This window comes from Agrobacterium sp. CFBP 3001 (genome assembly GCF_027871605.1).
Lineage (GTDB): Bacteria > Pseudomonadota > Alphaproteobacteria > Rhizobiales > Rhizobiaceae > Agrobacterium > Agrobacterium leguminum.
The window spans coordinates 627,527-683,598 of sequence record NZ_JAQAHD010000001.1 but is presented as its reverse complement, the minus strand read 5'-3'; the positions used below and the strand labels follow the sequence as shown (position 1 = coordinate 683,598).

54 protein-coding genes, 1 tRNA gene and 1 pseudogene (2 of these 56 running past the window's edge) are annotated in these 56,072 nt (G+C 59.7%); 24 read left to right on the top strand and 32 right to left on the bottom strand.

The annotated features are described in order from the left end of the window. The 3 genes from PH605_RS03345 to PH605_RS03335 form a co-directional block, all read left to right on the top strand. Nucleotides 1-806 carry the 3' portion of a terminase large subunit gene (locus PH605_RS03345; RefSeq protein WP_142843936.1) on the top strand. The gene continues 829 nt to the left of window position 1, outside the view, so only the last 806 of its 1,635 coding nucleotides appear in the window; the start codon falls outside the window, past its left edge; its stop codon occupies nt 804-806. 12 nt (nt 807-818) lie between these two features. Further along, the gene (locus PH605_RS03340; protein WP_142843937.1) at nt 819-3,533 is read left to right on the top strand and encodes a D-alanyl-D-alanine carboxypeptidase family protein; all 2,715 of its coding nucleotides are present in this window, start codon (nt 819-821) and stop codon (nt 3,531-3,533) included. A gap of 732 nt (nt 3,534-4,265) precedes the next feature. Next, entirely contained in the window at nt 4,266-4,412 is a 147-nt protein-coding gene (locus PH605_RS03335; RefSeq protein ID WP_161987657.1) for a hypothetical protein, read from the top strand. A 151-nt stretch (nt 4,413-4,563) separates the two neighbouring features. On the opposite strand, the gene PH605_RS03330 is transcribed toward PH605_RS03335, so the two are convergent. Both PH605_RS03330 and PH605_RS03325 read right to left on the bottom strand, forming a co-directional pair. Further along, nucleotides 4,564-5,043: a hypothetical protein gene (locus tag PH605_RS03330; protein ID WP_142843938.1), complete on the bottom strand. Its 480-nt coding sequence runs from the start codon at nt 5,041-5,043 to the stop codon at nt 4,564-4,566. A 63-nt stretch (nt 5,044-5,106) separates the two neighbouring features. Further along, the gene (locus PH605_RS03325) at nt 5,107-5,514 is read right to left on the bottom strand and encodes a type II toxin-antitoxin system death-on-curing family toxin (protein WP_161987659.1); all 408 of its coding nucleotides are present in this window, start codon (nt 5,512-5,514) and stop codon (nt 5,107-5,109) included. 427 nt (nt 5,515-5,941) lie between these two features. On the opposite strand from PH605_RS03325, the gene PH605_RS03320 reads away from it, so the two are divergent. Continuing rightward, nucleotides 5,942-6,268 (top strand): sunset domain-containing protein, encoded by a 327-nt coding sequence (locus PH605_RS03320; protein WP_142843940.1) that lies wholly within the window; start codon nt 5,942-5,944, stop codon nt 6,266-6,268. A 15-nt stretch (nt 6,269-6,283) separates the two neighbouring features. Here the strand turns inward: PH605_RS03320 and PH605_RS03315 are convergent, their stop codons facing one another. From PH605_RS03315 to PH605_RS03305, 3 genes are all read right to left on the bottom strand, one after another. After that, nucleotides 6,284-7,036 carry a S1 family peptidase gene (locus PH605_RS03315; RefSeq protein ID WP_142843941.1) on the bottom strand — a complete coding sequence of 251 codons (753 nt, stop codon included), beginning with the start codon at nt 7,034-7,036 and terminating at the stop codon, nt 6,284-6,286. 169 nt (nt 7,037-7,205) lie between these two features. After that, nucleotides 7,206-7,478 carry a large ribosomal subunit protein bL28 gene (locus tag PH605_RS03310; protein ID WP_142843942.1) on the bottom strand — a complete coding sequence of 91 codons (273 nt, stop codon included), beginning with the start codon at nt 7,476-7,478 and terminating at the stop codon, nt 7,206-7,208. A gap of 139 nt (nt 7,479-7,617) precedes the next feature. Next, nucleotides 7,618-7,692, bottom strand: a tRNA-Gln gene (locus PH605_RS03305). Nucleotides 7,693-7,894: 202 nt separating this feature from the next. Here PH605_RS03305 and PH605_RS03300 point away from each other — a divergent pair. After that, entirely contained in the window at nt 7,895-8,803 is a 909-nt protein-coding gene (locus PH605_RS03300; protein ID WP_142843943.1) for an MBL fold metallo-hydrolase, read from the top strand. A gap of 257 nt (nt 8,804-9,060) precedes the next feature. Here the strand turns inward: PH605_RS03300 and PH605_RS03295 are convergent, their stop codons facing one another. Further along, on the bottom strand, nt 9,061-9,981 hold the full coding sequence (locus PH605_RS03295) for a DUF1499 domain-containing protein (protein WP_080856050.1): 921 nt from the start codon (nt 9,979-9,981) through the stop codon (nt 9,061-9,063). A 498-nt stretch (nt 9,982-10,479) separates the two neighbouring features. Here PH605_RS03295 and PH605_RS03290 point away from each other — a divergent pair, with 498 nt between their 5' ends. From PH605_RS03290 to PH605_RS03275, 4 genes are all read left to right on the top strand, one after another. Continuing rightward, nucleotides 10,480-11,844, top strand: a complete 1,365-nt coding sequence (locus PH605_RS03290) for a dicarboxylate/amino acid:cation symporter (RefSeq protein WP_080856049.1) — start codon at nt 10,480-10,482, stop codon at nt 11,842-11,844. Nucleotides 11,845-11,993: 149 nt separating this feature from the next. Beyond that, nucleotides 11,994-12,392, top strand: a complete 399-nt coding sequence (locus PH605_RS03285) for a hypothetical protein (RefSeq protein ID WP_080856048.1) — start codon at nt 11,994-11,996, stop codon at nt 12,390-12,392. Nucleotides 12,393-12,585: 193 nt separating this feature from the next. Further along, nucleotides 12,586-13,182 carry a demethoxyubiquinone hydroxylase family protein gene (locus PH605_RS03280; RefSeq protein WP_065654293.1) on the top strand — a complete coding sequence of 199 codons (597 nt, stop codon included), beginning with the start codon at nt 12,586-12,588 and terminating at the stop codon, nt 13,180-13,182. Nucleotides 13,183-13,351: 169 nt separating this feature from the next. Continuing rightward, on the top strand, nt 13,352-13,624 hold the full coding sequence (locus tag PH605_RS03275; protein WP_035260597.1) for a hypothetical protein: 273 nt from the start codon (nt 13,352-13,354) through the stop codon (nt 13,622-13,624). On the opposite strand, the gene ppdK is transcribed toward PH605_RS03275, so the two are convergent. Then, on the bottom strand, nt 13,602-16,328 hold the full coding sequence (gene ppdK / locus PH605_RS03270; RefSeq protein ID WP_080856047.1) for a pyruvate, phosphate dikinase: 2,727 nt from the start codon (nt 16,326-16,328) through the stop codon (nt 13,602-13,604). The genes PH605_RS03275 and ppdK overlap by 23 nt on opposite strands. 228 nt (nt 16,329-16,556) lie before the next feature. Here ppdK and PH605_RS03265 point away from each other — a divergent pair, with 228 nt between their 5' ends. Next, nucleotides 16,557-17,534, top strand: coding sequence for a VOC family protein (locus PH605_RS03265; RefSeq protein ID WP_142843944.1), 978 nt, complete (start codon nt 16,557-16,559; stop codon nt 17,532-17,534). Between the two features lie 323 nt (nt 17,535-17,857). On the opposite strand, the gene PH605_RS03260 is transcribed toward PH605_RS03265, so the two are convergent. The 4 genes from PH605_RS03260 to PH605_RS03245 all read right to left on the bottom strand — a co-directional run bounded on the left by PH605_RS03260 (nt 17,858) and on the right by PH605_RS03245 (nt 23,399). Then, nucleotides 17,858-21,325 (bottom strand): chromosome segregation SMC family protein, encoded by a 3,468-nt coding sequence (locus tag PH605_RS03260; protein WP_142843945.1) that lies wholly within the window; start codon nt 21,323-21,325, stop codon nt 17,858-17,860. Nucleotides 21,326-21,409: 84 nt separating this feature from the next. Continuing rightward, nucleotides 21,410-22,090 (bottom strand): DsbA family protein, encoded by a 681-nt coding sequence (locus PH605_RS03255; RefSeq protein ID WP_065654295.1) that lies wholly within the window; start codon nt 22,088-22,090, stop codon nt 21,410-21,412. Between the two features lie 207 nt (nt 22,091-22,297). Continuing rightward, entirely contained in the window at nt 22,298-22,756 is a 459-nt protein-coding gene (locus PH605_RS03250) for a hypothetical protein (protein ID WP_142843946.1), read from the bottom strand. Nucleotides 22,757-22,868: 112 nt separating this feature from the next. Continuing rightward, nucleotides 22,869-23,399, bottom strand: a complete 531-nt coding sequence (locus PH605_RS03245; protein ID WP_142843947.1) for a DUF721 domain-containing protein — start codon at nt 23,397-23,399, stop codon at nt 22,869-22,871. 97 nt (nt 23,400-23,496) lie between these two features. Between PH605_RS03245 and mutY the strand changes: the two genes are divergently transcribed. Next, entirely contained in the window at nt 23,497-24,600 is a 1,104-nt protein-coding gene (gene mutY, locus PH605_RS03240) for an A/G-specific adenine glycosylase (protein ID WP_142843948.1), read from the top strand. Further along, on the top strand, nt 24,597-25,208 hold the full coding sequence (locus PH605_RS03235; protein WP_142843949.1) for an HAD family hydrolase: 612 nt from the start codon (nt 24,597-24,599) through the stop codon (nt 25,206-25,208). The genes mutY and PH605_RS03235 overlap by 4 nt, the downstream gene beginning before the upstream one ends. A gap of 37 nt (nt 25,209-25,245) precedes the next feature. On the opposite strand, the gene PH605_RS03230 is transcribed toward PH605_RS03235, so the two are convergent. The 3 genes from PH605_RS03230 to PH605_RS03220 form a co-directional block, all read right to left on the bottom strand. Then, nucleotides 25,246-25,536 carry a type II toxin-antitoxin system RelE/ParE family toxin gene (locus PH605_RS03230; RefSeq protein WP_174039004.1) on the bottom strand — a complete coding sequence of 97 codons (291 nt, stop codon included), beginning with the start codon at nt 25,534-25,536 and terminating at the stop codon, nt 25,246-25,248. 2 nt (nt 25,537-25,538) lie between these two features. Then, nucleotides 25,539-25,790 (bottom strand): type II toxin-antitoxin system ParD family antitoxin, encoded by a 252-nt coding sequence (locus PH605_RS03225; protein WP_125144708.1) that lies wholly within the window; start codon nt 25,788-25,790, stop codon nt 25,539-25,541. A 375-nt stretch (nt 25,791-26,165) separates the two neighbouring features. Beyond that, on the bottom strand, nt 26,166-27,311 hold the full coding sequence (locus tag PH605_RS03220) for a site-specific DNA-methyltransferase (protein ID WP_065654299.1): 1,146 nt from the start codon (nt 27,309-27,311) through the stop codon (nt 26,166-26,168). 237 nt (nt 27,312-27,548) lie between these two features. On the opposite strand from PH605_RS03220, the gene PH605_RS03215 reads away from it, so the two are divergent. Further along, complete coding sequence (locus tag PH605_RS03215; protein ID WP_142843950.1) at nt 27,549-28,649, top strand: hypothetical protein; 1,101 nt, start codon at nt 27,549-27,551, stop codon at nt 28,647-28,649. Here PH605_RS03215 and PH605_RS03210 read toward each other — a convergent pair. Together PH605_RS03210 and PH605_RS03205 are read right to left on the bottom strand one after the other, a co-directional pair. Beyond that, nucleotides 28,609-29,058: a DUF1284 domain-containing protein gene (locus PH605_RS03210; RefSeq protein ID WP_237680903.1), complete on the bottom strand. Its 450-nt coding sequence runs from the start codon at nt 29,056-29,058 to the stop codon at nt 28,609-28,611. The two genes, PH605_RS03215 and PH605_RS03210, sit on opposite strands and share 41 nt — an antisense overlap. Before the next feature lie 57 nt (nt 29,059-29,115). Next, on the bottom strand, nt 29,116-29,796 hold the full coding sequence (locus tag PH605_RS03205; protein WP_142843951.1) for a GntR family transcriptional regulator: 681 nt from the start codon (nt 29,794-29,796) through the stop codon (nt 29,116-29,118). Nucleotides 29,797-30,018: 222 nt separating this feature from the next. On the opposite strand from PH605_RS03205, the gene PH605_RS03200 reads away from it, so the two are divergent. Beyond that, nucleotides 30,019-30,708, top strand: coding sequence for an HAD family hydrolase (locus PH605_RS03200; RefSeq protein WP_003520496.1), 690 nt, complete (start codon nt 30,019-30,021; stop codon nt 30,706-30,708). 13 nt (nt 30,709-30,721) lie between these two features. Continuing rightward, nucleotides 30,722-30,913 (top strand): annotated as a pseudogene (locus PH605_RS25325) (BrnA antitoxin family protein); the annotation flags it as partial. A gap of 256 nt (nt 30,914-31,169) precedes the next feature. Here the strand turns inward: PH605_RS25325 and PH605_RS03195 are convergent. Beyond that, nucleotides 31,170-31,709 (bottom strand): hypothetical protein, encoded by a 540-nt coding sequence (locus tag PH605_RS03195; RefSeq protein WP_035236805.1) that lies wholly within the window; start codon nt 31,707-31,709, stop codon nt 31,170-31,172. 265 nt (nt 31,710-31,974) lie between these two features. Here PH605_RS03195 and thrC point away from each other — a divergent pair, with 265 nt between their 5' ends. The 4 genes from thrC to PH605_RS03175 all read left to right on the top strand — a co-directional run bounded on the left by thrC (nt 31,975) and on the right by PH605_RS03175 (nt 38,297). Beyond that, the gene (gene thrC, locus PH605_RS03190) at nt 31,975-33,372 is read left to right on the top strand and encodes a threonine synthase (protein ID WP_065654302.1); all 1,398 of its coding nucleotides are present in this window, start codon (nt 31,975-31,977) and stop codon (nt 33,370-33,372) included. Nucleotides 33,373-33,393: 21 nt separating this feature from the next. Next, a complete protein-coding gene (locus PH605_RS03185; protein ID WP_142844245.1) occupies nt 33,394-34,692 on the top strand; it encodes a M16 family metallopeptidase in 1,299 nt (432 codons plus the stop codon). A 93-nt stretch (nt 34,693-34,785) separates the two neighbouring features. Next, a complete protein-coding gene (locus PH605_RS03180) occupies nt 34,786-35,385 on the top strand; it encodes a GNAT family N-acetyltransferase (RefSeq protein WP_003509108.1) in 600 nt (199 codons plus the stop codon). Then, nucleotides 35,382-38,297 (top strand): sensor domain-containing phosphodiesterase, encoded by a 2,916-nt coding sequence (locus PH605_RS03175; protein ID WP_125144714.1) that lies wholly within the window; start codon nt 35,382-35,384, stop codon nt 38,295-38,297. Before PH605_RS03180 ends, PH605_RS03175 begins: the two co-directional genes overlap by 4 nt. Before the next feature lie 196 nt (nt 38,298-38,493). Here PH605_RS03175 and PH605_RS03170 read toward each other — a convergent pair whose 3' ends face one another. The 3 genes from PH605_RS03170 to PH605_RS03160 all read right to left on the bottom strand — a co-directional run bounded on the left by PH605_RS03170 (nt 38,494) and on the right by PH605_RS03160 (nt 40,897). Continuing rightward, nucleotides 38,494-39,600, bottom strand: a complete 1,107-nt coding sequence (locus PH605_RS03170) for a zinc-binding metallopeptidase family protein (RefSeq protein WP_142843953.1) — start codon at nt 39,598-39,600, stop codon at nt 38,494-38,496. A gap of 394 nt (nt 39,601-39,994) precedes the next feature. After that, nucleotides 39,995-40,186 carry a CsbD family protein gene (locus PH605_RS03165; protein ID WP_003521119.1) on the bottom strand — a complete coding sequence of 64 codons (192 nt, stop codon included), beginning with the start codon at nt 40,184-40,186 and terminating at the stop codon, nt 39,995-39,997. Nucleotides 40,187-40,291: 105 nt separating this feature from the next. Further along, nucleotides 40,292-40,897: a YqgE/AlgH family protein gene (locus tag PH605_RS03160; protein ID WP_003521117.1), complete on the bottom strand. Its 606-nt coding sequence runs from the start codon at nt 40,895-40,897 to the stop codon at nt 40,292-40,294. 160 nt (nt 40,898-41,057) lie between these two features. On the opposite strand from PH605_RS03160, the gene PH605_RS03155 reads away from it, so the two are divergent. Then, nucleotides 41,058-41,906 (top strand): protein-disulfide reductase DsbD domain-containing protein, encoded by an 849-nt coding sequence (locus PH605_RS03155; protein ID WP_065654306.1) that lies wholly within the window; start codon nt 41,058-41,060, stop codon nt 41,904-41,906. 199 nt (nt 41,907-42,105) lie between these two features. Further along, a complete protein-coding gene (locus PH605_RS03150; protein WP_142843955.1) occupies nt 42,106-42,591 on the top strand; it encodes a peroxiredoxin in 486 nt (161 codons plus the stop codon). A gap of 228 nt (nt 42,592-42,819) precedes the next feature. Here the strand turns inward: PH605_RS03150 and PH605_RS03145 are convergent, their stop codons facing one another. The 12 genes from PH605_RS03145 to coxB form a co-directional block, all read right to left on the bottom strand. After that, nucleotides 42,820-43,128, bottom strand: coding sequence for a Dabb family protein (locus tag PH605_RS03145; RefSeq protein WP_065654307.1), 309 nt, complete (start codon nt 43,126-43,128; stop codon nt 42,820-42,822). Nucleotides 43,129-43,263: 135 nt separating this feature from the next. Next, entirely contained in the window at nt 43,264-43,704 is a 441-nt protein-coding gene (gene rnhA, locus PH605_RS03140; protein ID WP_065654308.1) for a ribonuclease HI, read from the bottom strand. Further along, nucleotides 43,701-44,669: a homoserine kinase gene (locus PH605_RS03135; RefSeq protein WP_125144717.1), complete on the bottom strand. Its 969-nt coding sequence runs from the start codon at nt 44,667-44,669 to the stop codon at nt 43,701-43,703. The genes rnhA and PH605_RS03135 overlap by 4 nt, the downstream gene beginning before the upstream one ends. Before the next feature lie 92 nt (nt 44,670-44,761). After that, nucleotides 44,762-45,808 (bottom strand): 4-hydroxy-3-methylbut-2-enyl diphosphate reductase, encoded by a 1,047-nt coding sequence (gene ispH / locus PH605_RS03130; protein ID WP_003521111.1) that lies wholly within the window; start codon nt 45,806-45,808, stop codon nt 44,762-44,764. Nucleotides 45,809-45,885: 77 nt separating this feature from the next. Continuing rightward, on the bottom strand, nt 45,886-46,620 hold the full coding sequence (locus tag PH605_RS03125) for an SURF1 family protein (protein WP_142844247.1): 735 nt from the start codon (nt 46,618-46,620) through the stop codon (nt 45,886-45,888). Nucleotides 46,621-46,630: 10 nt separating this feature from the next. Then, the gene (locus tag PH605_RS03120) at nt 46,631-47,017 is read right to left on the bottom strand and encodes a DUF983 domain-containing protein (protein ID WP_003521108.1); all 387 of its coding nucleotides are present in this window, start codon (nt 47,015-47,017) and stop codon (nt 46,631-46,633) included. 291 nt (nt 47,018-47,308) lie between these two features. After that, nucleotides 47,309-48,184 carry a cytochrome c oxidase subunit 3 gene (locus PH605_RS03115; RefSeq protein ID WP_003521107.1) on the bottom strand — a complete coding sequence of 292 codons (876 nt, stop codon included), beginning with the start codon at nt 48,182-48,184 and terminating at the stop codon, nt 47,309-47,311. Nucleotides 48,185-48,245: 61 nt separating this feature from the next. After that, the gene (locus PH605_RS03110; RefSeq protein WP_003521106.1) at nt 48,246-48,863 is read right to left on the bottom strand and encodes a cytochrome c oxidase assembly protein; all 618 of its coding nucleotides are present in this window, start codon (nt 48,861-48,863) and stop codon (nt 48,246-48,248) included. 29 nt (nt 48,864-48,892) lie between these two features. Next, on the bottom strand, nt 48,893-49,024 hold the full coding sequence (locus tag PH605_RS03105) for a hypothetical protein (RefSeq protein WP_003521105.1): 132 nt from the start codon (nt 49,022-49,024) through the stop codon (nt 48,893-48,895). Further along, complete coding sequence (gene cyoE / locus PH605_RS03100) at nt 49,024-49,977, bottom strand: heme o synthase (protein WP_003521104.1); 954 nt, start codon at nt 49,975-49,977, stop codon at nt 49,024-49,026. The genes PH605_RS03105 and cyoE overlap by 1 nt, the downstream gene beginning before the upstream one ends. A 385-nt stretch (nt 49,978-50,362) precedes the next feature. Beyond that, nucleotides 50,363-52,063: a cytochrome c oxidase subunit I gene (ctaD, locus tag PH605_RS03095; RefSeq protein WP_003521103.1), complete on the bottom strand. Its 1,701-nt coding sequence runs from the start codon at nt 52,061-52,063 to the stop codon at nt 50,363-50,365. A gap of 16 nt (nt 52,064-52,079) precedes the next feature. Then, on the bottom strand, nt 52,080-52,943 hold the full coding sequence (gene coxB, locus PH605_RS03090; RefSeq protein WP_003521102.1) for a cytochrome c oxidase subunit II: 864 nt from the start codon (nt 52,941-52,943) through the stop codon (nt 52,080-52,082). Nucleotides 52,944-53,386: 443 nt separating this feature from the next. Here coxB and PH605_RS03085 point away from each other — a divergent pair, with 443 nt between their 5' ends. The 3 genes from PH605_RS03085 to PH605_RS03075 all read left to right on the top strand — a co-directional run. After that, nucleotides 53,387-53,911, top strand: coding sequence for an invasion associated locus B family protein (locus PH605_RS03085; RefSeq protein ID WP_003521101.1), 525 nt, complete (start codon nt 53,387-53,389; stop codon nt 53,909-53,911). Nucleotides 53,912-54,368: 457 nt separating this feature from the next. Next, nucleotides 54,369-55,784, top strand: coding sequence for a metalloprotease TldD (tldD, locus tag PH605_RS03080; protein WP_142843956.1), 1,416 nt, complete (start codon nt 54,369-54,371; stop codon nt 55,782-55,784). A 202-nt stretch (nt 55,785-55,986) separates the two neighbouring features. Further along, a protein-coding gene (locus PH605_RS03075) for a bleomycin resistance protein (protein ID WP_003521098.1) crosses the window boundary here: on the top strand, nt 55,987-56,072 show its beginning. Its footprint extends 352 nt past the window's final position; the window shows 86 of its 438 coding nt (coding positions 1-86); the start codon lies at nt 55,987-55,989; its stop codon lies beyond the right edge, outside the window.

Genomic DNA, 56,072 nt, shown 5'->3' with positions numbered 1-56,072 from the left:
ACAAGTTGAAGGAAGCGGAGAACAGCCCGCCCGCCCGTTACCAGTTTCAGCAGTTGAACTTGAATCTCTGGCAGGCCGCTTCCCGCGATCCCTTGTTTGATATGGCCGTCTATGACGCGGGCCGCGATCCGAACTTTGACCTTGCCGATCTTGAAGGGTTGCCGTGCTGGCTTGGCGTTGACCTGTCCCGTTCCGGCGACCTGACCGCTATCGTCGGTGCGTGGCGTCACGATGATGGCCGCATCACGGTGCACCCGTGGTTCTTCCTGCCGTCCGAAGGCTTGGAGGACAAAGCCAAGGTTGAGCAGGTTCCTTATCCCCGCTGGCGTGACGATGGCCTTTTGAACGTCATCAACGGCCCCGTCATCGAACCGGACGTGATTGCCGACAAGATTATCGACCTTTGCGGCACCTTTGCCGTGCGCGAAGTCGTCTTTGACCCTTCGCTTGCCGGGCCGCTCATGGGCAAACTCATCGATCACGGTATTACCGTTCTTCAGCTTCCGCAGACGGCCAAGCACATGCACGGCCCGATTTGTGACCTTGAGCGCATCGTGAATGGCCGTCGCATCCGGCACGGTGCGCACCCGATCTTGAGGAGCCACTTTGAGTCTGTGGTGGTGAAGCGCGCCACTAACGCGGGCGAATTGACCACGATGCATAAAGGCACCCGTCACAGCAACCACATTGACGGCGCGATTGCGTCGGCGCTGGCCGTCTTCCGGGCAGCGGCGAACGATAACCAGCGCTCGATTTTTAGCCTTCCCGAAGATGATTTTGACAGGCTGATGCAAGCCACAGCATAGGAGTTTTTAAAAATGGCAGATGAAGGCCAGCAGTTGCTTGTCACCCTTGCGGCTCGTTTCGACAAATACGAAAGGGATATGGAGCGCCAGAAACAGCGTTCCCGAACCGGCTTTAAACAGATGCAGACCGACGCCGAAAAGGCCGGTTCCGGTATCGAAAAGGCAATGGGTAACGCCATGAAGACGGTTGGTGCTTTCGGTAAAGGTCTGGCCGGTGGCATCATCGGCGGGCTTGCCATCGGTGGACTTGACGCCATCATCGGGCGCGTTGCTGATATCACGAAAGGCATTGCGAGCATCGGCAGTGAGGCGAAGCGTGCCGGTTTGTCCAATCGCGCTTTCCAAGAACTTGCCTATGTCGCGGAACAGGCGCGCATTCCCGTTGATGCACTTACGGACGGCATGAAGGAGCTTTCGCTCCGGGCAGATGAATTTATCTATACCGGCAAGGGGTCTGCTGCCGAAGCGTTCCAGCGGTTGGGCTTCAGCGCCAGCGACCTCAAGGAAAAACTCAAAGACCCTTCCGCCCTGCTTGTCGAAATCATCGGGCGATTGCAGCAACTCGACAGGGCGGCGCAAATCCGCATCGCTGACGAACTGTTCGGCGGAACCGGGGGTGAGCGCTTCGTGGAGCTTCTGTCCCGTGGCGCTGACGGCATCCGGGAAACCATTGCGGAAGCACACAAGCTTGGCGCGGTGATGAGCGATGAAATGATCGCCCGTGCCGATGAACTGGACCGAAAGTTCAACAAAATCGGCACCACCGTTTCGACCTTCACCAAACAGGCCGTTGTCGGCCTTGTCGGTGCGATGGATGATTTTCTCGATAGATGGAACAGGGTCGAAGAACAGACAAGCCGCAATGTGCGACGCGGCCTGACCGCCGTTTACGATGATCTTCAGGAAGCGAAAGCTGTTCTGGCCGATCTCCAGTCACAGGCATTGCTTGATCCCGACGACCCGATCACTGGTCAGAATATTGACCGGCAGAAACAGAAGATCGAAGAACTCACCACGGAAGCCATGCGCCTTCGGGACGTGCTGGACCGGCGCAACGGCTACAGCGAAAACTTTATTTATCGCGCCGGGCAGGAAGCGGCGGGCGCAAAGCCGCCGATCACCGATCTGAACAATGCCATGAGCGGCACAGACAGCGCCGCCGCGAAGGCGACGGCCAACATCAAATCCTTTGCCGATGCTATGCGGGCGTTGAAGGGCGAAGTGCCCGAATTGGCGAAGGAACTGCAAAACCTCGACGCGAAAGCTAGGGTTGAGGCTGTCTATCAGGCGGCACTTTCCAAAGCGCAGGGCGGGCGCGAAGTAGCGCTTGCAAATGAAATGCGTGGCCGGGCGCTGTCGTCGCTCAACATTAAGAGCGCAACCGATGATCCGGCCACCTACCTGTCTTCCGTTCTGGCATCTGGCAAGGGTGCATCGCATATCACCGGAATGCAGGCGGATTTTCAAAAGCGCCTTGCCACCATGATTGCCAGCATGCCGAAGGAATTGCAGGGCAGCGTCACGGTAAACTCCGGTTTCCGTTCGGTGGAGCGCCAGCAACAGCTTTGGCTTGAAGCCCTGAAGAAATATGGCTCCCCTGAAGCTGCCCGAAAATGGGTTGCGCCTCCCGGCAACAGCCAGCACAATCGGGGAAATGCCGCCGATCTTGGCTATGGTTCCGATGCTTCCCGGCAATGGGTGCATGCGAACGCTAATCAATTCGGCCTGAATTTCCCGATGGGTCACGAGCCGTGGCACATCGAAGACGCCAGCGCCCGATCCAAGGAAACCGCCGCCGAAATCGACCGGCTTACGCAGGCAGCTACGCGCCAGAGTGATGCATACGGTCAGATCACGCAGGGCGCACGGGAATACACGCAAGCGCAGGGGACCGAACAGCAAGCGCTCCGCATGACTGAGCAGGCGGCGCAGGCGCTCCGGTATGAGCAGCAAATGCTTGCCGAAGCGCAGCGGGCAGGCATCGCCCTGTCGCCACAGCAACGGTCAGAAATCGCACTGCTTGCGCAGGGAATGGCGCAAGCCGAAGCCGCAACAGGGCGTCTTCGCGAAAAACAGGAAGGGCTGGCGGAGGCTGGCCTGTATTTCGGTTCCACCATTACTGATGCGCTCTCTGGCCTTATCAGCGGGACAGCGACATGGGAGCAGACTTTGCAATCGGTCCTCCAAAGTTTGATCAAAGTCGCGCTTCAAGCCGCGCTTCTCGGCACCGGCCCGCTTGCCAGTCTATTTGGGGGCGGTGGCGGTTCGTCTGGAAGTGGTTTCGGTGGTATTCTCGGCGGCCTATTCAGCGCATTCTTCGGTTTTGAAAGCGGTGGCTACACGGGCGACGGTGGTAAGAGCGAACCGGCTGGCGTGGTGCATCGTGGCGAATACGTCATGAGCAAACGGGCAGTGGAGCGGCTTGGCGTCCAAAATCTCGACCGGATGCACCGTGGTGCGCTGAAGGGCTTTGAGGCCGGTGGTTATGTTACAGATGCCCCGACGCTCTCAGCGGGCTTCTCTGGCAGCGTGAGCGCAAAGCAATCGCAGGTGATCACGATCAATTCGCCCGTCACAGTCAACGGTAGCTCTGGCACGCCGGAGCAGAACCAAGACCTTGCAAAGCGCATGGCTCGCGAAATGGAGTCAACGATGCGTGGCGTGGTTGCTGACGAAATGATGAAGCAAACGAGACCCGGCAATTTCGCTAACAGCCGGAGCCGCTGACACGCGGCCAAAATAAAAGGGCACGGCGGTCTGACCTCGCCGTGCCCTTTGTAGCAACCACATCATGCCGCTGCTGTGATCAACAAAAATATACAATGGATTGAATCGCGATTCAAACAAAATAATCGAACAAAACTGCTATTCTTCTTATGTCGCATAAGAAGATTATCGTATTTCGCTATTGAAACGGCCTTTCCTCCGACCTATAATACTCTTCAAGCAGCGTCTGACATTGCCCTGCCCACTGAATAGGCTGGCATAGCCGCCGATGATTTCAAGCCGTAACGTCAGACATTGCAGGAACAGGCTCTGCTGGTAACTTGCAACCTGTAAATTCCATCAAAATCGCCAAGCTGGTTTGATGGAGTTACGCCAGCTCAGACCCGGCAACGGTCTGGGAAGTCCGATGTAAAGGCCGACAGTCTGACCCCGGCCTCCCGTAACACGGTTATCGAGTTTGGTAATGTCTCCCCCGGCGGACCCGTCATATGGGCGTCGTGTGGCCTCAGAGGAAGAACCGCCGTTCTTTTTCAGCAGACAGAGCTTTTCCTAGAGCAATATTGATTAGACGCTTAACCGATAGGTAATACGTCTCTTCAAGTCTAGGTAAAGTTATGTCTGCATTCCTAGAGGAAGTTAGTAGATTTATAGGTTAGGGACGAAGATGCGTAAGAACGAAACGAAGCTTTATTTCACCACCCTCCGGGTAATCCCAAACAAAAGGAGACCCCCATGAGGATTATAGAAAACCCATTAAAAGGCATTGCTTCAAAAATCGCCGCCCTTTTCTCACCTGTTCCGGTTGTTCGCGAAGACCTCGCTCGTATAAGCGACGACATTGCCAATGAGGCGGTGAAAAACCTTCCCCGGAAAGACTAGCGACTTGATGAACCCGCCGTTTGGCGGGTTCATTGTTATTGCGTATGAGGCAGCAATCCCGGCTTCACACAGACTCACTGGCGAGCGTTACGGCTTTGGTGAGTGGGTGGACAGCCAAAATCGACAAACGCTCCCGGTGGCCCTCTATGAGTCAGATGAGGCCTTGCAGATAGGTTTGTAATGGGTTGCCCAGCTTCTTTGATTCCATCAGCCGGCAAGCAATTTCCCTGCCCTTCCATCGCGTGGCAAAGGTCTCAGATACCTCGAACCAACTCCCGTCTATACCGGCGCCGTGGTTCCGCCCCATACAGGAACAATTACACTCATGCCCCGTCGCTTCCATACAACTGCGGGCACACTTTTCCTGTTCGCGATAAGGCTGGATTACGTAGAGCTTGAAGTATCGTTCCAAGGCCCGGTTGACGAAGTCGTTAAACCAGCTTTTTGGAAGCTCCCAATAATCGTCGCTAGCAACCCAAGTCACGGAAGACTTGCCGACTGTGTTTAGCCACTGCCGGTTGTCGTGGGCATACGGCAGCCGGACACGAAGCTTACGGCCCTTTTCGTCGCTACGGACAACCACCGGGATTTTGTTTTGTCGCCATATCTGCCTGAGTCGCTCTTGATCCATTCCTCACCCCCGCGCCAAGAATCAAACTGTGCGGTAGACGAAGAAGAAGTGCAACTTTAACTATTATACAACAGCGGGTGCGGGGACTATGTAATCTGAGAGATAGGTCTCAAATTCGTAAGTTGTGCGAGTGCGCTCAACGAGTTCGATAAACGCAACTGCCATTAGATCGTGATCGGCGTCAGGATGAATGTCCCACCCATTTGCATTTAGGAACACGAAACCAGCATCAAAGCCGGTGCGTTTGTTGCCTTGCTCGAATGCATGAGCCCTCGCGATACCTTCCATATAAGACACAGCGAGATTTAGGGCGTCAGGGTCGCCGTAAGCCCACAAATTTTGAGGGCGCATAATAGCGCCCTCTAGTCTGTCTGCAAACAGCAGGGCGTGGTTTTCGCCACTGTCAGCTGTGTTAGAAATGTTGATTTTTACAACGACTTCAGTCGGAAGCCAGATAGGTTCACTTTGCAAGGATAGCATGAACCTTTGGGAAGCGGATCATAGCTGCCGAAATCAGGTTGTCGTAATCAACAGGCGTCTGCGAAGGACGCACGTCAAACGTTTTCCGATTCTCACTAACATTTATGACTTTTACGGCGCTCATCGTTGCAGCCTCCATATCTAGGACGGTAAACGAAAAAATCCACTCAACGTTCCCCTAATTCAAGGTGGACATTAGTAGATAATATTTACCGAGGATTACTTTAATAATCCATCGTAGCGTTTTTAGCAACGTCAAATCCGCTTCATCGTGAAGGGGCATTGTGAGTTGTCCGGCCAATAATGAACAATCGTGCTTCCGAACCGAAATTAATTTAGCGGATACTGGGCATTTTAGCAATTTAGGAAATAGTGTATGCATCGCCTTCCGCTACCCATACGGGAACGGAGGAAATTAATGCGCAACCCTCGCCAGTATTTGAAGCCAAAGAAGCAAAATCGTTTCAACTCAACAATAAAAGCTGTTCCCGGCCTTATGGCAGGCGCACTTATGATTGGTGCGGCTGGTTATTACAGTGTTGGTGATCTAGTCGCACAGGTCGCACCGCCCGCGAAAAATTGCAACATCAAGGGTAATATCAGCATCAGCAGCCGGGAGCGCATCTATCACGTTCCCGGCCAAGAATATTACGCGTCCACCAAAATCAGCCCACAATATGGGGAGCGCTGGTTTTGCTCAGAAGAAGAAGCGCGTGCTGCTGGATGGCGCAAGGCTGGCAAGTAGTCAAAATACTGAACTTCAGGATTGCTCTCTGAGTTGCGGGAATGGATCGATGTAACCTTTGCTTATCATCTCTCCAATAGTCATATTCATTGGTGGCTGGTCCTCAATTATAACTTTGGATACCACCGCGTGCTTTATATTTTCGATATCGGTTACGAATGCGATATTTCGGTCGGGATCAAAGCTGCTGCAATTTATTCCGATCACAAACCCTGAACGATCAAATACCGGACCACCGCTAGCTCCGGGATGCATGTGAAAATCCACTTGATATGAAGGCCACGATAGCATGCGCTTGTCACGCCCTTCCGGATAGTATTCGACGACCTCGCCACGATAGAATGCAGGGTTTGTTACAAGCTCTTGCTTCCCATGACGCTCAACAATTTCGGTATTGGGATATGCATAAGTGAAAACCATTTCCCCGGCTTCAGCTTTAGATATGCGCAAAGGCGCGCACTTCTCCGATTTCGAACCTGCGTCAACTTGGCCAATAGCAACGTCACACCCATCCACCGTGCTTACGGTATGAATGCGTCGTAATTCAAAACCCGAATCTCCTGCATTTCGCACCATCGTTACTAATGCTGACTTCTGCCGCACAATCCTGTCGGGCGCGTCACGATCTAGAACCTCATCCACAACGTGCTTCGCCGTAACGATGAGGCGTGGCGCGATAAAGAAGCCAGTGCCTAGCATTCTGGTCTTATCGTCCGGCTTAGTAGGAAACGAAAACAACGGCACGATCATGCGTGTTGGATCATCCAAGATGTTTCCGTTATCGTCCGTGATCTGATAAAAATCCGGGAGATCGGTCCCTTCGAGAGGCGGCAAAATACGCGGGGGCTTCCGCCCTCTATTTTTTTTGAATTTATCTAGCCACGACAATTTCACAGCTTGTGTCTCGCTACACTCGTCCCACGGCCTGTAGACTGGATCATCCGGCTTCTTGGATGTTCAAGCGTTCATTTTCAGATTTAAGATAAAGGATGGTAGCACGGAAATTATCTTCAACTGTTCGCATACAAGGAGCGCACAATGGTAACTCTTCAAGTCTACCGGGGCTAACACCTTCATCGATCGCATTGCGGTTCGTCAGACTAGGCAAATAATTTCGCCTTGTCTTATTCAATGGAACATTAGCACCCGTCATAATCTGAATGGAATTTACCGCTGCCTTACCGCAACAATCACATACCTTATCGTTCATGAGAATCATCCTCCATCTTGCTGCAAGTCTATCCGCAGCTTCAGCAGAAAAAAAGGCCGTGTGGACTAGCCGCAAGACTGTAACACTTAGCTTTTTCTAATATTCACTAAGTAATTGATTTTATTGAATAATAATGTGATGGCTGGGGCGCCAGGATTCGAACCTGGGAATGCCGGTACCAAAAACCGGTGCCTTACCGCTTGGCGACGCCCCAACAGGGCAGCGATGGCGAAACGCCGCTGCCTGAACCGCGCCTGATTAGCAAAGCCTGCCCGGCCCGGCAATGACCCGGCGACTTATTTTTTCACAAAATTCAAGCTTTTTGGGTGCCGTGGCGAAGTTCGCATGTTAGGGCTTGGCGATGGCGCGGTTGAGGCTGCGGCTCAAGCTGGCATGGCATTTTTCAGGAGGTCTCGATGGCGGACCCGGCATTCGATCTCGATTTTCAGCCGGCCTATGGCGAGGCGGTTCCTGTCGCTCCGCTGATCCAGCGCATCACCGTCAACAATCCCTCCGCCTTCACCTTCCATGGCACCAACTCCTATATTGTCGGCGACCGTTCCGTCGCCGTCATCGATCCGGGCCCGGAGGATGAGGCGCATTTTCAGGCGCTGATGGCGGCGCTGACGGGCCGCGAGGTCACCCATATCTTCGTCAGCCATACGCACCGCGATCACTCGCCGCTTGCCCGGCGACTGAAGGAGGCGACCGGGGCGATAACGGTGGCCGAGGGTCCACACCGTGCCGCCCGCCCGCTGCACACGGGTGAGACAAACCCCTTTGCCGAAAGTTCCGATACGGCTTTTGTGCCCGATATCGCGCTTGGCGACGGCCAAAGCCTTTCCGGCGACGGGTGGCGGCTTACCGCGCTGCATACGCCGGGACACACGGCCAACCACGCCGCCTTCGCGCTTGATGGCAGCGGTATCGTCTTTTCCGCCGATCATGTGATGGCCTGGGCCACCACCATCGTCGCGCCGCCGGATGGGGCGATGAGCGATTACATGGCCTCGCTGGAACGGCTGCTGACCCGCGACGACCGGCTGTTCCTGCCCGGCCATGGCGGCCCGGTCACCGATCCCGCCGCCTTCATGCGGGGCTTGCGCGCCCATCGCCGCATGCGGGAAAAGGCGGTTCTGAAGCGTATCCGCGAAGGCGACCGGCTGATCGCCGATATGGTGAAGGTGATCTACGCCAGCACCGACAAGCGCCTGCATGGCGCGGCTGCACTTTCCGTGCTGGCGCATATCGAAGACCTGATCGAAAAGGGCGAGGTACACACGGATGGTGCGCCTTCGCTGCTGGGTGAGTATTTTCCGGCCTGACAGGTTTTGAGGCGCTAATTATCGAGATGCTTTCGTCGTTCGCCGCCCCGTTGGATGGAGACCGAGCGGATGCCACTTGTTTCTTCTCCCCGAGGGGGAGAAGTCCGCGGCAGCGGGATGAGGGGGCAAGGGTAGATGTGTTCGGAGAGGGCTCCCCCTCATCCGGCCCTTCGGGCCACCTTCTCCCCCTCGGGGAGAAGAAACAGGCGGCACACTCTCGTTTCTCATCGAAATGAAAGCGTAGCGTCAGCTACACATCAATTGTCGTTCAACCCCTGCATCTCCGCATCCAGCGCATCGAGATAGGCTTCGGCAATCGCAGCGCCCATGCCGAGATCGTGCGGGCCGTAGCGGGAGGCGACGCGGACATCGACGATGGTGGTTTCGGCCTCTTCCTTGAGGCGGATGAGGATATCGAAACGCAGGCCCCAGATGCGCGTGCGGGTTTCGCCCTGCATCAGCACCACGCCGCTACCGTTAAAGAAGGTGGGCAAAGGCGCGTCCGTCGGGCGGGCCATGGGCACCGGCACGATGGAGGGCAGATCCTCGACCGGCCCTTCTTCCGAAGGCTGCGTCCTGTCCTGCTCCGGAACGCCGACGGAGGGCGCATCTTCCGCCCCGATCACGCCCTTCGTGTGAGCGATGCGGATATTCTGGGCGGCGGCCATTTTTTTGGCGGCGGCGTAGATGCGGTCGATTGCGCCTTCATAACGGCGGCCGGCGAGGCTGGCATAGGCTTCGGTTTGCGCGTCGCGGTCTTCCTTGGTGATAGTCGCGGGCCGCACCAGCCATTGCTGGTTGGCGGCGGGCGTCACCAGCCATTCCGGCACGTCGGTGAGATCGGTGGAGATGTCGTAAATCTTCGGCTGCTGCCAATAAAGAAAAGCGCCGTAACCGACCACGCCGAGCGGCAGGGCCGAGAGAAGCAGCGCCGCCAGCGCCGAAAGGCCGCCGCGTGCGCCCTTTGTCCACAGCCGCTCAAGCCCGATCAACGCCAGAAGTACGGCCGCGAGAGCGATGCCAGCGGCGATAATGAGGAGACCGACAAAATCTGGCGTCGTCAGCGGCCCGAAACGATGAATGCCGGCGGCGATGAGAAACAGCACAAGCGCCGCAAGACCCAGATAGCGGGAAAGATAGGCTGCAACCGAAAAAGGCCGGACGAAACGCACAGTCATGAAAGCGGATATCCGTTAGATCGCATTGGCTAAAAAGCGTTGCACCCGAATTCTGGCAGGGAATCACCTGCATATGATGTCATAGACCGGATTTGCGGCGAGGAAAACAAAGGAGGAGGCGATCCCTACGCTAAAGCGCGCGAACTTCTCCGTCATGCCGGTCCCCGGAGCAAGCCCGAGGATGATCCGGCATCCAGCCATGCTGCGCCGTGAGGATGAGTCTTTTGCGATCAAGGACTTGATCGCGCTGGACCCCGGATCAGGTCTGGGGTGACGGAATATCTATAGGTTTTAGGACTCTGACGTCGAAGGCAACAAGAAGCGGGAATATTTTTCCGCATTGTCGCTACTTAAGAGAATTATTCCCCGACAACGCAACAAATACGCACGTTCATCCCTTAATTGCTGAGGAAATCGGCGTATTCTCGGCGACCTCCCTCGAGAATGCGTGTAAAAAGTGCAACATTCTCGTTTTCTTGCACAATAAAGAGACATGTCATGTCACAGGCAACGACGTCCGCCGCCCCCTCCGGGCCTAAACCTTTTTATCGCAATTTCGGCTTTCAGGTTCTGATCGCAATGGTCATCGGCCTGCTGCTCGGCCTCGTTGCGCGCAATATCGGTCCCGACGCCGCCGGCAGCCCCAACTGGCTTTCGGTGACACTGCAAACCATCGGCAGCATTTTCGTGCAGCTTTTGCGCGCGCTGGTTCCGCCGCTGATCTTCACGGCCATCGTCGCCTCCATCGCCAATCTCAAGAACCTCTCCAATGCGGCGAAGCTTGTGTGGCAGACACTCCTCTGGTTCGCCATCACGGCACTGATCGCCGTCGTCATCGGCATCGTGCTCGGCCTTGTCATTCAGCCCGGCGTCAACACGGCGATTGCCAATACGGCAGCGGCGGCCCCCTCTTCCACCGGGTCCTGGCTGGATTTCCTGAAGGGGCTGATCCCGGCCAACGTCTTCGGCCTCGAAGCGTCTACCAAGCTCAATAATGGCGCGGCCAGCACCTCGTTGAACTTCAACGTGCTGCAGCTGCTCGTGGTGTCGATCGCCTTTGGCGTCGCGGCGCTGAAAGCGGGCAAGGCGGCGGAACCGTTCCTCGCCTTCAACCAGTCGCTGCTCGCCATCGTGCGCAAAATCCTGTGGTGGGTCATCCGCCTCACCCCCATCGGCACCATCGGCCTGCTCGGCCGCGCGGTCGATCAATATGGTTGGACGACGCTGTCGCAGCTCGGCTGGTACGCGGCGGCCGTTTATATCGGTCTGGCACTGGTGCTTTTCGTGGTCTATCCGGCGCTGCTGATCGCCCATGGCCTGAAGCCGTCGCGCTTCTTTGCGGGCGCATGGCCGGCCATCCAGCTCGCCTTCGTGTCGCGTTCCTCCATCGGCACGCTTCCGGTCACCGAAACCGTGACGGAAAAGAGCCTCGGCGTGCCGCGCGAATATGCCGCCTTCTCCGTACCGCTCGGCGCCACCACCAAGATGGACGGCTGCGCCGCCATCTATCCGGCGATTTCGGCGATCTTCATCGCGCAGTTCTTCCAGGTGCCGCTTGGCATCCAGGAATATGTGCTGATCGTCTTCGTCTCCGTGCTCGGTTCCGCCGCAACCGCCGGCCTCACGGGCGCGGTGGTGATGCTGACGCTGACGCTCTCCACGCTCGGCCTGCCGCTGGAAGGTGTGGGGCTGCTGCTCGCCATCGACCCGATCCTCGACATGGGCCGCACGGCGGTTAACGTCGCCGGCCAGGCGCTGGTGCCCACCCTCGTCGCCAAGCGCGAGGGCATTCTCAATGAGGCCGTCTATAACAACGCCAAGGATATCGACGCACTCGACGACCGGGAAGCAGCGCCGGCCTGACGGCGACAATCATGGGGCGTTTCCGGAACAGGGAGACGCCCCATGCCGACCACTCTCTTTCTTCCCTGATAGTTTGGGGTTGACGGTGCCAATTTGATCGATAGCGATAACGGCACGGGCAATAGCGCAATTTAGAGCGGAAACTGTGCATGGCGAAACGCAACTGGATCTATGTCGGCTTGCTCGCTTTCATCTCCCTCGGGCTTCTGATCGATGCGGCCGTCTGGCCTGCCGGGCCTCCAGCGTCCTTTACCGCAAACGATCTGGTGCAGATGATCGGCATCATCACGCTATTTGCCTGGTGGCAGATAGAGGATGCCGAAAAGCGGGACATCCGGCGCAGCTCCGCTGCCAAAATCACCACCGTTCTGCTCGCACCCATCGGGCTTGCGATTTACCTTTATCAAACCCGCCGGTGGACCCGAGCCACGCTCGGCCTCTTCGCCTTTATCGGCGGCATCGTCCTCATCGCCATCCTCACGGTTCTGCTCGGCGACTGGCTCATTCAACAGGGTTTGTTCCCGCCGTCTTTCCTGCGTGATTCCTGAGCGGAATCAGGATGTTTGGTTTCGAAACGGACGGAGGCTGCGATATCTGCATCTCCGCTCCGGCGGTTGTGACTTTCCGCGCCGAATGGGGTTCTCCTAGCATCGAAACAGGCTTATCAATCGTGGTCACAACCGTCTCTCATAGTGCCGGTAACGTCTGCTGCATTTAGCTGGAATGGAACGCGCCTTGGTAATGTTTCGAACGTCCGGCAGTCCCGGCAAATACGATCCGGCGCTTACCGTTCGGCGTATCCTCAAGGTCAATCACGCCGGTGAGTTTGGCGCTATTCGTATCTACGGCGCGCAGATATGGATGGCTCGCCGGCTGTTTCCGGACATAGTACCCGCTCTTCAGGAAATGCGTGAAGACGAGATCGATCATTGCCGCCGGTTTCGGGACGCCATGCCATCCAGAAACGCAAGGCCTTGTCGCGTCATGGCGTTTTGGAGCCTTGGAGGTCTCCTGCTCGGTTTTATGACGGCGCTCGGCGGACGCAACATGGTCTGGATTTGCACCGAGGCCGTTGAAAGCACCGTTCACCGCCATCTGGAAGATCAATTGGCCTTCCTGCAAACAAGAGATCCCGAGCTGCATAAGCTTATCGCTTCGATTCAGGAACAGGAATTGGCTCATCTGCACGAGGCAGAGAAAAACCAGACGACGCGCGGTTTGGGCCATATGCTTCTGCTGCCGATTATCGGCTTTCTCACCGATCTGATGATCTGGCTCTCGACATGGGGAGACTCAAGCTGGATGCGCGCTGAAATGGCGCGTTCCAGACAGTCATGATGCCGAGGCTCAGGCAAGTGGATGCCGGTTCAAGGCTCGCATGACGCGAAGAGGTTCGCTTACCAAACGCAACTTTCCGCCCCAACGCGGCTTTTCCCCGTACCAAAACAGGCGTATCAATCGCGGCAATAAAAGTGCCGTACGGCTGTCATGTTAAGGGAGAAACAAAATGCGTGTTTCCATCGTCTTCGGTGCGCTTGCCGCCATGCTGGCGCTCACCGCCTGCCAGACGCTGACGCCGGAAGAGCGTCGGGCGCGGGATGAGGCGACTTGCCGGGGTTATGGTTTCCGCCCCGGCACGGACCCGATGGCCGGTTGCCTTCTCGATCTGGAAATGGACCGCCGCGCCGACAACCGCGCCTGGCAGGCGCAGATGAACCGCGACATGTTCTACCGCCCCGTGGTGGTGGAGCGGCGCATCATCGTCCAACAGAACCCCTGACGGGAATGAAGGCGACATTGCTCGCCACCCTGCCCTCATCCCTCTTTGCCGCCAGCGTTGCCTGCGCGGCGGCAAGCCGGGCGATGGGCACGCGGAAGGGCGAGCAGGACACGTAGTCGAGATCGGCATCCTCACAGAAATGGATCGAGGCCGGGTCGCCGCCATGTTCGCCGCAGATGCCGAGTTTCAGTTCCGGCCGCGTCTGGCGGCCGCGTTCGGCGGCGATGCGGATCAGTTCCCCCACGCCGTCGAAATCGAGCGATATGAACGGGTCGCGCTCGATGATACCCTTGCGCTGATAGGTATTGATGAAACGCGCCGCATCGTCGCGGGAAATGCCGAAGGTGGTCTGCGTCAGGTCGTTGGTGCCGAAGGAGAAAAATTCCGCCGCTTCCGCAATCACATGGGCGCGCAGGGCCGCGCGCGGCAGCTCTATCATGGTGCCGGTGAGATATTCGATCTCCATGCCGGTTTCCTGCGCCACCGCTGCGGCGACGCCATCGATGACCTCGGTAACGTAATCCAGTTCCGAGCGGAGACCAACAAGCGGCACCATGATCTCGGGCACGACCGGCGCGCCGGTGATACGTGCTGCGGCAACCGCCGCTTCGAAAATGGCGCGGGCCTGCATTTCGGCGATTTCCGGATAGGAAATGGCAAGGCGGCAGCCGCGATGGCCGAGCATGGGGTTGAACTCGTGCAGGGCATCCAGCCGCTGGCGGAACACCGTCTGCGGCATGCCCATGGCGGCCGCCACCTCGACGATTTCGCCATCGGTCTTCGGCAGGAATTCGTGCAGTGGCGGGTCGAGCAGGCGGATCGTCACCGGCAGGCCGTGCATGATCTGGAAAAGCTCGGTGAAATCCGAGCGCTGCATCGGCAGAAGCTCATCCAGCGCCGCCCGCCTGCCCTTTTCGCTTTCGGCGAGGATCATCTCACGCATGACGTGGATGCGGTCGCCCTCGAAGAACATATGTTCGGTACGGCAGAGACCGATGCCTTCCGCGCCAAATGTGCGCGCAGCGCGGGCGTCGGCGGGTGTGTCGGCATTGGTGCGCACAGTCATGCGGCGCAGGCTGTCGGCCCACTCCATCAGCTTGCCGAAATCGCCCGAGAGTTCCGGCTGCGTCATCGGCACCTCACCCTTCAGCACCCGGCCGGAAGAACCGTCGATGGTAATGACATCGCCGCGCTTGAGCATACAGCCGACGCCGATCAGCACCTTGTTGCGCATGTCGACGCGCATGGAGCCGGCGCCGGTGACGCAGGGAATGCCCATGCCGCGCGCCACCACGGCGGCGTGGCTGGTCATGCCGCCGCGCGTGGTCAAAATGCCTTCGGCGGCGTGCATGCCATGAATATCTTCCGGGCTGGTTTCGATGCGCACCAGAATAACACGGCGGCCTTCGGCTTCCGCCGCAACCGCCTCTTCGGCGGTAAAGACGATTTCGCCCGTCGCCGCCCCCGGCGAAGCCGGCAGGCCGGAGCCGATGATGGGGCGGGATGTGCCGGGATCGATGGTGGGGTGCAGCAGCTGGTCGAGCGACGAGGGCTCGATGCGGCAGACGGCCTCCTCCTGCGAGATCAGCCCTTCTTCCACCATATCGACGGCGATCTTCATCGCCGCGCGGGTGGTGCGCTTGCCGGAGCGGGTCTGCAGCATCCAGAGCTTGCCGCGCTCGATGGTGAATTCCAGATCCTGCATGTCGCGATAGTGGTTTTCCAGCCGCTTGCAGATCGCCAGAAATTCGCTGAACGCCTCCGGCATCAGCTTTTCCATCGAGGGCTTGTCGGAGCCGGAGGCAAGACGCGCGGCCTCGGTGATGGATTGCGGCGTGCGGATGCCCGCCACCACATCTTCCCCTTGAGCGTTGACGAGGAATTCGCCGTAAAGCTCCGCCTCTCCCGTCGAAGGATTGCGGGTGAAGGCGACACCGGTTGCCGAGGACGAGCCGAGATTGCCGAAGACCATGGCCTGCACGTTGACCGCCGTGCCCCAGTCGCCCGGAATATTGTGCAAATGGCGGTAGGTCACGGCGCGGTGGTTGGTCCAGCTGGCGAAGACGGCGCCGATAGCGCCCCAGAGCTGAACATGACAGTCCTGCGGGAAGGCTTCGTCCAGCTCATCCTCGATCAGCTTTTTATAAAGCGAAACGACATGCTGCCATTCGACCGCCGACATGTCGGTATCGTATTCGTGGCCGAGGCGGCCTTTCTCGTCCTCGAGAATTTCCTCGAACAATTCGTGGTCGAGGCCCATGACCACATCGGCATACATCTGGATGAAGCGGCGGTAGCTGTCCCAGGCAAAACGGGCGTCGCCCGCATCGTGGCCCAGCGCCTCGACGGTGCGGTCGTTGAGACCCAAATTCAGCACGGTATCCATCATGCCGGGCATGGAGGCGCGCGCGCCGGAACGGACGGAGATGAGCAGCGGCGAGTGGCTGCCGCCGAAGGTCTTGCCGGTCACGGTTTCCATGCCGTGCAGGCCAGCCATGACCTGCAGCTTCAGCTCTTCGGGAAGATCGCGGCCATTCTTGTGATAAAGCGCGCAGGCATCGGTTATGATGGTGAGGCCGGGGGGAACGGGAAGGCCGAGACTTGCCATTTCGGCAAGGTTCGCGCCCTTGCCGCCCAATATCGCAACGTCACCTGCCCTGCCTTCGGCAGCACCGTTGCCGAAGGTATAAACCCACTTTTTCATTCCACGCTCTCCACCCAGAAGCGTTGTTATTTTTCTATCATCTACAGCATTGGCGGCACGTTGGAAACGCCGCAACGTGCAGTTTACATCGCAGTGCAGCATAATTGCGGCAAATTGCGCGCAAGAATTGCCGCAAAGGCCGAATAACGGCATGATTGACGCATTCGTGTAATGCGCTGAACTGGAGTGTTGCCTAAGCCATTCAAATCGCCGACAAAGAGATTATTCATGCAATTTACCCGCCGCCATACGCTTAAATTTGCCGGAATTTCCTGTGCCGCCAGTGCGCTTGCCGGGGCGCTCAGAGCCGAAGGCGCAGTGCCCGTCGCGGGCGCCGCCTCCGCCCTTCCCTTTGCACTCACCACGCCGATGCATATCGGCCAGGCCGCGCTGCGCGTGCGCGATCTCGACCCGATGATCGAGTATTACCGTTCAGTGCTGGGCATGAACGAGGTGGAGCGCACGGCCAGAGGCGTGACGCTCGGCGTCGGCACCGTGCCGCTGCTCGATCTGGTGCACAAGCCGGCCGCGGATTTCGAAAGTCCCACTTCCGCCGGCCTGTTCCACATCGCCTACCTGATGCCCTCACGCAAGGATCTGGCGCGCTGGTTGGTGCATGCGGCGCTGAAGCAGGTGCCGCTTTCCGGTTTTGCCGACCACAATGTCAGCGAGGCGATCTATCTCAACGATCCCGAAGGCAACGGCATCGAGGTTTACAGCGACCGGCCGAAGGATACATGGGTGTGGAGCGGCCGCGTGGTGAAAATGGGCACCGAACCGCTCGATGTCGACGATCTGGTGAAGCTGACCGATACCAAAAGAAGCGATTACGAGGCTGCCCCGCCGGGAATGCGCATCGGGCATGTTCACCTGCGGGTCGGCGAAATCGCCCGCGCCCGCGCCTTTTATGAAACAGCCATCGGCCTGCAACCGACGCAGGATGCGCGCTCCGATGCCTCGTTTCTCTCTTCCGGCGGGTACCATCATCATCTGGCGGTGAATACATGGAACAGCCGTGGCGCGAAGGAACGCAACGCCATGGAAACCGGCCTCGACTGGTTTTCCCTCACCATTCGCAACCCCGATGATCTGGAGGCGCAGAAAACGCGGCTGCGGGCCGCCGGTTATGTGCTGGTGGAGATGGAAAATAACGTAGTGGAAGCGATAGACCCCTGGGGCACGCGGCTGCGGCTGGTGCCAGGGTGAGTGGTCCATACGCTCGATGCGAAGCGGGCGCCACAAAAAATGCTTACACAACTTCGTCCGAACACGACAGAGCCTCGCCGCCCCCTTCCTCATCAAGTCAGTCGTATTCGTCAGCCGGCAAAAAGACCTTGCGAGGCCGTTGCAGCGGCCTCGCAAGGCAGTCCACCCGGTACAGGAAACCGGATGGCGGGGTTGGGAAAGCACACTGAGGCTCATGGCAAGACATAGCAAAATGCCGCGGGTTTGCGCTCACCCGAATGGGTGAGACGACGAGATAAATTCATGTTGAGCAAAAGTCAGGATCGAAATGCGGCCTGGCAGTTTCAGACGGCTTCGCGCAGCTGTTCGGCGGTCTGCAAATCGACAGACACCAGTTGCGACACGCCCTGTTCGGCCATGGTAACGCCGAAGAGGCGGTTCATGCGCGCCATGGTGATGGGATTGTGGGTGATAATGACGAAGCGGGTTTCGGTGGAGGCCACCATCTCATCCATCAGGTTGCAGTAACGCTCGACATTGTGGTCGTCGAGCGGCGCATCCACTTCGTCCAGCACGCAGATGGGCGCGGGATTGGTAAGGAAGACCGCGAAGATCAGCGCCATGGCCGTCAGCGCCTGTTCCCCGCCGGAAAGCAGCGTCATGGTCTGCGGTTTCTTGCCCGGCGGGCGAGCGAGGATTTCCAGGCCCGCTTCCAGCGGATCGTCGGATTCGATCAGCTGCAATTCCGCCGTGCCGCCGCCGAAGAGATGGGTGAACAGCCGCTGGAACTGCGAATTGACCACATCGAAAGCGGCGATCAGCCGTTCCCGGCCCTCACGATTGAGGTTCTGGATGCCGGCGCGCAGCTTGCGCACGGCATCGATGATGTCGTCGCGCTCCTTGATGAGCGCTTCGAGCTTGGCGGAAAGCTCGGCCTGCTCTTCCTCGGCGCGCAGATTGACCGCGCCCAGCCTTTCGCGTTCGATCTTCAGCCGGTCGAGATCGCGCTCGACATCGCGAATATCGGGCTTCGGCTGGTCGGGACCGAGGCCGGTCAGGCGCAACGCCATATGCGGCTCGGTATTCAGCGTTTCGCGGATGCGGTGTTCGGTTTCCTGCCGCTTTTCGCGGGCGGAAACCAGACGTTCTTCGGCGCGGCCGCGTTTTTCGCGGGCTTCGGCCAGTTCCGAAAGCGCCGTTGCCGCCACCCGGTCGGCGGCGCGCTGCAGGTTTTCCGCCTCGGCCAGCCGGTCGGCGGCCTCGTGTCGGGCGTCTTCGGTCTTCTGCAATTCGTTGAGGAGGTTGCGGCGTTTCTCGTCGAATTCTTCCGGCGCTATGTCCAGCTCGGCGATTTCCTCGCGCGCCTCTTCCTCGCGTTCGCGCAATGTCGCGATATGATCAGCCGCACTTGCCGCACGCGATTGCCAGGTGGAGCGCTCCTGCCCTATCGCCTGAATTCTGCGCTGGCGACTTTCCGCCTCACGGCTCACACCCTCATGGCGGGCGCGGGCCTCCGCCAGAAGGCTGCGGTCGGTCGCGACTTCAAGCTGGCTTTCGCGCAGTCGCAGATCCAGCACGGAAAGATCGGGCGCGTCTTCCATTTCGATACGGGCGTTTTCTTCCTGAACGGCGATCTCATCGATCTGCGCGCCGATCTGGTTCAGTGCTTCGGACACGATATCGCGACGACGCAGCAGATCGCCAGAGGCCCGTTCGGCCGCAGTCAGCGCCTCGCGCGCCTCGGCAAGATGGCGGGTCGCAAGACGGCTTCTGTCGCGCACTTCCGAGAACCGCAATTCGCTGCTGCGGATATCTTCGGTTTTCGCGGCAAGCTGGTCTTCGGCCTCGTCCAGAATGGAGCGGGCCTCATCCAGTTCTGTCTCGATTTCAGCAAGGCGGTTCTTCTGCGACAGGCGAAGCGCTGCAGCACCCGGCGCATCGGCGCTGGCGATATGGCCATCCCAGCGGAACAGCGCGCCTTCACGCGTCACCAGCCGCTGGCCAGCCTTCAAGTGCGGCAGCAGGCGCAGGGCTTCCGCCGTGTTGGCGACGACGCCGATCTGCGCCAAAGCGCGGCGCAGGGCTTCCGGCGCCTGCACATAATCCAGAAGCGGTTTCGCACCCTGCGGCAAGGCGGGATCACCCGCGCCATCGCCATTTCCGGCCCAATAGGCGGGTGCTGCGGGATCGAGCGGGCTTTCGAGATCGTCGCCGAGGGCGGCACCCAATGCCGCCTCGAAACCGCGCTCCACCGTCATTTCCTCCGCCACCGGCGTAAAGCTGCCATTGGCGGCGGCGCTGGAGGCGAGGATCTTGGTGATGGTGCGCCCTTCCGTGTCCAGCGCGTTCAGCCGGTTCCGCGCCGTTTCCAGCGGCGCGCGCGCCAGCGCTTCGGCAGAACGCGCCTCCGCGACGGCGGCTTCGGCTTCCTCCACCACGATCAGGGCATCCTCGACCGCGATCTCCGCCGCCTCGACCGCTTCTCGCCGTTCGGAAGGATCGGGAAGGCCGGAGAGTTTTTCGTCGATGGCATCGATCTCCGCCGATGCCTCCTGCGATTGCCGTTCCAGCCTCAGCTTGCGATCCGAAAGATCGCGGATCGCCCGCTCCAGTTGCTGGCGCGCGGCGGCGGCTTCGGCCCGTTCGGCGGTGATCGCGGTGAAGATGGCTTCGCTCTCTGCCAGTTTGACAGCGGCGGCTTCAAAGGCTTCGCGCATCTCTTCCGCATGGCGGCCGGAATCGGAGAGGATTTCCAGGAGTTCGGCCTCTTCCTCATCGAGCCGCGCGAGTATCTGGGCATTATCGGAGACCAGCCGTTCCTCGCGGATAATATCCTCGCCAAGCTGCGACAGGCGGCGGGCCAACTCATCGCGGCGGCGCAGCAAGCGGTTGGCCTCGTCATCCAGCTGGGTGCGGGCAATCTGCAGGCGTTGCAGGGCGGCGGCGACTTTCGCCTCGTCCTCGCGCAGTTCCGGCAGTTTCAGGCTGGCGATTCCCTGCTGCTTGGCCGCTTCCATCTGGGCCTGCGCTTTTTCGGCGACGATGTTGGTGGCCTGATTGAGCGCGCTTTCCGCCTCGCCTTCGGCTTCCTTCGCCTCGACCCAGCGGATGTGCAGCAACGTCGCTTCGCGGGCGCGGATATCGGCTGACAGCATCTTGAAACGGTTGGCCTGCCGGGCCTGGCGTTTCAGGCTTTCGATCTGGCTTTCCAGCTGGGCGGTCACATCTTCCAACCGCTCCAGATTGGTTTCGGCGGCGCGCAGGCGAAGCTCGGCTTCGTGGCGGCGGGAATGCAGGCCGGAAATGCCGGCCGCCTCTTCCAGCAGCTGACGGCGGGCCTGCGGCTTGGCGTTGATGAGTTCGCCGATGCGGCCCTGCCCCACCATGGAGGGAGAGCGCGCGCCGGTGGAGGCATCCGCGAAGAGAAGCTGCACATCCTTGGCGCGGGCTTCCTTGCCGTTGATACGGTAGACGGAGCCGTTTTCGCGCTCGATGCGGCGCGTTACCTGAATTTCATCGGCATCGTTGAAGGCGGCAGGCGCGGTGCGGTCAGAATTATCGAGATAGAGGCCGACTTCGGCGGTGTTACGGGCGGGACGATTGCCGGACCCGGAGAAGATGACGTCATCCATGCCGGAGGCGCGCATGTTCTTGTAAGAATTCTCGCCCATCACCCAGCGCAGCGCTTCGACCAGATTGGACTTGCCACAACCGTTCGGACCGACAACGCCGGTAAGCCCCGGCTCGATGATGAATTCGGAAGGTTCGACGAAGGACTTGAAACCGACGAGGCGGAGCTTGTTGAACTTCATGCCGTCACGCCCCGGCAAGAAGACGGGCAATAAAAAACGGGCGTGCGGAAATATCCGCCGCCCGTTTCTTTCAGGGTCCGGCGATCAGAGCAGCTTGTCGATGACAGCCGACATGGTTTCAACCGACATGTCTCCTGCGTATTTCTTGCCGTTGATGATGAAAGTCGGCGTGGAGTTGATGCCGAATTCCGTCGCACCGCGTTGCATCGTTGCGTTCACATCATCCAGAAGTTTCTGGTTCGTCAAGCAGGCCTCGAAAGACTCCTGTGAGAAACCGGCCATTTTCGACATTTGCAGCAGGGCGGCGCGCGCATCCTGTGCGACAGCCCAGCTCTGCTGCTGCTTGAACAGCATGGAAACGAAGGGGAAATACTGACCTTCCGGTGCGCAGCGCGCCAGCATGAAGGCGGCAGCGGCGCGCGGATCGAACGGGAATTCGCGCAGCACAAAATAGACCTTGCCGGTATCGATGTACTTCTTCTTGATCTCTTCGAAGGTTTTGTTGTGGAAGTTGGCGCAGTGCGGGCAGGTCATCGACATATATTCGACGATCTTGACGGGTGCGTTGGCATCGCCGAGCGCCGCTTCCGGGAGCGGGCCGGGCTTCATCACCGCAGCCATATCCACATCGCCGGTGGATTCAGGCAGTTCCTGCGCCTCGGCGATACCGGGCGTGAAGGCGAACGGCAGGGCCGTGGCAACGGCAGCAAGAGCAACGCCGCCGAGGAGGCTGCGTCTGGTAATATTCAATTCGGAAATCGGCATGGAAACACCCGTGTTGATTTGAAACTGCCTGATGCGCAATTCGCTAACCCGATACCACCAGCACCGGCAGCGCGACAAGCGGGCTATGGAACTTCCTTGTCAAAGAATCGTGACTTCGAGAAGGCGAAAACGCAAAAACAACGAAGAGAAACAAGCCCTGAATACAGAGGGTGCGGGCAATGGTCGCAGCGAGCGCCCCTTATGAGCTCAACGCGATAGACCAAACTGGATTTCGATATTGTGATAAGACGAGCCGTGCCCGTTCCAGCCGTGATAAATTTCACGACTCTCACCCGAGAAATGGTGGCGAGACATTTCTATCTCCGCAACCAGCGGGGCATATCCTTTGGTGAATAACGATCTCAGCGATCCTTGATGCACCCTGCTTGCAACGATGATTGGTTCGAGATGATGAAGCTCGATTGTCTCATCCCACTGCACGGGTTTTCTTATTGGGCGGCATATCTCCCAGTCAAACAGGGTTTTGCTATCTCTTGGCAGGTTGTGGGAAATGAAAATCCAAGGCCCATCGGCTTCCAGGCGGTGCTCGGCGAGCTGCCTGTCTATGATTGCCGAATATTCGGCAGCAGCCTGTCTGACATCGGGTATCCGCAGGCGTTGACCAAAACGCACAACCCACATGTCTGGTGTTTCCTTGATTTCCATCCGCATACTCCTTTGAGCCATGGAGTAATTCGGAAATCGTCGGCCAACAAATTGAAATCGAGAATGAAATTCTATTTGCCGCGTAATCAGAAGCCGCCTCTGAAATTTCTTCCTATTTCAAAGTTCGTTGCGGTGGCTTCTTCTGCAAAACCGCCGTTCCAAGCCTCTCCACCGCCTTGCGTAGCGCCTCGCTCTCAATGCCGTCCATCATGTCATCGAGACGTTTTGCCGCATCGCCGCGCAGGGGCTGCGGTTTGCGCCTGCGGGTAATGGTTTGCGAGACCGGCTTCTGCACGATCCTGATCTGGCGCACCGCCGGAAAGCCGAAAAAGCCGTTGATGCGGGCAATCAGTTCGCCCTGCGCATGGGTAAGAAACAGGGCGCGCGCGCCTTCGCAGGCAATCGTCAGCACGCCCGGCTGATAACCGCCGCGATCCGGCCCCTCGTCGCGGCGCGGCCAGGTGATCTTTTCCGGGCGGGTGCAATCGGCAAAGTCGTCACCGGCGATCTCGTCCCAGGAACCGAGCAGCGCGGTGTTGATGCCGGCGCGTTTCGAGAGCACGGGATCCATGATGCCATTGGCGACTTCGGCGATCTGCACGACGCCCTTCTTCTTGCCGGCATCACTCTGGGGATAACGCATGTTTCACTCGCGATTTTGGAGAGGGCGATCCACATTTTCTTGATCGCCCGCTACGGATGTCCCAACTATAGGCCAAATCGAACAGAAACGGCAAACCATGCTTCAAAAATCCGCCTCGTCGTCTTATGCGCAGATGCTGCTCGCATGGTACGACCGGCACCATCGCGAACTGCCATGGCGCACGTCTCCCGCCATGGCGGCACGGGGAAAACGCGCCGATCCCTACCACGTCTGGCTCTCCGAGGTCATGCTGCAGCAGACGACGGTGCAGGCGGTTAAACCCTATTTCCTGAAGTTTCTCGCGGCCTGGCCAAGCGTCAGCGATCTGGCCGGGGCGCCGGTCGAAGATGTCATGGCGGCCTGGGCAGGGCTCGGTTATTACGCCCGCGCCCGCAACCTTAAAAAATGCGCCGAAGCCGTGGCGCGCGACCATGGCGGCACCTTTCCGGACAGCGAAGAGAGCCTGAAGCAACTGCCCGGCATCGGCGATTATACCGCCGCCGCCGTGGCGGCCATTGCGTTCAACCGGCAGGCGGCGGTGATGGACGGCAATGTGGAGCGCGTCATCTCCCGCCTCTTTTCCATAGATGCTCCCCTGCCCGGCTCAAAGCCCGCCATGAAAGCGAAGGTGGCCGCGCTTACCCCTTCCGACCGGCCCGGCGATTTCGCCCAGGCGATGATGGATCTCGGCGCGACGATCTGCACGCCGAAACGGCCGGCTTGCGCGCTCTGTCCGTTCAACGGCCACTGTCTTGCGCTTGCCCATGACGAGCCGGAGCGTTTTCCGGTCAAGGCCGCGAAGAAGGCAAAGCCGGTGCGGCTCGGGGCTGCCTTCGTGGCGGTGAATGCGAACGGCGAAATCCTGCTCCGCCGGCGCATCGAAAGCGGGCTTCTCGGCGGCATGACCGAGGTGCCGACAACGGCATGGACCGCCCGCATGGACGGCGGCACGGAGGCGATCCATGCGCCCTTTGCCGCCGGCTGGCAGGCGGCGGGCGTCATCGTGCATGTCTTCACCCATTTCGAACTGCGGCTCACCGTCTATCGCGCGCAGGTGTCGGACGGCCTTAAAACCGGCCCGGATGACGGATGGTGGGAGCCGGTTACAAATCTTGACGCGCAGGCGCTGCCAACGGTGATGAAAAAAGTCATCGCGCAGGCTATTCCATCCGCATTCGATGAAAGCAGGAAATTTCGATGACCAAGATTGAGCATATCGTATTCGACATCGGCAAGGTGCTGATCCACTACGATCCGCATATTCCCTATAGCCGCCTCATCCCCGATGCCGACGAGCGCAAATGGTTCTTCGAAAACGTCTGCACCCATGACTGGAACCTCGAGCAGGATCGCGGCCGCCGCTGGGAGGATGCCGAAGCGATGCTGGTGGAGCAGTTTCCGGAGCGGGAAGAGCACATCCGTTCCTTCCGCAAGTTCTGGCACGAGATGGTCTCGCATTCCTATGACGACAGCGTTGCCATCATGGTCGCCCTGATCGACAGCGGCTACGACGTGACAATGCTGACCAACTTCGCCTCCGACACCTTCCGCGAGGCGCAGAAAATGTTCCCCTTCCTCACTTGGCCGCGCGGCGTCACCGTTTCCGGCGATGTGAAGCTGTTGAAGCCCGATGTGGCGATCTACGATCTGCACGCCAGGGAATTCGGCCTCAATCCGGCCGCCAGCCTCTTCATCGACGATACGCTCGTGAATGTCGAAGGCGCGAAGGAAGCAGGCTGGCAGGCCCTGCACTTCACCGGCGCGGAAAAGCTGCGGCAGGATTTGCGGGCTTATGGGGTGGAAGCGTAAAGTGGCTGCCGGGCAAAACGGTGACGTGGACGCCCGGCTACGACTCGTTGGCCCAGTCTTCATGTGCGTGGCGGACGCGGACGATCAGGACGTCATCGTCAGTCCCCACGGCATAAACAACCAGATGCGCCCTGAACCGATGGATACGCACCGGCGGTAACAACTCATGCCGCTCTCGTGCCATTCGTGGGTTGAGAGATATCAGCTCAAATATCTCATAGAGTTCCCGGTGATATTTTTGCGCCTGCGCCAGCCCGAATAAGACTATGCCTTCTTCGACTATGCGAATGACGTCCTCTTCCGCGAGCAGAGACAGGCGAAAGCCCATGATCAACCGATTTTGCGTTTCATGGAGCGGGCTTCAGCCTCGGCGAACAGGGCATCCTGCGAGCGATGCCCGACGCCACTCTGCAATCCCTCATCCACAAAACGCTGCATCGCCGCGATTTTTTCGCCTCGTTCCTGGTCCTTCCGGATCAGGTCTCGCACGTAGTCACTCGCATTGGAGTAACGGCCCGTCCTGGATTGGGCCTCGACCCATTCTTTCATGGGTGCAGGCAGCGATATGTTCATGGTCGCCATATTCATCTCCTTTGATGGAAGAGTGCAGAATTTGGCAAAGTTTGTCAAAACAGATCGGGAAAAGAAATTGGCGCAGGCGGAAATGGCGGTCTCCGGCCTGCGCCAGTCCTGCCGCAAGCGGCATCGGACGCAATGTTTTTGTGATTTTTCCGAACCGGATTTTCACAACCATTGCTCTGATTTGAGACAGTATTGCCGATCTCTTGCGCGAAACTTGTCTTGCTAAAATAGTATACTCGAAAACACCAACGCCCGACACCGAAGTGCCGGGCGTTGGTCGTTCTCCATCCGGGACTGAAGGTACTAAACCGGACGGAGACATAGGCTGACAAGGGCGGGCGGTGGATCGTTGCGTCCAAGCCTTTTGGGCTTTGACTATTCGGCCTTTGCCAGTTCACTGCGGATGATCGCTCTCAGATCGTCGATCGGCTTCAGCGTGTCGCCGTCTTCGAAATGCCAGAACGTCCATCCGTTGCATGCGTCGAGACCCTGCACCTTCGCGCCAAGGCGGTGAATGGAGCCGGCGGTCCCGGCGGATGCCAGAGTACCATCGGCACGAATAATGGCGCTATAACGGCGTCGTGCATCCGTCAGCACCTGGCCAGGACGGACGAGGCCGCTTTCCACCAGCGTGTTGAAGGCAACGCGCGGTTCGGCCTTCTTGCCGGTCATCACGGTCAGTTCCGCCTTGCCGAGCGGCTCGACGGCGGCGATGCGGGCCGATGCCGCATCGATGTAATCCTGTTCGCGCTCGATGCCGACGAAGTGGCGGCCGAGACGTTTTGCAACGGCACCCGTGGTGCCGGAGCCGAAGAACGGGTCGAGCACGACATCGCCCGGCTTGGTGGAGGCCATGATGATGCGCGCCAGCAGCGCTTCCGGCTTCTGGGTCGGATGCACCTTCTTGCCGTCGTCACCCTTTAGCCGCTCGTTGCCGCTGCAGATCGGGAACAGCCAGTCGGAGCGCATCTGCACATCGTCGTTGGAGGCCTTCAGCGCATCGTAGTTGAAGGTGTAGTTCTTGGCTTTCGGATCGCGGCTCGCCCAGATCATCGTCTCATGGGCGTTCTGAAACCGGCGGCCCTTGAAGTTCGGCATGGGGTTGGTCTTGCGCCAAACGATGTCGTTCAGGATCCAGAAATCGAGGTTCTGGAGCATCGAGCCGACGCGGAAGATATTGTGGTAGGAGCCGATGACCCAGATGGTGCCGTTCGGTTTCAGCACACGGCGGCAGGCGAGCAGCCAGGCGCGGGTGAAGGCGTCATAGGCCTCGAAGGAGGCGAACTGGTCCCACTCGTCATCGACGGCATCGACCAGCGACTGATCGGGACGGTGCAGGGTTCCGCCAAGCTGAAGGTTATAGGGTGGATCGGCGAAAATCGCATCCACCGACTGGCTCGGGAGGGCATCCAAGGCAGCGACACAATCACCTTTGATGATGCTGTCTTTCCAGGCGTCGCTCTCGCCCGCACGATCAAAACCGGCACGCCGAAAATCGGCCAGCGGAAAAACTGCTGCCATTGGTACTCGCTCCATACGCTTACTCTCTACTGATGCTTATGGTTACCGAAGATGGTTATCAAAGCCTGAACAAGTCACGGAAAATGCGAAATAAATGGCTGCCGCGGCCCGCAGGCGCGATTTGCGGCGGCCGGCGGGGGAACCCGAAGTCGGGCGAAAACGTTGTGCACAACGGGTTCTTCTGTCCTCGCATATCGGCGCGGCGAGAAGAGCCATGATGGCAGGGGGTAATCCGCAATGGGGTCCGTGATGAAAATGGCTTCTTTTTCCATGAATGTCGTCTGCGCCGCACTTTTCGCAACGGCGCTGCCGGCGCCATCGCAGGCGCAGCAACCGGCCCCGCAATATAACGTCGTCACCGATGCGGTCCTGTTCGATGGCGGCCCGTCGCTCGGCAATAGCGACAGGGTGCGGTGGGATTTCTACAAGGCGGACCGTTCCGGCGGGCGTACGGACGACAATGCCGGCGGCTCCTATGACGCCACCTTCGAGGCGAAACTGCCGGCGGGCAAATATGTCGGGGTGGCGGCGCTGGGCAATGTGACCCGCGAAGTGGCGTTCGAGGTGAAGGACGGAAGCATCGCGAGGCCGAAGGTGAATTTCGACGCTGCGGAATTGACCGTCGTGCCGAAACGCAGCGCCGGCGGTGATGTGGAAACGCAGGCAAAGACAGAAATCACCAAGGACGATTTCAAGGACAGCGTCTACGGTCAGAATACCGTCTTCGTGCCGGCCGGAGACGTCGTCCTCACCGGCAGCATCGGCCCGGCGCGGGCTGAGGAGACGCTTGCCATCAAGGCGGGCGAGAAGATCAGCCACGAGCTGGTCATTCCAAGCGGCGTGGTAATCGCCAAGGCCGTTTATGCGGAAGGCGGCCGGGCGGTGGAAACGGACGATATCCGCTTCGAAGCGATGTCTGCCAAGGAAACGCTGGACGGCACGCGTGAGACCATCAACGGCATTTACGGCACCGGCAAGATCATGGAAATGCCCGCTGGTGACTTCGTCATGCGCGCGCGTCTGGGCAAGGTGACGGTGGAACAACCATTTACCGTGACTGCCGGAAAACGAACCGAAATCACCCTCGATCTCGATGCGGGCGTTCTCGCCATCAAGGCGCCCGGTGCAGAACGGATCGATATCGTTGAAACCACCAGGGATCTTCAGGGCACGCAGAAGGAGATTTCCGGCCGTTACGGCACGCAGCATCAGGAAACCCTGCATCCCGGGGAATATTCGGTGAAGGTGAGCTACGACAAGAAATCCGGCCGCGAGCCGAAGGAGATCAAGGCGACGGTCAAGGCCGCCGAGAGAACCGAGACGGATGTGCCGGAGTAGGCCTCGGCCTCCGGCCGGCCAGAGGCTCCGGACGTTCGCCGATTTTCACGCCTGCGAAACCTGATGCCGCGATACGGTCGCACAGTCTTATCCACTGACAGCCTCGACAGGCAGGCCTGATCTCGCCTGCGGCGAAAGCCAGACGCATCTTCGCAAGAAAGTCGGGCGTCGCCTGTAACCGCTTGCCGGCAGTCAGTGCCTCGCCCAAAAGCGCCGACACCGAAAGGCGGGCTGTCTCATCCCGCTGCACCACGCCTTCGTTGAAACAGTGGGCATGGCTTTCACACAACAGACCCTCGCAAATATCGTCCGGGCCATCCACCAGCTCGATGTCCTCCTCGCCGGCGTTCAGGCGGGCGGCGACACGGTCGTAATTTTCGACGAAGCCGGATGTATATCCCTTGCCCACTTAGGTGAGCATACACAGAAGATGGTGGGGCCGCAGGCGGACGGTCACGCGCCCGCCCTATCCGACGATGGCGAAGGCGTCGCGCACCGAGCCGGACGAGGTGCGGATGGCCTTCCGGCCAATCCATTGCACATGCCCGTCAAGAATACGCACCGCCTCTTCGGCGCGGCCGCCGCGCAGCGCATCGATGATCGCGCGGTGATCTGTATCGGTGCGGCTCTCCCAGCCGGCGCGCCAGGCGGAAAACAGGAAGCGGGCGCTCGCCGCATGAAGACCGTCGATCGCCTCCATCAGGCGCGGCATGTTGCAGGGCGCGGTGATGAGACGATGGAAGCGGCGGTTGGCCTCCTCCCAATGCTGCACATCGACGGCGCTGTCGCCCTCGAGCGTTGCCGCCTCCGCCTGGTCGAGAATGGCGGGCGTCATGTTGGGAATGGCGTGGCGCAGCGCCAGAACTTCAAGGGCGGCGCGCATTTCCGCCACCTCGCGCACATCGTCAAGGCCGAAATCCGCCACCCGGACACCCCGGCGCGGAATGCTGGCGGCAAGCCCCTGCGCTTCCAGCCGGCGGAATGCCTCGCGCACCGGCACATGCGACGCGCCGAATTCGGCGGCGATGTGATCCTGCCGCAACCTTTCGCCCGGCGACAGCTCACCGCGAACGATGCGGTCGGCGAGCGTGCGGCTGATGCGCGCGGCAATGGTGTCTTCGGGCGTGTTTTTCACTGTCTTGGGCATAACATCCCATAACGCATATGGCGCGGCCGTGTGTAGCGGTTTTTGCGCGAAAGAGGAACGCCAAACCAAATATTCGAGGCGGCACAGTCGCTTACTCAGGCCGACCGAGCTATGAGCCTGATGGGACCGACCTTTGCGGGTGAACCGGTTGAGCTTGGCGCGGACATGGTCTAAAAGCCCGGCATCATTTTCTTCCAGCCAAATCCGATACAGGGAGCGCCCATGAGCGGCTTCGACCTCATTATTTTCGACTGTGACGGCGTTCTGGTCGATTCCGAAATCATCGCGGCGCAGGTGGAATCCCGCCTCTTGACCGAAGCCGGATATCCGATCTCCGTAGAGGAAATGGGCGAGCGTTTCGCCGGCATGACCTGGAAGAACATTCTTCTGCAGGTGGAAAGCGAAGCCAGCATTCCGCTCTCCGCCTCGCTGCTCGACAAATCGGAAAAGCTGCTCGACATGCGGCTGGAACGCGACGTGAAAATCATCGAGGGCGTGAAATTCGCCCTGTCGCGCCTGACCACGCCGCGTTGCATCTGCTCGAACTCATCGAGCCACCGCCTCGACATGATGCTGACGAAGGTGGGCCTGAAGCCCTATTTCGCGCCGCATATCTATTCCGCCAAGGACCTTGGAGCCGACCGCGTGAAGCCGAAGCCCGACATCTTCCTGCATGGCGCGGCGCAATTCGGCGTTTCCCCCGACCGCGTGGTCGTGGTCGAGGATTCCGTGCACGGCATCCATGGCGCAAGAGCCGCCGGCATGCGCGTCATCGGCTTCACCGGCGCATCCCACACCTATCCGAGCCACGCCGACCGGCTGACGGATGCGGGCGCCGAAACGGTGATCTCGCGCATGCAGGACCTGCCGGCCGTGATTGCGGCGATGGCGGAGTGGGAAGGCGCTTTTTGAGGAGGTAGCTGTGGTGGCATCCCAGACGCAAAAGGAATTCGTACCCGGCCAAGGCTATACCGAAGCGGATTGGGATGCTGTCGACTTTCCCGAAATGACAGATGAAGAGCTGGCAAATGCGCGTCCCGCGAGGGACGTTTTGTCGCCAGCTTTTTTTGAGGCTGTGGAGGAGTATCGAAACTCCCGTAGCCGCCCGTCAGCGGAGAAGGCGACGGCTGTGGGAAAACCCTCCGGTTAAAACGCATGGAAAGTCGTAGACCTCTCCTCCGTCATGCCGGACTTGTGTGGACGTATTGTGGTTTACTTGATGCATAGGCCGGGATGCGCATCCCGGCCTATGCATCAAGTAAACCACAATACGTCCACACAAGTCCGGGGTGACGGAATTCGGACCTTTGCGCGCAATCAGAACCGAAGCCTGCCGAGCAGCCTCCGGTTTTTTTGACATTTCGCCCGTCAAATCACCGGCGCTTGGTCTTGGCCTTTGCGCCCTGCTCCGCGAAGCCGATGAAGACGCTGACCGACTTCGGTGCGCCGCCCGGTCCGTTGGGGATGGCGACGTGGTCGTTGTTGAAGATGAACTGCGTGCCCGCCCCGCCTGCCGGAACATCGACGGCAAAGGCGGTGGTTTCGCCGTAGATCTCGCCGTCGCCGTCCTTCACCGTCACGCGGATCGGCACGGTCACGCGGCCGGGCTTGGCCATCGGGCCGGGAACGAGGCGGCCCTGGGCCAGCACGTTTACGGTGAGCGTCGATTCATTGGCGGTGCACGAACGCGTCGTATCGGACAGCGAGACCTGATAGGCGAGTTTCTGCGGATCGTCCTTGGCGCCACCGGCGTAGACGCGATGAACGGCGTTGGCATCGAGAACCGTCACGGCCGGGCAATTGGCCTGAACCACGGCAGCCGTCGGTGCGGCCTGCGCCGCCGGCGGGTTGACGGCAAGCGAGTCCGACGGGTTGGAGGAATTGCATCCTGCAACAACGACGAGAAGCGACATCGCGGCGGACAAACGCAAGAAATTCCCTGACACTCTTCTAATTCCCTCTCCATTGTCCCGGAACAGAACCGGAGACGCTGTTTATTGACCTTTCACCCAGGTTGGCGATGGTCTATAGCAGCGACGCCGGAAAAAATCGATTGGCATGTTCGGTTTTGCTTGAATTTTCAGAAAAGCCCTTCATTAGCTCGCCAATCGCCTCATTCCGGTGAGACGCTGCGGACAAAGACGCCGATCGCATCGGTAACGGATAAGGGACTATCTCGTGGAATATGTATCGACCAGGGGTGCGGCCCCTTCGCTTGGTTTTTGCGACGCGCTTCTGGCGGGCCTCGGCCGTGACGGCGGGCTTTACGTTCCGCGCAAATGGCCTTCCATGTCGAAGAAGGAAATCCGCAACCTGCGCGGCAAGTCCTATCAGGATGTCGCCTTCGAGGTTCTCTACCGTTTCACCGGCGGCGAGATTCCGGCAGACAAGTTCAAGGCGATGATTGACGACGCCTATGCGACCTTCCGCCATCCTGCCGTCGTGCCGCTGACGCAGACCGGCCCGAACACCTTCGTTCTCGAGCTTTTCCACGGCACCACGCTCGCCTTCAAGGACGTGGCGATGCAGCTTCTCGCCCGCCTGATGGACTATACGCTTTCCGAACGCGGCGAGCGCGCCACCATTGTCGGCGCAACCTCGGGCGATACCGGCGGCGCGGCCATCGACGCCTTTGCCGGGCGCGAGCGCACCGATATCTTCATCCTTTTCCCGAACGGCAAGGTCTCTCCGGTGCAGCAGCGCCAGATGACGACCTCGACCGCTTCCAACGTGCATGCGCTGGCAATCAACGGCAATTTCGACGATTGCCAGACGCTGGTGAAGGAGATGTTCAACGACGTGAAGTTCCGCGATGGCGTGAAGCTTTCCGGCGTCAACTCCATCAACTGGGCGCGCATCATGGCGCAGGTGGTCTATTATTTCACCGCGTCGCTTTCGCTCGGCGGCCCCGACCGGAAGATTTCCTTCACCGTCCCAACCGGCAATTTCGGCGATATCTTCGCCGGTTACGTCGCCAAGAAGATGGGCCTGCCGATCGACAAGCTCGTCATCGCCACCAATGACAACGACATTCTGGCGCGCACGCTGAAGACCGGCCGTTACGAGATGCGCGGCGTCAAGCCGACCACCTCGCCTTCGATGGACATCCAGATTTCATCCAACTTCGAGCGGCTGCTGTTCGAAGCCTATGGCCGTGATTCCGCTGCGGTAAAGGCATCGATGGACGGCCTCAAGCAATCCGGATCCTTTGAAATTCCGCCGCACGCGCTGAAATTCATCAGACGCGATTTCCGCGCCGGCCGCGCCACCGAAAAGCAGGTGGCGGCAACGATCCGCGACACGCTTGAGAAAACCGGCTACCTGATCGACCCTCATACGGCGACCGGCGTTTTCGTGGCGGAAAAGCATGAAAAGGCGTCAAGCCCGATGGTCGTTCTGTCGACCGCTCACCCGGCTAAATTCCCGGCCGCTGTAAAATCCGCTTGCGCAATCGAGCCTGCGCTTCCAGTATGGTTAGCTGACATTATGAACCGGGAGGAGCGTTTCGACATTCTGGATGCGGAGCTCAAAGCCGTGGAAACCTTCATCGGCAAAAACGCACGCGCCGGCAAATAGAGACGCGGAAAGACGTTGAGTATGAGAGTAAATGTGACCCGGCTTTCGTCCGGGTTGACCGTTGTGACGGAAAAAATGCCGCATCTCGAAAGCGTCGCTCTTGGGGTGTGGATCAAATCCGGTTCCCGCAACGAGACGACTGCCGAACACGGCATCGCCCATCTTCTCGAACATATGGCTTTCAAGGGCACGGCGCGCCGCACTGCCCGGCAGATCGCCGAAGAAATCGAAAATGTCGGCGGCGAAGTCAACGCCGCGACATCGACCGAAACGACCTCCTACTACGCCCGCGTCCTGAAAGACCACGTTCCCCTCGCCGTCGATATCCTTGCCGACATCCTGACGGAATCGCTGTTCGACGAAGACGAGCTGGAGCGGGAGAAAAACGTCATCCTGCAGGAAATCGGCGCGGCGACCGATACGCCCGACGACGTGATCTTCGACAATTTCTCCGGTGTCGCCTATCGCGACCAGACCATCGGCCGCCCGATCCTCGGCACGCCGGAAACCGTTCAATCCTTCACCACCGGCCAGATCAGGCATTATCTCGCCCGCAACTACACGACGGATCGCATCTTCGTCGTGGCGGCCGGTGCTGTCGATCACGAAAGCTTCGTGAAGCAGGTGGAAGAGCGTTTCGCCTCGCTGCCGCAGCTGCCCATTGCCACACCGGTTATGGAAAAAGCGATCTATACCGGTGGCGAAATCCGCGAAACGCGCGACCTGATGGATGCGCAGGTGCTCTTCGGCTTCGAGGGCAAGGCCTATCACGCCCGCGATTTCTATTGTTCGCAGATTCTCGCCAATATACTGGGCGGCGGCATGTCCTCCCGCCTGTTCCAGGAAGTGCGCGAATATCGCGGCCTCTGCTATTCCGTCTATGCATTCCACTGGGGCTTTTCCGATACCGGCATCTTCGGCGTGCATGCGGCCACCGGCGGCAACGACCTGCCGGAACTGGTGCCCGTCATTCTGGAGGAACTTCGCAAGTCCTCGCAGACCATCCATCAGGAAGAAATCGACCGCGCCCGGGCGCAGATCCGCGCGCAGCTGCTGATGGGCCAGGAAAGCCCGGCCGCCCGCGCCGGCCAGATGGCCCGCCAGATGATGCTTTACGGCCGGCCCATCCCCAATGAGGAGATGATGGAGCGGCTTGGCGACATCACCCGCGCGCGCCTGACCGATCTTGCGGGACGGCTGTTTTTCGATACAGTTCCGACATTGTCCGCAATTGGCCCGCTCGAACATCTGCCGCCTCTTTCCGACATCACTGCGGCGCTTTCCGCGCAGCAGCCCGCAAGGATAAAGGCGAACGGATAAACCGATATGAGAGCGGGATTTAAAGGCGAAGACCGCTCATCTTTTTCGCCATCCCGCTCGCGGATGGCGATGTCTGCCGCACAGGGATCGTGAATGCTGCGTTTTCTTTCCCGACATAGCGACACGCCCGAACTGCGCAGCGCCAATCACCTTCTCAGACTGCCGCGCTACGGCGATTTCAAGCAATGGCATGTGCTGCGCTCCGAAAGCCGGCAGTTTCTCCAGCCATGGGAGCCGACCTGGCGGCCGGACGAGCTGACGGAAGGCGCCTTCCGCATGCGCGTGGTGCGCAACGGCCAGGAATTTTCCTCCGGCACCGCCGTTTCCTTCCTGCTATTCGAGAAAGAGACGCTGCTGGTCGGCGGCATCACCATCGGGTACATCCGCCGGGGTGCGGCGCAAAGCTGCATGATCGGATACTGGATCGGCGAGCGGCACGCCGCGCAAGGCCATATGTCTGCCGCATTAAAATTGGTAATACCATACATCTTTAACGGACTTCAGTTGCACCGTATCGAGGCAGCCTGTATTCCGGAAAACTTCAAAAGCATCCGGCTTCTCGAAAATGCCGGGTTCCAGCGGGAAGGCCTCCTGCGGGAATATCTGAAAATCAATGGCCAATGGCGGGATCATATGATGTTTTCCCTTCTTGCCGACAAGCAAAGCTCCGGCGGAACGAAGTACGATACATGACCTACAATCACACTGCGCCTTGCCTTGCGAAACGTCTGGCGGCAATCGCGCTGGCTGCGCCGTTTTTCCTGCTTTTCCTGCTTTTCTCTTCCTATTCCTACGCCTTCGAGCCGGTGAAGATTTCCCGTGACGACACGGCGCTCGACCTGACGGCCACCACCGATATCTATGCCAACCAGGGCGAAGCCTTTCAGGTCTCGACCGCGCCCGGCCCCGACGGCATTCGCCGCCGTATCGAGGTGCGCGCCAGCTCCACCGACCATCAGGGCGACTGGGCGGTTTTCGCACTCGCCAACGTCTCCGAAGAGCAGCTGGAGCGCGTCATCGTCGCCCCGCATTTCCGCCTCGTGAATTCCAAGCTGTTCTGGCCCGATCTCGGCTCGCAGCGCATCATGGCGATTACGCCGAGCGAAGGCTTTGCGCTCGACCGGCAGCCGAGCCCGGATGCCGACGTGTTCCGCATCACCCTCAATCCCGGCTCCGTCATCACCTTCGTCGCCGAGCTTTCCACGCCGCAGCTGCCGCAGCTTTATCTGTGGGAGCCGGAGGCCTACAAGGACACGATCAACGCGTTTACGCTCTATCGCGGCATCGTCCTCGGCATTGCCGGCCTGCTCGCCGTGCTTCTGACCATCCTTTTCGTGGTCAAGGGAACCTCCGTTCTGCCGGCCTCGGCCGCGCTCGCATGGGCGGTGCTCGCCTATATCTGCGTCGATTTCGGCTTCCTCGAAAAGCTCATCACCGTCACCTCAAGCGATCAGCGAATATGGAGGGCGGGCGCGGAAGTGGCGCTCGCCTCCAGTTTCGTGGTCTTCCTGTTCACCTATCTCAATCTCAACCGATGGCATGCGCATCTGGGTTATGCGACCTTTGCCTGGGTGGTGGGTCTGGCGCTGCTGTTCGGTGTGGCGATCTACGATCCCTCGGTCGCCTCCGGCATTGCGCGCGTGTCCTTTGCGCTCACCGCAACGGCCGGCATCGCGCTTATCGTCTATCTCGGTTTCAACAAATATGACCGGGCGATTTTGCTGGTGCCTTCCTGGGCGTTGATCCTCGTCTGGCTGTTCGGCAGCTGGCTGACGGTGACGGGACAACTGGACAACGACATCGTGCAGCCGGCGCTCGGCGGCGGGCTGGTGCTGATCGTGCTGCTGATCGGCTTTACCGTCATTCAGCACGCCTTTGCCGGCAGCGCCTATCAGCAGGGTCTCTTCTCCGATCTCGAACGCCAGTCGCTGGCCTTAACGGGCAGCGGCGATACGGTCTGGGACTGGGATGTGACACGCGACCGCATCGTCACCACGCCCGACATTTCCAACCGGCTGGGGCTGGAACCCGGCGCCATGCACGGTGCGGCACGCAACTGGTTGCCGCGCCTGCACCCTGATGACCGCGACCGGTTCAAGGCGACGCTCGACGTGCTGCTTGACCATCGCAAGGGCCGCCTCAACCACGAATTCCGTATTCGCGCCGAAGACGGTCATTTCCACTGGCTGCAAATCCGCGCGCGCCCGGTTCTCGGCTCCAACGGCGAAATCATCCGCTGCGTCGGCACCATCACCGATATTACCGAGCAGAAAAATTCGGTCGAGCGGCTGTTGCAGGATGCGATGAACGACAATCTGACCGGGCTTCCGAACCGGCAGGTTTTCCTCGACCGCCTGCAATCGATCCTCAACCTGTCTTCCGACAGCGACGGCGTGCGCCCGACCGTGATGGCCATCGATATCGACCGCTACAAGCTGGTCAACGATACGCTCGGCATTGCCGCCGGTGACAATATCCTCATTGCGCTGACCCGTCGTCTGCGCCGCCTGTTGAAACCGCAGGATACGCTGGCGCGTCTTGGCGGCGATGAGTTCGGCCTGATCCTGACCTCGGAGCGCGATCCGCAGCGTGTGGCCGATTTCGCCGATGCGGTGAACAAGGCGATCATGGTGCCGATCAATTTCGCCAATCGCGAAATCATCCTCACCGCTTCCATCGGCCTCGTTTCGTGGATCGACCAGCAGGAAAGTGCGGCAGGACTCTTGAGCGATGCGGAACTCGCCATGTATCGCGCCAAGCGCGCTGGCGGAAACCGCGTCGAGCCCTTCCGCCCTGCCTTCCGCACGTCGGGCACCGACCGGCTGCAAATGGAAAGCGACCTTCGCCGCGCCATCGAGCGCAAGGAGCTGTCGCTGGCCTACCAGCCGATCGTCAAGCTCGACGATGGCGAGCTGGCCGGTTTCGAAGCGCTGATGCGGTGGGAGCACCCCAAGCGCGGCAATATTCCGCCGAGCGAGTTCATTCCGATTGCGGAGGCCTCCGGCCTGATCGAGCCGCTCGGCATGTTCGCGCTGGAACGGGCGGCGACCGATCTTATGGACTGGCAGCACGCCATCGAGAAGATGCCGATCTTCATTTCCGTCAATATTTCCAGCGCGCAGCTGCTGAACAATGAATTGTACAACGACGTGCGCGGCATGCTGACCCGCACGCGCTGCAATCCGCAGCAGCTGAAGCTGGAACTGACGGAATCCGTCGTCATGGAAAACCCGGAGCAGGCGCGGCTGGTGCTTTCCAAGCTCAAGGAAACGGGCCTCAGCCTCGCCATGGACGATTTCGGCACCGGCTATTCGTCACTCGCCTATCTGACCCGCTTCCCCTTCGACACGATCAAGCTCGACAAGGCGTTGGTGGCCAATACCAGCGACAAGCGCAACGTTCTGCTGCGCTCCGTCATCGCCATGGCGCGGGCGCTCGACATGCAGGTCGTGGCGGAAGGCATCGAAACACCCGAGGATGCAGCGGAACTGGCGCGCATGAACTGCCATTTCGGCCAAAGCTTCCTGTTCGGCACTCCGGTTTCGGGCGATGCGGCGCTGAAGTTGCTGAGAGAGCGTTTCCAGCCGACGAAGCGGGCTTCGTAAGCGGAGTATTGGAACGCGAGGTAGGCTACCTCCGTCATTCCGGCCTTGAGCCGGAATCCAGCCAACGGGCGTCTGCCCGGCGGAAAGACTCCTTTCAGCCCAAGGACTTGGGCTGGCTGGATACCGGCTCAAGGCCGGTATGACGGGAGAAGAAAACCGCGCTTCTCCTGATCAGGACACTCCGCCTGCCGCACATTTACTGCACTACCGCATTCTGCTCGGCCATCGGCGACTCATCCGCCGCCACCCTCCCATGCAGCAGGTCATGAATGAATTCCATCTTCACCACCACCGGCGGTGTCAGCACGAAGGGATAGAGGTCAGCCTCCCCCATGCTGCGCTGGATGGAATTGATGGCGACACTGAGCGGAATCCACGCCTTGACCAGCTGCGCGGCGCTGCGGGCTTTGTAAGGATCAAACGTCACCTCGGCCGCCATTTCCTCATGCCCATCAGGATCGATTGCGACGCCGAAGGCGCGGGCGGTCTCCAGCGTATCGACGATATGCAGATAATGGGCGAAACACTCGGCGAAATCCTCCCAGGGGTGGACGGACGCATAGGAACTGATGAAGCTTTCCTGCCAGTCGGGGCGTGGTCCGCCATCGTAATTGCGTTGCAGGGCAGCGCCGTAATCCTCGCGCTCATCGCCGAAGACGGCGCGGCAGGCTTCCAGCCGGTTTGCGTCCCGCACCAGCTTATTCCAGATAAAGTGCCCTACCTCATGGCGGAAATGGCCAAGCATGGTGCGGTAGGGCTCGTTCATATTGGCGCGCACCTGCTCGCGCGTTGCATCATCAGCCTCTGCGGCGCGAATGGCGATGAGGCCCTCATCGTGACCGGTCATGGCGGGAATGACGGAACCATCGGGCGCCACCGCATCCACCAGAAAGTCGAAGACGAGGCCACCGGCAGGGTCCGCATCGCGGTTGGGATGCGGCAAGCCAAGCCGCAGGATCGAATAGAACAGATGCCGCTGCGCCTGGCTGATGCGACGCCATTGCGCGATGCCCTGTTCGGTTGCGATATCCGGCACCAGACGGTTGTGGCTGCAGGCCGGGCAGAAGGCGCTGTCGCTTTGCGCCGGCACTGACCAGTTGCAGATATCGTTCACTTCATTGGCACAAAACCGCACCTGTTTTTGCGGGTCCGCGACAATCTGCCAGTTCGGCTCACCCGCGGGCGAAAGCGCCTCCATTGAAAGCCGCTCCGGCACGAAGGCCAGACGATGACCGCAGGAAACGCAAAAACGATTGTCGAAATGAACCGGCTGGCCGCAGGATGCGCAGGAAAAAAGCTTCATCGATGAAACCCTTGCGATGGATCGGGTGGGTGGAGGAAACATACGATGCCAACACGCACCGTAGACGACAGCTGAAAATCATTGACGCTCCTGCGCTCCGGGCTTACCCCCCTCTGTCCTGCCGGACATCTCCCCCTCAAGGGGGGAGATCGGCAAGACGCTCTTCCACCACTCCATTCTCAAGTATTGAGATGGGCGAGACCTCGCCTCAGGTCGATCTCCCCCCTTGAGGGGGAGATGTCCGGCAGGACAGAGGGGGGTAAGCCCGGAGCGCATATGAAGGGCGTAACAGGCGACAGCCTTCGGAACATCCCAGACGACAAGAGCGCATGTGCGGTCAACACATGCGCTCCGAAGCGCCGCATCGAAAGAGGCGCGACACCGTCAGACGGCATTACATGCGGTCGACGGCACCCTTGACGGCGTCTTTCGCCTTGCCAACGCTGGTCTGTACCTTGCCCTTGGCTTCCTGGGCAGCACCCTTGGCGCGCAATTCATTATTGCCCGTCGCTTCGCCGACGTTCTTCTTCACCTTGCCAGCAACTTCATTGGCTTTACCGGCGATCTTGTCAGATGTGCTACCCATAATACTACTCCCTTGTTGAGCCGTACTTTCTGTCCGGCTTTCCGGGTGAGTAACGTCAGGGCTCGGGATTTGGTTCCAGCCAAAACCGGCGGAACATTCTGGGGCTCAGGCGTGCCCGGCATCCGTGGAAAGCATGCGCGCATCGACGCCCATGAGCGCCAGCGCCCGCTCGTATTTATTGTCCAGCCCACGGTCGAAGATCAGCTCTTCCGCAGCGGGGCAATTCAGCCAGCCATTATTGGCGATCTCGTTTTCCAGCTGGCCCGGACCCCAGCCGGCATAACCGAGCATCATGGTCGCCCTTTGCGGACCGCGGCCGTTGGAAATGGCGCGGACGATATCGAGCGTTGCCGTCAACGAAATATCATCGCTGACCGGAATGCTGGATTCGCTTAAATAATCATCCGAATGCAGCACGAAACCCCGGCCGGATTCCACCGGGCCGCCGCACTGGATCGGAAATTCGCGGGTGCGGTTGGGCAGCATGATGGCGTCGTTGCTGTCCACCAGTTTCAGGTGCAGCAGAATATCGGTAAAGGTGATCTGCTGCGGCCGGTTGATGATGAACCCCATGGCGCCGGCATCCGAATGGGCGCAGATATAGATCACCGAACGGGCAAAATTGCCGTCGTCCAGCCCCGGCATCGCGATGAGGAACTGACCATCGAGAAAGCCACGTTCGCGTTTGTCCATCAGGGTTGAAAAGCTCACCGGCGCCTCCAGCAGACCGCATTCCGTCATTTAACGAAAACGGCGTTCGCACTTCGACAAAGGACAGGATGCGGCATAGCGCCCGATCAATCAACCGAAAATGATGAACCGCACGAATTCGTAACTGGTCCGCCGGGCGATGTTGGGTTAGACGGAAAGCATGAGCGCCAGAATATTCTTTCGATTTTCACATTTCCGTTTTGCAGCGGCATTTGCTGCCCTACTTGGCGGTGCTGAAGCCGCCCAGGCCGAGATTACCGACTGGGCCAGAAGCGAAGGCGGCCAGATGCGCGTGGCAAGCCTTGCCATGGATGCCGACGGCGTGGTGCGCGGCGTGCTGCAGATCGAGCCGAAGGACGGCTGGATCACCTATTGGCGCGAACCGGGCGAAGCGGGCATACCGCCGCAGATCACGCCCGATCCGGCAAGCGGCGTAACGCTCACCACCATGGCCTATCCGGTTCCGAAGCTGATCGAAAACGGCGACATCACCGATATCGGCTACGACCACGCCGTCAGCCTTCCGTTTCAGCTGAAAGCCACGGACCCGGCGGCAGGCGGGAAAATCGATCTCACCGCCTTCATCGGCGTGTGTCAGAATATCTGCATTCCCTTCGAGGCGAAGTTTTCAATCGAGCGCGGCAATGCCGGTGATGACGACCACGAGGAGCGGCGATTGCTGGAGGAGGCGCGCGAAACGCTGCCCGAGGCGGCCTCCGACGATTTCAAGGTGATCGATTTCCACATCACGCCCGACAAGACCATGCTCGGCGTGCAATTGCAGCTTCCGGAAAACGCGCCGAAGGAGACCGAAATCTTCATCGCCGGTCCCTCGGGCTTTGCCTATTACGAGCCGCAGAACCTGGTGCGCGACAAGCGCAAGCTCTCCTTCTACATGAACATCAAGGGCCTGCCGAAAACCTATCAGGTGCAGGGCAATAGCTGGCCTATCCTGGTCAAATCCGGCGATCGGGCCATGGAAACCATGCTGAATTTCCCGAAGCCCTGAGCAGCGTTTCAGCGCTGGAAACCAGCTCGAAAACCGCATGGCAGATTTCATTTCCGTGCTCAGCATTCTGTCAGCTTCATTCTGAATCTGACGGGATCCGGACGCCTTGTTTTCGTTTGTCTGCCCGGGAAAACCGGGTTCCACTTTTCCCTGCCAAACTCTATAGTCGCGCGAACCGAACGGCTATAGGAGCACGGACATGACCATCAAGATCGGCGAAAAACTGCCTTCCGCAACTTTCAAGGAAAAGACGGCCGAGGGCCCGGTGGAAACCACCACGGACGCGCTTTTCGGCGGCAAGAAGGTGGTTCTCTTCGCCGTCCCCGGCGCTTTCACCCCCACCTGCTCACTGAACCATCTGCCGGGTTATCTCGAAAACCGCGACACCATTCTTTCCAAGGGCGTGGATGACATCGCCGTCGTCGCCGTCAATGACTGGCACGTGATGGGCGCATGGGCGCAATCCTCCGGCGGTCAGGGCAAAATCCACTTCCTCGCCGACTGGGACGCCGCTTTCACCAAGGCGCTCGGCCTCGATGCCGATCTTTCCGCCGGCGGCCTCGGCGTGCGCTCCAAGCGTTATTCGATGCTGGTGGAAGACGGTGTGGTGAAGTCGCTCAACGTGGAAGAGAACCCCGGCCAGGCGACGGTCTCTGCCGCTGCGGCGATGATCGAGCAGCTTTGAGGGCGAGCCTGGTCCCTCGTTGCATGTAAAGGCTCCTGCTTCCCGTCATGCCGGACTTGATCCGGCATCCAGCCACGGCGCGTCTGCGCCGTAGGAAGAGTCTTTCGCGATCAAAGACTTGATCGCACTGGACCCCGGATCAAGTCCGGGGTGACGGCGCCTTTCGTGATACGATTCTGCTATAGGCATTCACATTGCAGAATAAAGGGCGGCCCCGCCGCCCTCCACTCAAACATTCATATCGAACACCAGAAGCCCGGCCAGACCGCCATCGGTGAGCGACACGAGACGTTCCCCCACTTCCATGTGCTTGGGATGGGCGAGATAGTCGTCGCGGGCCTCGGGGCTCTCCAGCGTCACAATGAAACCGTCGACAAAACCGCCATTCAGCCCCTCGGGTGAGACATTCTGGCCGTATTTCACATCGATGATGCCGGGTATCACATCCTTCAGGGCGGCAATCGCCTCGAATATTGCGTGTTTTTCAGAAGCGGCCGTTGCAGCCTTGAAGCGTAGAAATACACAATGCAGGATCATCCGGATTTCTCTCCTCCGTTGAGCGCTACCGGAGCGCCCCTTGACGACAAGATAGGTCGGGTTTCGGTTTTCACAACCCCCGATAACGGGGTCGCCGGCTCGGATTTGCCCGGCCCGAAATAGAGCAGGCTTCCATTACCGCCGTTTGAAGGGCTCCATGCCCTTTCGCGCCAATTCGTCGGCGCGTTCGTTTTCCGGGTGGCCGGCATGGCCCTTGACCCAGTGCAAGGTAACCTTATGGCGTTGTTGCGCCGCTTCCAGCGCCTGCCATAGCTCAACATTCTTGACCGGCTTGTTATCGGCGGTTTTCCAGCCCTTCTTTTTCCAGCCGAAAATCCACTTGGTGATGCCGTCCTTCACATAGGCGCTGTCGGTATAAAGATCGACCTCGCAGGGGCTTTTCAGCGCATTGAGCGCCGAAATCGCCGCCATCAATTCCATGCGGTTATTGGTGGTCTCGGCCTCGCCGCCCAAGAGTTCCTTCTCCACCTCACCGTAACGCAGCACGGCGCCCCAGCCGCCGGGACCGGGATTGCCGGAGCAGGCGCCATCGGTGAAAATATCGACATGTTTCATTCGCCCGCCAGCCCATATTCGGCGACAGTGGCGATGGAACGGTGGAACCGCAGCTTGCGCAGATATTCCAGCGGGTCCTTCTTGACCACCAGCGCGCCTTCCGGCGTCGTCAGCCAGTCATAAAGGCGGGTGAGGAAGAAACGCAGCGCCGAACCGCGCGCCAGAAGCGGCAGCGCCTCGAGCTCCGCTGCGCTCAGCGGGCGCACCGACTGGTAACCTTCCAGCAGCGCCTTGCCCTTGGTGACGTTGTAAGCGCCATCCTTTTCGAAGCACCAGGCATTGAGGCAGATCGACACGTCATAAGCCAGCAGGTCGTTGCAGGCGAAATAAAAATCGATCAGGCCGGACAGTTCATCGCCGAGGAAGAACACATTGTCCTGGAACAGATCCGCATGGATGACGCCGGCCGGCAGATCCTTCGGCCAATGGGCGGCGAGATAATCGATTTCCGGGCGAATCTCGTCTTTCAGGCCCTTCTCCACCTCGTCGGCGCGCGCTTCGGACTTGTCCCAAAGTACCTTCCAGCCTTCGACGGAAAGCGCGTTCGGCCGCTTGATCTCGAACCCCTCGCCGGCCAGATGCATGGCGGCCAGCGCCTTGCCGACTTCGCGGCAATGTTTCGCTTCCGGCTTTCTCAGCCACATGCCCTCGAGAAAGGAGATGAGCGCCGCCGGCCGGCCCGATAGCTCTCCCAGCAACTCGCCATCCTTGCGCGGCAGCGGCAGGGGGCAGGACAGGCCCTTGGCGGCCAGATGCTGCATGAGGCCGAGGAAGAAGGGCAGATCGGATTTCTCCACGCGCTTTTCATAAAGCGTGAGAATCAGCGGGTCCTTGGTGGTATGCAGCAGGAAATTGGAGTTTTCGACGCCTTCGGCAATGCCCTTGTAGGAGGTGAGGCTGCCGACGTCATATTGCGTGAGGAAATTCCTCAGATCATCTTCGGTGATGTCCGTATAAACTGCCAATTTCAAATCTCTTGATGAAGGATGGAGTGGAAATCTCGGGTGGAGATGACGCAGGTGGGACGGAAACCGCCCGCATTCAGCGCCATCCCGCTTCAGATGCCGGCGGCGGTTTTCGGTGGCAGCGCATCATTGGCGTTGCCGTTCACGAAAGCCATGTCGTCCGTCGTCAGCTCGATGCTGCGCAGCTCGCGATTGACGAGGAAATGTTCCGTTTCCTCCACCGTCACGGCGAGATCGAGCGTCGTATCGAAACGCGCCTTGAAGGCTTCGATGATCTCATCGACGATGACCTCCGGCGCGGATGCGCCGGCCGAAAGGCCGACGGTGCGAATATCGCCGATTTCATTCCAGTCGATTTCCGAGGCCCGCTGCACCAGCACGGAGCGCTGTGCACCGGCCCGCAGCGCCACTTCCACAAGCCGCTTGGAATTGGAGGAATTGGGGGCGCCGACGACGATGAAGAGGTCGCAACCGGGGGCCGCCTGCTTCACCGCATCCTGACGGTTGGTGGTTGCGTAACAGATGCTGTCGGCGGCGGGCGCCTGGATGGCCGGGAAACGTTCCTGCAGCCTGGCGATGACGCCGGCCGTGTCATCGACCGAAAGTGTCGTCTGGGTGACGAAGCCAAGATTTTCCCGGTCCGCCGGTTCGTAACGGCCGGCGTCTTCCACCGTTTCGATCAGCGAGACCGTTCCTTCCGGAAGCTGGCCCATGGTACCGATGACCTCGGGGTGGCCGGCATGGCCGATCAGCACCACATGGCGGCCAAGGCGCTGGTGGCGCATGGCCTGCTTGTGGACCTTGGAGACCAGCGGGCAAGTGGCATCGAGATAGAACAGATTACGCGCCTGCGCATCCTCCGGCACGGATTTCGGCACGCCGTGGGCCGAGAAAACCACCGGCTGTTCGCGGTGCTCGGCCGGAATTTCATGCAGTTCCTCGACGAAAACCGCGCCCTTGGCTTCCAGCCCTTCCACCACATAACGGTTATGCACGATTTCGTGGCGGACATAGACGGGTGCGCCATAGGCCTTCAGCGCCAGCACGACGATCTGGATCGCCCGGTCCACGCCCGCGCAAAAGCCGCGCGGTCCGCACAGCCTTATCGTCAAAGGGGGTTTGGAAACGGCGATGTTCATTCCAGCTCCTTGGCCTGCTCCTTGGGCCGTGCTTCATGGCCTTGCCCGACAAGCTGCCTTACCGGACGGGCTGTGCTTTATTCACCCTGCGCCTTACCGTTCCGGAAATAGGCAAAACCGGCGACGATGACAAGGGCCGCCGCCAACCCATACCACGTTATCGCATATTGCAGGTGATTGTTGGGCAAATCTATCAGCGTCACGCCACCCTGCGGCCAGCCGCCCGGGTTAGGCGCGGTGTCAGCATCCACGAAGAGGTGGACCAGCCGGTCGGGCGGGATATCGGCGCTGGAGGCCATGGCCGCCAGATCCTTCCAGTAGAAGATGTTCTTGGCGATATCGTTATCAGGCAGCAGCGAGGACGGTTTCGCAACCAGCGGCGCGCGCGAAAGGCCGGTGATCGTCACCTCGCCGGCAACCTGCCCGTCGGGCCGTTTGGCTGGTTCCTTCATCTCGAAGGGCACGAAACCGCGATTGACGAAAAGAATGCGGCCATCGGCGAGCGTCAGCGGCGTATAGATGTAGTAGCCGGTTTGCCCCTGATGGGTGGCGAAGAAATGCCGCTCGCGGGCATGATCGAAGGTGCCGGAAAGGCTGACCGTGCGGTATTCGATATCGCCGCCGCTTTTCGCGATCGCCTCTATGTCGGAGAGCGGCACCGGGCTCGCGCTCCGCCGCTCCTCGATATCGGCAATCAGCGCTTCTTTCCAGTAGAGACGCTTCACCTGCCAGGTGCCGAGCCCGAGAAGAATGGCAAGCGCCAGCAGCACCAGCGGCGCGGCGAACCAGACCCGCCTTTGCGCCGCCTTCATGTGGGAAACGTCATTCACGATCAAGCCTGCCTTCGCTTGCATTGTTGCGGTATTGCAGCGCAATCATGATACCTTTCAGCTTGCGCAGCAGCACAAGGGAGACAATCACCGTAAACGGCAACCACAGCATGACATGCACCCAGACCGGCGGCGCAAAACGCTGATCGAACCAGAGCGCCAGCCCGACGACCAGAAAACCGACGATCAGCATGACGAAAACCGCCGGGCCATCGCCCGCATCGGCAAAACCGTAATCCAGTCCGCAGGCGCTGCAGGCGGGTTTTATGGTCAGAAAGCCGTCGAACAGCCGTCCGTTGCCGCAACGCGGGCAGCAGCCTTTCAAGCCCACCTTGATGGGATCGACCGGCGCGAAATTGCCGTTTGATGGTTCAGACATGACGACCTCCCGCGAAGTTGCCCAAAGCCCGAGGACGACAGCGAGCCTGTTGGAAGCGTGCTTCTAAACCAAGGCAGTCATCTGTCGCTCGGCTTTGCTGCTTGTTTCTTCTCCCCGCCGGGGAGAAGGTGGCCCGAAGGGTCGGATGAGGGGGCTAGCTCTCCGAATATCTCTACCGTAGCCCCCTCATCCCGCTGCCGCGGACTTCTCCCCGGCGGGGAGAAGAAACACGTGGCACCTGCTCGCTCCACAGGATGCCTTGCTGCGGACCCAGTCCTCTATCCGACGCAATCAGCCGTGCAGCGGCGCGCCCCAGCCACCCCAGATATAGATGGCGAAGAACAGGAACAGCCAGACGACGTCAACGAAGTGCCAGTACCAGGCAGCCGCTTCGAAACCGAAATGCTGCTTGGGCGTGAAACCGCCGCCAACGGCGCGGAAAAGGCAGACCAGCAGGAAGACCGTGCCGACGAAGACGTGGAAGCCGTGAAAACCGGTGGCCATGAAGAAGGTCGCGCCGTAGATCGAATTCTTGAAGTCGAACGGCGCGTGCATGTATTCGTAAACCTGCACGGTGGAGAACAGGACGCCGAGCGCGACGGTGAGCAACAGACCGGTGATCAGGCCCTTGCGGTCATTATGCAGAAGGGCATGGTGCGCCCAGGTGACGCAGGTGCCCGACAGAAGCAGGATGACGGTGTTGTAGAGCGGCAGGTGCCAGGGATCGATCACCTCGATGCCCTTGGGCGGCCATTGCCCGCCGGTATATTCGAGGCGCGACGCCTGAATGGCTTCGTGCGGGAAGAGGCTGGCATCGAAATAGGCCCAGAACCACGCCACGAAGAACATCACCTCCGAGGCGATGAACATGATCATGCCGTAACGCAGGTGAAGCGAGACGACGCGGGTGTGGTTGCCCTCATGGGCTTCCTTGATCGTGTCGGACCACCATGCGTACATGGTGTAAAGCACGATGACGAGGCCGATATAGAACAGCCAGGGATTGGCCAGTTCCGCGCCGAATAGCTTGAAGGAGCCGCCCGACAGGTAACGCATGTAACAGACGCCACCGAAGGTCAGGATGAAGGCGCCGATCGAGGCCAGAAGCGGCCAGGGGCTTGGATCGATAATGTGGTAGTCGTGGTTCTTCTGATGCGTATCTGCCATTGCGACAATCCCCGAATGTCTCTTCCCTGATCCGGCCTTCGATAAAAGGCCAGATCTCCTCTCACAATTTGCTTTCGCCAGATGAAGTCTTTACCGGCAAGGACGCAACCGGTTTTTCGGTTTTGGCCGGATAAAACGTATAGGACAGCGTTAAAGTATGAATGCTCTTGGTCTCGCGCGCCGTGGCGATGTCAGGATCGACGAAGAACACCACCGGCATCTCCAGCGTTTCACCCGGCTGCAGCGTCGTTTCAGTGAAGCAGAAGCACTCCACCTTGTTGAAATAGGCGCCGGCTTCCATCGGCGTGACGTTGAAGACCGCCGTGCCCGTGGTCGCCACGGGTGAACGGTTCGTCGCCTTGAACGTCACCTGCACCGTTTCGCCGATCTTCGGCGTGACCTTTTTGTCGACCGGCTGGAAATCCCAGTTGAGGCCGTTCGACGTATTGGCGTCGAAGGTGACGTTGATGGTCTTGTCGAGGATGACGTCGGAATATTGCTCGACGCGCTGGGTGGTGCCGTTATAGCCGGTGACACGGCAGAACAGCGTATAAAGCGGTACGGCGGCATAGGCCATGCCGATCATGGCGCAGAAAAACACCAGACAAAGCACGAGGATGGAGCGATTGCTCACCCGCTGCCTGCCGGTGCCTGCCGTCTGCGCTTCCATATTCGCCATCTCCTCCTCCTCTCCCCTCAATCAGCCCGTCAGTGCGAGCCGATCTTGATGATGGTGATGATGTAGAACAGCACCACCAGGCCGGCGAGCAGGACGCCGAGCGCGATGTTTCGCCCACGTCTCGATTTTTTCTGCGCCGCGCTCAGTTCCACCGTTTCCATCACAGGACTCCCGACATGACGGCCTTCAGGGCCGGCGCGAAATGATCGGCCAGAAGGCCGGAGAAAATCGCAAAAAGGTAAAGCACCGAATAGGCGAACATCTTCTTGGCCGGCAGCATCTTCTCGTCGCCCTCAGGCATGCGCCGGACATCGAGCGAACAGTAAACGAAGATCGCGCTCAGAACGGCGGCGAAAATGCCGTAACCGGCGCTCGCAAGGCCGGTGAAATAAGGCGCAACGGCCGCGGCCGCCGTCAGCACCGCATAAACGATCATCTGGTTCTTGGTGGAGCGTTCGCCGACCACGTTCGGCATCATGGGAATGCCGACGGCGCCGTAATCGCGCATCTTGAACAGCGCCAGCGCCCAGAAATGCGCCGGTGTCCACAGGAAGATGATGAGGAACAGGATGATGCTGTCCAGCGAAACGCCGCCGGTGACGCAGGCCCAGCCGAGCATGGGCGGGAAAGCGCCGGCCGCGCCGCCGATGACGATGTTCTGCGGCGTCGAGCGTTTCAGCCACATCGTATAGATGACGGCGTAAAAGAAGATGGTGAAGGCGAGCAGGCCGGCGGAGAACCAGTTGACCGCAAGGCCGAGAATGACCACCGAAAAGGCCGACAGCGTCAGCCCGAAGGCCAGCGCCTCGCGCGGCGCGATGCGGCCGGACGGGATCGGCCGCCGGGCGGTGCGGCTCATCACAGCGTCGATATCGGCATCGTACCACATGTTGAGCGCACCGGATGCGCCCGCGCCAACGGCGATGCAGAGAATGGCGATGATGCCGAGCACCGGGTTGATTTCACCCGGCGCCAGCACGAGACCCGCAAAGGCCGTGAAGACGACGAGCGACATGACGCGCGGCTTCAGCAATTCGAAATAATCGCGCGCGCCGGCTTCCGAAAGTTCGGAGCCCTTCACGCCCAGCATGTCGCGATTGTCGATAATGCTCATTTCCTGTCCTGTTTCCTTCGAACGCCGCGTGAAGCGACGTCCCCTGCACCGGCCCGAAAAAAATGTGATTTCCGGCATGCGCGATGCGTCAATTCATGGGTCCCGAACGTCCTGGCATGAGCGGCGCCGGGGAAAACCGATGCCATTTTCCGGCTTTTCGCCGCACGCTGCCGCCATTCGTCTGCGCTTGCATTTCATAAAGGCCAGATTTGGCATTTATCACGTCCGGGGCATGTATCACGTCGGACGGCAGGCATCGCTTGGACAAAATGTCACGCGGCAGGAGAGACTGCCCGTTCGGGAAACGGCACGGACCGAACCGCGCCGTCCCTCATTTTCAGCGCCGGGAATTCGCAGGCCCTGCCCGCTCCTTCCGGCCCGCGCATCAACGAATGCGCGGCAGCTGTTCCCACTGGTGGTAGGGCGGCGGCGAAGACAGCTGCCATTCGAGCGTCGTCGCACCTTCACCCCAGGGGTTGTTGCCGGCGATCCGCTTCTTTGCGAAGGCTTCCCAGACGCAGAAGAGGAAGATCAGCACGCCGACGGCCGAGATGTAGGAACCGTAGGAGGATACCATGTTCCAGCCGGCATAGGCATCGGGATAATCGATGTAGCGGCGCGGCATGCCCGCAAGACCGAGGAAGTGCTGCGGGAAGAACACGAGGTTCACGCCCACGAACATGACCCAGAAATGCAGCTTGCCGAGGAACTCGCTGTACATGTAGCCGGTGATCTTCGGGAACCAGTAATACCAGCCGGCAAAGATCGCGAAGACCGCGCCGAGCGACAGAACGTAGTGGAAGTGCGCCACCACGTAATAGGTATCGTGCAGCGAACGGTCGAGACCGGCATTGGCGAGCTGGACGCCGGTGACGCCGCCGACCGTGAACAGGAAGATGAAGCCGATCGCCCAGACCATCGGGGTCGAGAAGGTCAGCGAACCGCCCCACATGGTCGCAATCCACGAGAAGATCTTGATACCCGTCGGCACCGCTATGACCATGGTGGCGAAGACGAAATAACGCTGCGCTTCGAGCGACAGGCCGACCGTGTACATGTGGTGGGCCCAGACGATGAAGCCGACGGCGCCGATGGCGACCATGGCGTAGGCCATGCCGAGGTAACCGAAGACCGGCTTCTTGGAGAAGGTGGAGACGATGTGGCTGATGATGCCGAAGCCCGGCAGGATCAGGATGTAGACTTCCGGATGGCCGAAGAACCAGAACAGGTGCTGGTAAAGGATCGGGTCACCGCCGCCTTCCGGCGAGAAGAATGCCGTGCCGAAGTTGCGGTCGGTCAGAAGCATGGTGATGCCGCCTGCCAGAACCGGCAGCGAAAGCAGCAGCAGGAACGCGGTGACGAGGACCGACCAGGCGAAGAGCGGCATCTTGTGCAGCGTCATGCCCGGAGCGCGCATGTTGAGGATGGTGGTGATGAAGTTGATCGCACCGAGGATCGACGACGCGCCCGAAACGTGCAGCGCGAAGATCGCCAGATCCACCGCCGGTCCCGGCATGCCGCTGGTCGATAGAGGCGGATACATGGTCCAGCCGCCACCGACACCGTAGGCGCCCGCAGGGCCCTCGACGAAGAGCGAGAGAATGAGAAGGATGAAAGCCGGAACGATCAGCCAGAAGGAAATGTTGTTCAGGCGCGGGAAAGCCATGTCCGGAGCGCCGATCATGATCGGGATCATCCAGTTGGCGAAACCGCCGATCAGCGCCGGCATGACCATGAAGAAGATCATGATCAGCGCGTGCGCGGTGGTGAACACGTTGAACATGTGCTTGCCGCCATCGATGGCGGCGTCACCCTCGAAGCCGTAAACCATGGACGCCAGACCGTGGAAAATCTGGATGCCCGGCTCCTGCAGCTCCATGCGCATGACGACGGAAAGCCCGCCGCCGACGATGCCGGCGATGATCGCGAAGATCAGATAGAGAGTGCCGATGTCCTTGTGGTTGGTCGACAGGAACCAGCGGGCGAAGAAGCCCGGCGTATGGGAATGATGCGCATCATGCGAATGATCGTCATGTGCGGAATGACCATGCGAGTGATGATCGTCGTGTGCGGAAGGTCCAGCCATTGTCCTCACTCCAGAGTCAGTTGGTTTCGTTGGCGGCAACGTCGACGGTGCGCGGAGCGCCATCGACAGAGGCCATCAGCGCCCGGTTCGCGCCGCTCAGGTCAGAAGCGGCGGCGGTGAGCCAGGTGTTGTACTGCTGTTCGGAAACCACCCGAATGGCGATTGGCATGAAGGCATGGTCCTTGCCGCAAAGCTCGGAACACTGACCGTAATAAAGGCCCTCTTTTTCCGCCTTGAACCAGGTTTCGTTCAGGCGGCCGGGAACGGCGTCGATCTTGACGCCGAAAGCCGGCATGGCGAAGGAATGGATCACATCCGTCGGTGCGGCGGTGACGAGCAGGCGAACGGTCTTGCCGACCGGAACGACCATTTCATTGTCTACCGCCAGAAGACGCGGATAGCGGGCCCTGTCTTCCTTGCCCGCGGCGGCGCGATCCTGGTCCTTCAGCATGTAGCTGTCGAATGAAACCGGCTCGGCGCCTTCGGCGGCCGTATATTCATAGCTCCACAGCCATTGCGTGGCGGTCGCCTTCAGCGTCACGTCGGGGTTTTCCGGCTGCGTGAGCTGCGCGTTCAAGAGATTGAACGACGGGAAAGCAAGGAACAGAAGAATGAGAACCGGCGCCAGCGTCCAGACCACCTCGATCGCCGTGTTATGGCTGGTCTTGGAAGCCACCGGATTTTTCGCGGCGCGGAATTTCAGGGCGACGACGATGAGCAGCGCAAGAACGAAAAGCGTAACCGGAACAATGAACCAGAGCGTATATTGTTCAAACCAGCGTATTTCGTGCATGATCGGCGTGGCGGCCTCCTGCATGCCCATTTGCCAATGCACCGGCTGATCGGCGTGGGCGCCGACAGCCGTGAGCAGACAGGTCATCCCCGCCAGTGCTGCGTAAATCCTATTCGTCACGGTACCCTCTCCCTCACGCGTCTGATCTAGATCAATCACAGACGCAGAATCCATGCTTATGGTACTAACTTCAAACCACAGTTTGTCCTCTGCCGCAATATGCGTCGGGACACGGATGCGCCCCAATTTTGCCATTGGTCAATCCACGGCGACTTTCTCTCACCCCACGCCTCACCGGACCGGCCGAACGCGGTTTCAAACAGCCCAAATGCGACAAAGCCCCTTCTCACAGCCGGTTTTGCCGCCAGTTTCATCGCCGGATAATGAATGTCGCGCCGGGCAAATCACACGCCCATCCCGCAAGACAGGTCCTATTTCCGCCCAACTCCGCTGGAATTGAAGGCCTGAGGCTTTTTTTTCCGGATTATGGCGTCAAAATAGCCGCACTGATTCGAATCCCAGAGGTATCCATGCGTCTTTCCCCGCTCGCGCGCACTTTTCTTGCCGCCGCCGGTCTTGCCATCATCGCTCCTGCCGCTGCGGCGCTGGCGCAACAGCAGCCGCCCGGCACGCCGAAGTCGACGCACGGAGCATGGTCTGTCATCTGCGACAAGCCGGCGGGCGCGTCCGAAGAACAATGCGCGCTGATGCAGAACGTGATCGCCGATGACCGCCCGGAAGTTGGGCTTTCGGTGGTGGTGCTGAAGACGGCCGACCGCAAGTCGCGCATCCTGCGCATCCTCGCACCGCTTGGCGTGCTTTTGAAGGATGGCATGGAGCTTTATATCGACAATAATAATATCGGCCGCGCCTATTTCACCCGCTGCTTCTCCGAAGGCTGCTATGTGGAAGTGGATATCGACGACGAGTTGCTGAAGGTTCTGCGCGCTGGCAAGAATGCCGTTTTCGCACTGCGCGAAGCCGTGGATCAGGATCGCGTGGGTATTCCGATCGAGCTTTCCGGCTTTGCCGAGGGATATGACGCGCTTCCCTGAGTAGAACGCCTTGCTTTTTCAGCTGATAACTATATCTTGAGAGTATAGTTTTAGTCATTACTGAAAAGCATGAGAGACAAAAGATCGCCAAGCTTGCAATTCATCTGCGGCGTTGCCATATGTTATGCCGCAATTGCATTTATGGCGGCTTATGCTCGCAAGAACGGGATATTTTTCCGATCTCCACATGATTGGCAAAGCATCGAGCTTGCCCTAACGGTCGTGTCCGGCAACCAGCTTGCCTATTTTCACTGGCAGCGCCTAGCGCCTGACTCCAGCAATCATTGGTCACGGCTGGCATTCCCGATGCTCCTCCATCAACTGTGGATCTGCATTGCTGCTTTCGTTGTGGTGCATCTTATCTTCAAGCTAACCTAAACCCCGGTACGCTTTGGCTTGCCAGCGGCGCCACGCGATCCTACATGCTTGCCGGACACTATTCAGTTTGGAGCCTCCCATGACCGACGATCTTGTAAAACTCTTCGATTGCGACGAAACGCAATTGCGCAAGCTCGTCGGCGAGGCGCTTGCCGGCGCTGACGATGGCGAGCTTTTCATCGAACATGCCCAGGCCGAATCGCTTACTTTCGATAATGGCCGGCTGAAGGGCGGTTCTTTCAACACCGATCAGGGTTTCGGCCTGCGCGCCGTCGTAGGCGAGACGGTTGGCTATGCCCATGCGGGTGAGCTTTCGCAAAGTGCGCTGAAACGTGCTTCCGATGCAGTGGGCGCGGTGACCAAGGGTTATTCCGGCTCTTATGCCGCCGCACCGCAGCGCACCAACAAGAAGCTTTATGGCGACGAGAACCCCATCGGCAGCCCGAGCTTCGAGGAAAAGGTGAAGCTCCTCACCGATATCGATGCCTATCTGCGTGACAAGGACGACAAGGTCCGGCAGGTGACGGCGACCATTTCGGCAAGCTGGCAGGTGGTGGACATCCTGCGGGCCGACGGCCATCGCGTCAGCGATATCCGGCCGATGACCCGCATCAATGTTTCCGTCGTGGCCGGCGAAGGCGACCGGCAGGAAAGCGGCTCCTACGGCATTGGCGGCCGCGTCGGCTTCAGCGATTTCATCACCACGGAAAACTGGCAGCGCGGTGCGGATGAAGCGCTGCGCCAGGCGCTCGTCAACCTCACCGCCATCGATGCGCCGGCCGGCACCATGGATGTGGTGCTCGGTTCCGGCTGGCCGGGCGTCATGCTGCACGAGGCGGTGGGCCACGGTCTGGAAGGCGATTTCAACCGCAAGAAAACCTCGGCCTTCGCCGGCCTGATGGGCGAAATGGTTGCCGCCCCCGGCGTGACCGTCGTGGATGACGGCACCATCGACAGCCGCCGCGGCTCGCTGACGATAGACGATGAAGGGACGCCTTCCGGCTATAATGTGCTGATCGAGAACGGCAGGCTGGTCGGTTACATGCAGGACCGGCAGAACGCCCGGCTGATGGGCGCCAGGCCCACCGGCAACGGCCGCCGGCAGGGCTACGCCTATGTGCCGATGCCGCGCATGACCAATACCTATATGCTGTCGGGCGACAAGACGCCGGAAGAGATCATCGCCTCCGTGAAGAAGGGCATCTATGCCGTTTCCTTCGGCGGGGGCCAGGTGGATATCACCTCCGGCAAATTCGTGTTCGGCTGCACCGAGGCCTACCTCATCGAAAACGGCAGGATCGGCGCGCCGGTAAAGGGCGCGATGCTGATCGGCAACGGGCCGGATGCGATGAAGCGCGTCTCGATGATCGGCAACGATTCCAAGCTCGATACCGGCATCGGCAATTGCGGCAAGGCCGGACAATGGGTGCCGGTCGGCGTCGGCCAGCCGCATCTGCGCATGGACCAGATCACCGTCGGCGGTACGAAGGCTTAGTTCCGCGGCGCATGCGCGGCCGCGGGAAATGTCGAACCTGCCGTGACAGCCCTCACCCGCAGCGTCGCCATCCCGTCAGCCCATAACCCCGCACATGGCTGCCATGATGAGGTTTCCTCTGGCATGCGGCCGGTAAGACGGTAAGATCATCCCTCATGGCAGGCCCCTCCTCCCACCCCGGGCCTGCGCGGCAAAGGAGACCATGACCATCATACGAAATGCCCTCGTTCCTGAACTCGCCGTCAGCGACTGGCAGAAAAGCCGCGCCTTTTATTGCGACCTGATCGG

What these genes read in the sequence shown, in the direction of transcription:
- PH605_RS03340 (WP_142843937.1), top strand. Translation starts at nt 819, where the DNA reads ATGGCAGATGAAGGCCAGCAGTTGCTTGTCACCCTTGCGGCTCGTTTC.
- PH605_RS03335 (WP_161987657.1), top strand. Translation starts at nt 4,266, where the DNA reads ATGAGGATTATAGAAAACCCATTAAAAGGCATTGCTTCAAAAATCGCC.
- PH605_RS03330 (WP_142843938.1), bottom strand. Translation starts at nt 5,043, where the DNA reads ATGGATCAAGAGCGACTCAGGCAGATATGGCGACAAAACAAAATCCCG.
- PH605_RS03320 (WP_142843940.1), top strand. Translation starts at nt 5,942, where the DNA reads ATGCGCAACCCTCGCCAGTATTTGAAGCCAAAGAAGCAAAATCGTTTC.
- PH605_RS03310 (WP_142843942.1), bottom strand. Translation starts at nt 7,478, where the DNA reads ATGAACGATAAGGTATGTGATTGTTGCGGTAAGGCAGCGGTAAATTCC.
- PH605_RS03300 (WP_142843943.1), top strand. Translation starts at nt 7,895, where the DNA reads ATGGCGGACCCGGCATTCGATCTCGATTTTCAGCCGGCCTATGGCGAG.
- PH605_RS03295 (WP_080856050.1), bottom strand. Translation starts at nt 9,981, where the DNA reads ATGACTGTGCGTTTCGTCCGGCCTTTTTCGGTTGCAGCCTATCTTTCC.
- PH605_RS03290 (WP_080856049.1), top strand. Translation starts at nt 10,480, where the DNA reads ATGTCACAGGCAACGACGTCCGCCGCCCCCTCCGGGCCTAAACCTTTT.
- PH605_RS03285 (WP_080856048.1), top strand. Translation starts at nt 11,994, where the DNA reads ATGGCGAAACGCAACTGGATCTATGTCGGCTTGCTCGCTTTCATCTCC.
- PH605_RS03280 (WP_065654293.1), top strand. Translation starts at nt 12,586, where the DNA reads ATGTTTCGAACGTCCGGCAGTCCCGGCAAATACGATCCGGCGCTTACC.
- PH605_RS03275 (WP_035260597.1), top strand. Translation starts at nt 13,352, where the DNA reads ATGCGTGTTTCCATCGTCTTCGGTGCGCTTGCCGCCATGCTGGCGCTC.
- ppdK (WP_080856047.1), bottom strand. Translation starts at nt 16,328, where the DNA reads ATGAAAAAGTGGGTTTATACCTTCGGCAACGGTGCTGCCGAAGGCAGG.
- PH605_RS03265 (WP_142843944.1), top strand. Translation starts at nt 16,557, where the DNA reads ATGCAATTTACCCGCCGCCATACGCTTAAATTTGCCGGAATTTCCTGT.
- PH605_RS03260 (WP_142843945.1), bottom strand. Translation starts at nt 21,325, where the DNA reads ATGAAGTTCAACAAGCTCCGCCTCGTCGGTTTCAAGTCCTTCGTCGAA.
- PH605_RS03255 (WP_065654295.1), bottom strand. Translation starts at nt 22,090, where the DNA reads ATGCCGATTTCCGAATTGAATATTACCAGACGCAGCCTCCTCGGCGGC.
- PH605_RS03250 (WP_142843946.1), bottom strand. Translation starts at nt 22,756, where the DNA reads ATGGAAATCAAGGAAACACCAGACATGTGGGTTGTGCGTTTTGGTCAA.
- PH605_RS03245 (WP_142843947.1), bottom strand. Translation starts at nt 23,399, where the DNA reads ATGCGTTATCCCCAGAGTGATGCCGGCAAGAAGAAGGGCGTCGTGCAG.
- mutY (WP_142843948.1), top strand. Translation starts at nt 23,497, where the DNA reads ATGCTTCAAAAATCCGCCTCGTCGTCTTATGCGCAGATGCTGCTCGCA.
- PH605_RS03235 (WP_142843949.1), top strand. Translation starts at nt 24,597, where the DNA reads ATGACCAAGATTGAGCATATCGTATTCGACATCGGCAAGGTGCTGATC.
- PH605_RS03230 (WP_174039004.1), bottom strand. Translation starts at nt 25,536, where the DNA reads ATGGGCTTTCGCCTGTCTCTGCTCGCGGAAGAGGACGTCATTCGCATA.
- PH605_RS03225 (WP_125144708.1), bottom strand. Translation starts at nt 25,790, where the DNA reads ATGGCGACCATGAACATATCGCTGCCTGCACCCATGAAAGAATGGGTC.
- PH605_RS03220 (WP_065654299.1), bottom strand. Translation starts at nt 27,311, where the DNA reads ATGGCAGCAGTTTTTCCGCTGGCCGATTTTCGGCGTGCCGGTTTTGAT.
- PH605_RS03215 (WP_142843950.1), top strand. Translation starts at nt 27,549, where the DNA reads ATGGGGTCCGTGATGAAAATGGCTTCTTTTTCCATGAATGTCGTCTGC.
- PH605_RS03205 (WP_142843951.1), bottom strand. Translation starts at nt 29,796, where the DNA reads ATGCCCAAGACAGTGAAAAACACGCCCGAAGACACCATTGCCGCGCGC.
- PH605_RS03200 (WP_003520496.1), top strand. Translation starts at nt 30,019, where the DNA reads ATGAGCGGCTTCGACCTCATTATTTTCGACTGTGACGGCGTTCTGGTC.
- PH605_RS03195 (WP_035236805.1), bottom strand. Translation starts at nt 31,709, where the DNA reads ATGTCGCTTCTCGTCGTTGTTGCAGGATGCAATTCCTCCAACCCGTCG.
- PH605_RS03185 (WP_142844245.1), top strand. Translation starts at nt 33,394, where the DNA reads ATGAGAGTAAATGTGACCCGGCTTTCGTCCGGGTTGACCGTTGTGACG.
- PH605_RS03180 (WP_003509108.1), top strand. Translation starts at nt 34,786, where the DNA reads ATGCTGCGTTTTCTTTCCCGACATAGCGACACGCCCGAACTGCGCAGC.
- PH605_RS03175 (WP_125144714.1), top strand. Translation starts at nt 35,382, where the DNA reads ATGACCTACAATCACACTGCGCCTTGCCTTGCGAAACGTCTGGCGGCA.
- PH605_RS03170 (WP_142843953.1), bottom strand. Translation starts at nt 39,600, where the DNA reads ATGAAGCTTTTTTCCTGCGCATCCTGCGGCCAGCCGGTTCATTTCGAC.
- PH605_RS03165 (WP_003521119.1), bottom strand. Translation starts at nt 40,186, where the DNA reads ATGGGTAGCACATCTGACAAGATCGCCGGTAAAGCCAATGAAGTTGCT.
- PH605_RS03155 (WP_065654306.1), top strand. Translation starts at nt 41,058, where the DNA reads ATGAGCGCCAGAATATTCTTTCGATTTTCACATTTCCGTTTTGCAGCG.
- PH605_RS03150 (WP_142843955.1), top strand. Translation starts at nt 42,106, where the DNA reads ATGACCATCAAGATCGGCGAAAAACTGCCTTCCGCAACTTTCAAGGAA.
- PH605_RS03145 (WP_065654307.1), bottom strand. Translation starts at nt 43,128, where the DNA reads ATGATCCTGCATTGTGTATTTCTACGCTTCAAGGCTGCAACGGCCGCT.
- rnhA (WP_065654308.1), bottom strand. Translation starts at nt 43,704, where the DNA reads ATGAAACATGTCGATATTTTCACCGATGGCGCCTGCTCCGGCAATCCC.
- ispH (WP_003521111.1), bottom strand. Translation starts at nt 45,808, where the DNA reads ATGAACATCGCCGTTTCCAAACCCCCTTTGACGATAAGGCTGTGCGGA.
- PH605_RS03125 (WP_142844247.1), bottom strand. Translation starts at nt 46,620, where the DNA reads ATGAAGGCGGCGCAAAGGCGGGTCTGGTTCGCCGCGCCGCTGGTGCTG.
- PH605_RS03120 (WP_003521108.1), bottom strand. Translation starts at nt 47,017, where the DNA reads ATGTCTGAACCATCAAACGGCAATTTCGCGCCGGTCGATCCCATCAAG.
- PH605_RS03115 (WP_003521107.1), bottom strand. Translation starts at nt 48,184, where the DNA reads ATGGCAGATACGCATCAGAAGAACCACGACTACCACATTATCGATCCA.
- PH605_RS03110 (WP_003521106.1), bottom strand. Translation starts at nt 48,863, where the DNA reads ATGGCGAATATGGAAGCGCAGACGGCAGGCACCGGCAGGCAGCGGGTG.
- PH605_RS03105 (WP_003521105.1), bottom strand. Translation starts at nt 49,024, where the DNA reads ATGGAAACGGTGGAACTGAGCGCGGCGCAGAAAAAATCGAGACGTGGG.
- cyoE (WP_003521104.1), bottom strand. Translation starts at nt 49,977, where the DNA reads ATGAGCATTATCGACAATCGCGACATGCTGGGCGTGAAGGGCTCCGAA.
- ctaD (WP_003521103.1), bottom strand. Translation starts at nt 52,063, where the DNA reads ATGGCTGGACCTTCCGCACACGACGATCATCACTCGCATGGTCATTCC.
- coxB (WP_003521102.1), bottom strand. Translation starts at nt 52,943, where the DNA reads ATGACCTGTCTGCTCACGGCTGTCGGCGCCCACGCCGATCAGCCGGTG.
- PH605_RS03085 (WP_003521101.1), top strand. Translation starts at nt 53,387, where the DNA reads ATGCGTCTTTCCCCGCTCGCGCGCACTTTTCTTGCCGCCGCCGGTCTT.
- tldD (WP_142843956.1), top strand. Translation starts at nt 54,369, where the DNA reads ATGACCGACGATCTTGTAAAACTCTTCGATTGCGACGAAACGCAATTG.